Origin of the sequence: Stappia sp. (genome assembly GCF_965276915.1) — a bacterium.
Taxonomy (GTDB): domain Bacteria; phylum Pseudomonadota; class Alphaproteobacteria; order Rhizobiales; family Stappiaceae; genus Stappia.
In genome coordinates this window covers 226,576-283,719 of record NZ_OZ255709.1, presented here as the reverse complement: position 1 = coordinate 283,719, position 57,144 = coordinate 226,576, and the positions used below count along the sequence as shown (strand labels likewise).

Below are 57,144 nucleotides of genomic sequence, written 5' to 3'. Positions count from 1 at the left end.
AAGAATTTTTCCCTCGCTCCGGATCCTGTATGTGTCGGGTCTCGACCTGCCTTGCTGTCGCCGCGAAGACCGCTGATAAAGGGCGAATATTCATCGATTTCCTGGAGTGGCCTGCTGAATGTGGAAGCCCAGCGCTCTTGCGACGATCCTGGCGGTGGCCTCCGCCGGTTCTGCCGCCGCGCATCCTCATGTTTTCGTCGAATCGCGGGCGGAGGTCGTGTTTGACGCCGGAGGCCGTCTGTCCGCCGTACGCCATGTCTGGCAGTTCGACGAGGCCTTCACTGCCTTTGCGGTGCAAGGGCTCGACGAGAACGGCGACGGCCAGCTGTCGCGCGAGGAGCTGCAGCCGCTGGCGCAGATCAATGTCGAGTCGCTCGCCGAGTATGATTTCTTCACCTATCTCCAGCTCGGCGAAAGCGATGTCGCGTTCGGGGCGCCAGAGGAATACTGGCTCGACTTCTATGGCGGCCGGCTGACGCTCTTCTACACGCTCCCTGTGGCCGAGCCGCGGATCGTCGACGGGGCGACGGTGAAGCTGGATGTCTACGACCCGGGCTATTTCGTGGCTTTCGAGATGACCCGCGACACACCCTTTGCGATGGTCGACGCCCCGCAGGCCTGCAAGCTGACCTTCACGCCGCCGCCCGCGCTGGATGCGGCCATGGCGGAGACCCTGGCGCAGATCCCGCAGAGCGAGCGGCAGCTGTCGCCGGACCTCATGCAGGTGACCGAGACACTTTCCAATTCGGCGACGATCGGATGCAAATGACGAACCCTGGCAACCTCACCCCCGGAATTGCAGCACGCCGGCTTGCCCTTTCCCTGGCGGGCGGCGCCGTTCTGGCCATCGCCCTGTCGACAGCCGCCGCGCATGCCGCCCCCTCGCCATTCGGTGTGGGCTTGCCGGAACAGTCCCTCTCCTCCGGAGGCATATTCTCCGGCTTCTTTGCCTGGGTATCGGCACAGCAGACCGCCTTTTACGGCGCGCTGACCGCGTCGCTGAAGCAGATGAAGGCCGATGGCAGCGCCGGCTGGTGGCTGATGGGGCTCTCGTTCCTCTATGGCGTCTTTCATGCGGCCGGCCCCGGTCATGGCAAGGCGGTGATCTCCTCCTATGTGCTGGCCAATGGCGAGACGCTCCGGCGCGGGATCGCGATTTCCTTCGCCTCCGCCCTGGCTCAGGCGGTGACCGCGGTCATGGTGATCGGTCTGGCCTCGATCGTGCTGCGGATGACATCCATCGCGATCACCGAGACCACGCGATGGCTCGAGATCGGCTCCTATGCGGCGGTTGCCGGGCTTGGCCTCTATCTGGTCTGGCGCAAGATCTTGCGGCCGCTGCTCACGCCGCGAAAGGTCGTGGCGCTTGGCGCCCAGGCGGTCGCGGCCTGCGATCACCACGATCATCAACACCACACGCATGAGCGGGCGCACGGGCACCTTCACGAGGTGCGCCATGCGCATGATCACGATCACGGGCACGATCACGGGCACGGGCATGACCACGATCATGCGGGTGGCGAGGTCTGCGCCAGCTGCGGCCACCTCCATGCACCGCCGCCGCAGATGCTTGCCGGCGATTTCTCCCTGTCACGCGCATGGACGGTGATCCTGGCGGTCGGGCTCCGGCCCTGCACCGGCGCGCTGGTCGTGCTTGTCTTCGCGATCTCGCAGGGGCTGGCCTGGGCCGGCGTCGCGGCAACCTTCGCCATGGCGGTGGGGACCGGCCTGACCGTCTCCGCCCTTGCGACCATGGCCGTGCTGGCCAAGGACGCCGCCATGCGCACCGTTGGCGGGCGGGGCGCTGCCCGGCTTCACGCGGCGATTGAAGGTCTTGGCGCGCTCATCGTGCTGGCGCTCGGTTCGACGCTGCTGATCGCGGCGCTGGGCTGGGGCGGTGCCGTCTGATCCGCATCCGCGGTGCTCGTCCGGAAACCCCGCATTTGCATGCGCGCGGCGCCTCGCCTCAGGCGTCGCCCTGCAGCGGTTGGCTGAGTGTCTTGCGGGCGGCCATCTGCTCCCGATGGATCACGTAGAGCCCCGCCCCGATCGTCAGCGCGATGCCGAGCGAGGCGGTCGCGTCAGGCAGGTCATGGAAGACCAGCCAGCCGATGAAGGTGGCGAAGGGGATCTCCAGATATTGCATCGGGGCGAGCGTGGCGGCGGGCGCCAGCCGCAATGACCATGTCATCAGCAGATGCGCGAAGGTGCCCAGGAAGCCGACGGCGGCGAGCAGCAGGATCTCGTCGCCGTCCGGCGTGACCAGATGGAGCCCGGGGAGGTCTCCGACGGCGTTGCCCAGCAGGAAGGCAACAGCGAGAATGAGCGTGGCGATGATGCCGCTCACGGCCTGCAGGCTGATCGGATCGGCGGCCTTGGCGACGCTCCGGGTGACCAGCATGAACAGCGCGAAGGCCACGGCGACGCCGAGCGGCAGCAGGGCGGGCGCGCCGACGGCGGCGTAGTTCGGCTGGATGACGAGCAACGCGCCGGCGAAGCCGACGACACAGGCCATCAGCCGGTAGGGGCCGACCTGCTCGCCGAGGACGAAACGGCCGAGCAGCAGCATTAGGAACGGCATCACGAAGGCGATCGCGATTGCATCGGCAAGCGGCAGGTAGCGCAGGGACGCGAACATGGCGCCGATGCCGAGGATGTGCAGCACCGTGCGCAAGATGGTGAGATGCAGCACCCGCGCCGGCAGGCGCAGGCTCCCTCCGCCCAGCAGAACCAGCGGCGTGAGCAGTGCAGCCTGCATGGTGAAACGCACGAGCAGCAGCTGCCCGAGCGGCAAGGTTTCTCCCAGGATCTTGGCTATGGCATCGCCCAGCGGGGCGAGCACGCAAAACCCGGTCATCAAGAACATGCCGGTCAGCGGCCGGTCAGCGGTCATGTCAGCAGTCATGGGGGCACAGTAGGTCGCTGCGGCTCGTTTTGGAAGCGCATAGGTTGCATTCGGGTTGCATGACGCATTGCGCCATGCCGCCGGTTTTCGGCATTTCAGCCGATCGTGGCGCAACCTGCAGGATTTGACAATGGATTTAATCCCTATGCATCCCGAGAGCCTTTCAGCCACGGCTTTCCGTCACCTGCAAGGCGTCCGGATCCGGCATCGGGTCGGGATCGGCCGCGTGCGCTGAAAGGCGGTCTCAGGCCGGGGGAACAGGCGTGCCGTCGCGGCCGAGCTCGATCGACTCCCCGTGCGGGGTGGCCGCGGCGGCGCGGTGCCAGGCCTCTCGCCGCCTGGCGAGGCTTTCCGTGGTCGCGACCGCACGGGTCACCACCATGGTCTCCAGCGCCGCCAGCCAGTGATGGTAATAGCTGTCGCCGCAATCGGGATCTCCGTCGGCCTGCGCCTCGCGAATCGCCTTTGAAAGGGTTTGCGCCCATTCCGGCCAAGTGAACAGGCCGCGAGCGTGAAGCTCGACCGCCATGGCGAAGGCCTTTGCCTCCCACGGCGCGCGGAAGACCGGTTCGCCCGCGTTGCGCGGCAGGTCGGAAAACAGCTCCGCCGGCGGCGTGGCGTCGGCACCCGGCCTGCCGGAGGCGGCGTTGGAAGGTGTGTCAGGCAAGGTCAAGATAGGGTTCCCAGAGATCGATGCGGACCGTCAGCGCCGGATCGCAGTCGTCGCCCCACAATTCGCGCGCGTCGAAGGCGACCCCGTAGAGCCATGCCGGGCGCTCGCCCTCTCCCGACGCGCTGGTGTCGGGAAAGACGTGGACGCCATGCAGGGCCTCGATGGTCCCGACCCGCCCCCGGCAATAGCGGGGGATGCGGGTATGGCCCTCGGGATGCATGTTGCGGGCGCGCACCCGGTCGCCGGTCCGGAAGCGGGCAGGCACAGTCTCCTCGCGTTCCGTCGGACCGCCGCGCGCCAGTGTCGCGGCGACATCGCCGGCCGCCAGCACGCGCCTGGGCGGACGCCCTGCCGCGAGGCTGCGCGCGGCCGCGATCTCCTCGGGCGAGACCAGTCCGCGTTCGTCGAGCAGGCGCTCCAGCCCGGCCAGCCAGATCTGGTAGTAGCTGGAGGAGAGGTATCGCGCCGGGTCCATGCTTTCGCGGGCGAAGCGGGCCATGTCGATGGTCCATTCGCCGCTCGCTCCCATGGCAAGCGTGAGAGCGAAGGCGCGCCGCTCCCACTCCTCGTGAAAGACCGGCCTGACCGGCTCGGGCACCACCGGGCCGAAGCCCATCATGCCGCCAAGGTCCTGGGCGCCGTTCATGTCGCGGTCTCCGCCGGCATTTTCGGGGAAAGGGCGAGGCCGGTGCCGATCATGCTGTCGCGGGTGACGAGGCGGGCGAGATCGGATTCGCTCCAGCCGTCCGTGCCCTCAGGGCGCATGGGGATCACGAGATAGCGGATCTCGGCGGTCGAATCCCACACGCGGATGCCCGTTCCCGATGGCAGCGTTACGCCGAAATCGGCGAGCACGCCGCGCGGATCGCGCACCGCCTTGGCCCGGTAGGGGGCCGATTTGTACCAGACCGGCGGCAGGCCGAGGACCGGCCACGGGTAGCAGGAGCACAGCGTGCAGACGACCATGTTGTGCTCTTGCGGCGTGTTCTCGACAGCGACCATGTGTTCGCCCTGCCGGCCGATATAGCCGAGGGAGTGGATCGCCGCGGTCGCATCGCTTCGCAGCCAGTCGAGAAAGCCGGGCTCGCGCCAGGCCTTGGCGACCACATGCGCCCCGTTATGCGGACCGACACGGGTCTCGTAGGTCTCGATCAGGATATCGAGGGCCTTCGGGTCGACATGGCCCTTCTCGACCAGAACCGATTCGAGAGCTCGCACACGGGCTTCCGTTTCGGACAGCTCCGAGCCGTGCCCATGATCATGGTGCCCCTGATCATGTTGGTCGTGATCGTGATGCGTGTGATTGCCGGACATGGGGGATTGGCTCCTGTTCCTGGCGACGTTACTCGGCTGCGTGGCGGCCGGCCTGCCGCCGGTGGACGGCGCCGCGCAGGGCCTCGCCGAAGGCGGCGAAGAGGCGGGACGAGGCCGCGTCGCTGCCCACCCAGTATTCGGGATGCCACTGGGTGGCGAGCGCGAAACCGGAGGCGGCCTCGACGGATACCGCCTCGATGGTTCCGTCATCGGCGCGGGCCTCGACGGCAAGTCCGGGGGCGAGCCGGCCGATCGCCTGGCGGTGCAGCGAGTTCACCTCGATCGCGGCATCGCCGAGCACCGCGGCAAGCCGTCCGCCGGGTATCACCTCGACATGATGGGCAAGGGCGAAGCGCGCGTCCTGGTCATCGGCGACCGGCGCGCGGTGATCGCGGCGCCCTTCCAGCTCCTGGACCTCGCTGACGAGCGTTCCGCCGAAGGCGACGTTGACCTCCTGCAGGCCCCGGCAAATGGCGAAGAGGGGGATGTCGCGCTCGACCGCGCGGCGAATCAGCGGCAATGTCGTCGCGTCGCGGCGACTGTCAAAGGGGCCGTCCTTGTCCAGCGCGACGCCGCCATAAAGCGTCGGGTTCACGTTGGAGCGCGATCCCGTCAGCAGCACGCCGTCGACCCGGTCGAGAACGGCATCCAGGTCGATAGCCGGTCCGAGCGAGGGCAGCAGCAGCGGTATTGCGCCCGATCCCTGCACAAGCGCGTCGAGATAGACCGAGACCGCGGCGTGCCAGTCGAAACCGTCCAGTGACTTAACGTCGGTGCTCACGAGAACGACGGGTGCGGACATGTACACTCCTGATTTTTCGGGATCGTGTCGGCGATGAGTGGTTAAAAAATTTTTCCACTTGCCGGCGCTTGCTCTTGTCTCGCGCCGCGACATGGGCTTTATATCATAAACATGGCGCCCTTCAGCAAGAAGGCGCTTTAGAGGCCGGGAAGTGAAAAACGTTCCCGGCAGATGTTTGTCTTTCTCTGTGGGAGGAGAAGTATGGATCGCCGTTCATTCTTGAAAAACGCCGGACTTGGCGCGGGTGCAGCCGCTGCTGCCACGACGCTCGCCGCACCGGCCATCGCGCAGGCGACGAAGGACATGGTCATCGTGTCCACGTGGCCGCGCGACATGCCGGGCCTCGGCATTCCCGCGCAGCGTCTTGCGGCTCGAATCGGCGAGCTGACCGAAGGCCGCATCAACGTCCAGTATTTCGCCGCGGGCGAGCGCGTTGGCGCGTTCGATTCCTTCGACGAAGTCGCTTCGGGCAATGCGCAGGCCTATATCGGCGCCGACTATTACTGGAAGGGCAAGCACCCGGCCTGGGCTTATTTCACGGCCGTCCCGTTCGGCCTGACCTATGCCGAAATGGACGCCTGGATCCAGTATCGCGGCGGCCAGGAACTGTGGGACGAGCTTGCTGACGGCTACGGCCTGAAGAACTTCGCGGCCGGCAACACCGGCTCGCAGATGGGTGGCTGGTTCAACAAGGAAATCGAGACCGCGGACGACCTCAAGGGTCTGAAGATGCGTATCCCGGGCCTTGGCGGCGACGTCATGGCGAAGCTCGGCGCCTCGCCGGTTTCGCTTCCGGGTGGCCAGATCTACGAAAACCTGGTGTCCGGCGCCATCGACGCGACCGAGTGGGTTGGTCCGTTCAACGACTACTTCATGAAGTTCTACGAAGCCGCGAAGTACTACTACTATCCGGGCATGCACGAGCCGGGCTCGATGCTGGCCCTGGGCTGCAACAAGTCGTGGCTGACGTCGCTGTCGAAGGGTGACCAGGAGATCATCGCCGCCGCCTGCGCCGAAGAGAACGGCAAGACGATGGCCGAGACCAACGCCAACAACGGCGTTTATCTCGACAAGCTGATCAAGGAGCACGGCGTCGAGCTGCGCAGCTTCTCGGACGAGGTCTATGATGCCTTTGGCGAGGCGTCGGAAGCCGTGTTCGCGGAGACGGTGCAGCACAGCGATCTTGCGGCGCGTACGCATGAGAGCTTTGCCAAGGCTCGCTCCGAGATCGGTCGCTGGATGCTGCTCGCCGACACCGGCTACACCATTCAGCGCAACCGCGTGCTTGGCATTACGATCTGACGATCCAATGCGGCTGAGGAGTGCGGGGCGGGGTCCATGACCCCGTCCCGCATTCGTGTGCCGCGTGGCTATGCGAAAGGCTAATCCGACATGTCGTCCATCGACGGGGTTTCGGAGCAGGCGTCTGCCATGTCAGGCACGGCGGCCGGGTCCGACACGGGTGCATTTGTGGTCCGCCTCTTCGGCTGGATCATGCTGGCTGTGACAGCGGCGTTCGTTCTCAACAACTATCTCACTTACTGGCTGGACCTTCCCGGCGTCGCTCCGCTTTTTGGCGGAGCCGCAAACGGCAGCGCCAATCCGGCGATGTCGGCCGTCCAACTGGGTGTCTACGCCCTTCTGATCGTGCTTGCAGCCGGTCACGCCCTGCGCCAGCGGGGCAAGCTGCTGCGCCATGACAGCCGCAAGGTCGCGGCCATCAACAACTTCATCATCCGCGCCGCCTTTTTCGCGGTCCTGAGCGTCGGCTTCGCCGATGCCGTCATCTCCTTCCTCCGGGTGGAGGGGATGCTGGATGGTCTCGTCGGCAGCGAACTGGCGACCGAGCTCGGGCGCTCCCGGTTCCGTGGTCCCTATGTCCACATGCCGCTGATCGGGTTGTCCGTCGTGCTTGCCGCCTTCACCAGGACCCTGGGCTTCTTCTGGCTGGCATTGCTCGTTGTTGCCGCCGAGTTGTTGATCGTGATCGGCCGCTTCATCTTCTCCTACGAACAGGCCTTCATGGCGGACCTGGTGCGCTTCTGGTACGCCGCGCTGTTCCTGTTCGCCTCCGCCTACACGCTGTGGGAAGAGGGGCATGTACGTGTCGACGTCTTCTACGCGGCGTTCGCGACCCGTACGAAGGGCTATGTGAATTCCATCGGTGCCGTGCTTTTGGGCATGTCGCTGTGCTGGACCATTCTCGTCATCGGCATGGGCAGCAAGCAGGCGATCATCAACGCACCGATGCTGGCCTACGAAACGACGCAGGCCGGTTTCGGCCTCTACGTCAAGTATCTGATGGCCGCCTTCCTTGGCGTGTTCGCCGTCTCGATGCTGACCCAGTTCGTCGCCTACCTGTTCGACGCCGTCGCCGACATCCGCGACGAGCCGGGTGCGCGCAATACGTCTTCCGGCACCGCGCACTAGCGCGCCGGATTGCAAGGAACAAGGGAACGTCCAGGTTGACGTCCCCGCAAAAATGAAGCCGGGCCCGGGCCGAATGCGCGAAGATGCAAGGCTCGGGATCCCATCGCCGACGGGTCTCGGACAATGGAACTGTTCTTTCTCCTTCTCCTGATCGCGCTCATGGCCGGCGCGCTGGGCTCCGGCTATCCGGTCGCCTTCGCGCTCCCCGGCTCGGCGATCCTGACGATCGGCATCGCCGCGCTGTCCGGTTACCTGTTCGCGGGCAGCACCGACGCCTTCTTCTCCCATGGCGGCCCGTCCCAGTGGCTGAGTGCCGGCGTCACCAATTTTCGCGGCGTCTACTGGGAGGCGGAGCGGGATACGCTGATCGCCATTCCGCTCTTCGTGTTCATGGGCATCATGCTGCAACGCTCGAAGATCGCCGAGGACCTGCTCGTGACGATGGCGCAGCTGTTCGGCCCGGTCCCGGGCGGTCTGGGCATCTCGGTTGTCTTTGTCGGCGCGCTTCTGGCCGCGACGACGGGCATTGTCGGCGCCACCGTGGTGGCGATGGGGCTGATCTCGCTGCCGGCGATGCTGCGCAGCAACTATTCCCCGTCGCTGGCGACCGGCACGATCGCCGCCTCCGGCACGCTCGGGCAGATCATCCCGCCGTCGATCGTTCTCATCATTCTCGCCGACCAGCTCTCCAGCGCGGTGGACCAGGCGGGCTCCCTGCGCCAGGCACTCTACAAGGAGAGCACCGGCGAGATCACGATGCCGTCGGATTTCGCGGTGACCTCGACCAGCGCCGGCGAAATGTTCCTCGGCGCCTTCCTGCCGGGCCTCGTCCTGGTCGGCCTCTACATGCTCTTCATCATGGGCTTTGCCATCCTCAATCCGAAATCCGCCCCGGCGGTGAGGATGGAAGGCAAGTTCGACGGCGCGTTCCTGATCAAGGTGATCGTCACCTTGGTGCCGCCGCTGGCCCTGATCTTCATGGTGCTGGGCTCGATCATCGCGGGCATCGCCACCGTCAACCAGGCCGGCGCCATCGGCGCCATCGGCGCGATGATCATGGCCGGCTACCGGCTTCGCGAAGGCGAAAAGGGGACCTATTCTCCCGCCATCCTGGCGATCCTCTCCCTGCTCGGTCTGGCCGTTCTGCTGTCGTTCTACGACATCAACATCAAACGCATCCAGACGAGCCAGGATGTGACCGGCGTCGTTCTGGCGCTCATCGCGGTCTCGATGCTGCTGATCGCCGTCTTCTGGAGCGGCTGGCGCACCTTCAAGATCCAGGACACGCTGCGCGGCGTGATGATCGAGACGGCGAAGACCTCGTCGCTGGTCTTCATCATCCTGCTCGGCGCGGCGATGCTGACCTCCGCGTTCCGCGCCTTCGGCGGCGAGGAACTGGTCAAGGAGTTCCTGCAGGGCCTGCCGGGCGGCTTCTGGATGCAGTTCCTGATCGTCATGCTGGTGATCTTCGTCCTCGGCTTCTTCCTCGACTTCATCGAGATCGCCGTGGTCGTGGTGCCGATCGTGGCGCCGATCCTGCTCGCCGATCCGTCGGCGAACGTCACCGCCGTCTGGCTCGGCGTGATGATCGGCCTCAACATCCAGACATCGTTCCTGACGCCTCCCTTCGGCTTCGCGCTGTTCTACCTGCGCGGCGTCGCGCCGGCGACGGTCAAGACCATCGCCATGTACAAAGGCGTCATCGCCTTCATCCTGCTGCAGCTTCTGGCGCTGGGGATCGTCGGGTTCTACCCGCAACTGGTGAACTACCTGCCGAACCGGTCCTCGCTGCTGTCGGAGACGGCGCCGCCGCCGCAGAACCCGCGCATGCAGTACTGCCTGGAGAACTATGTCGCGGAGGAGTTCACGGAAAATGGCGGAACCATCCTCGCCGCGGTGAAGCGCGCGCAGGCCCTGGACCTGTCCTATCTGCCGGAGGATCTCCGCAAGGACCTGACGGAGAGCCTCACCAAGGCCGAGGCGAGTTTCGGATTGATGGGCGAGATTACCTCCGCCGAGCAGGCCGTGGCGGCCGCTGCCGGCGGCTACAGGCCCATGCATACGCTGGTGCGCGGCATCGAGCGGGACATCCGCCGGGTCGACACCGCGATCGCTGACCTGGAAGTCATCGTCAGGCGCTCCGGCGAGGGGCAGATCTACAGCGCGGAGCGCGGCGAACGCGCGGCGGCCCGGATCGAGGCCCTGAAGGAGGATCGCGCGGTTCTGACAGCGCAGATTCCGGCCGAGTGGGACGAGAAACACACCACCTTCGCCAAGATCCAGACGGCAGAAAACCGGGCACGCATGACCTACAGGCGCAATGCGGACGATGCCTACGAGCCGGTCGTCGAAGCGGTGAACGTGATCGCCTCGACGGATGCGCTGGCCGCGCTTGAGACCGATCTGCGCGGCCTGGAGCAGGAGCTCCAGTCGCTCGAGCCGGAGGCCTTCGTCGACAGGGTGACCGATGTGCGCGCGCTGTTCGGCGACGTGGAAGGGGCAAGCGACATCCGCTCCGGCGTCAATGCGGCCCGCACGGCAATGCGCTCCTCGTCCCCGGACAAGGAGAAGGCACTTGCCTCGATCCGCGAGGCGATTGCCGAGTTCGAGGCGGCGATGGTGTGGCGTCGCCGCGCCCAGACGGAACTGCTGCCGCAGCTCAACGCCTACAAGGATGCGATTTCCGGCACGATCGGCCTGCGCGGACAGCCGCGCCTGCCGCGCGAGCAGGCGCTCTATGTCGCCTCCTGCAACGCGTCGCATCGCGATATCTCGCTGAGCTTCTGATCCGGACCCTGCGGCCCGGCTCGCTTGACACGCAACGCCCGGCGGGATCTCCCGGCCGGGCGTTTGCATGTGGCCCGCGCCCGGGGTTCCGCCATCGCGGTTTCCAGTCGTGCCGATTGCTGCGATGCAAACGCATGCAAGCCCTTGATCTCGCCTGCCGCGAGACGCTTAACTGGGCCCAAGACGACACGCGCCGGCCTCGTCCCGAGCACAGATCGGCCGGCCGTGCTCCCAAAGTCCCCCGAAGGACCGCCGCCGCTCCCTTGCCGGTGCGAGCGGTCCTTGCAAGGCGGGACCCACCCGAAGGACATGACGCCTCATGGCACGCAACCGAGTGACGCTGGACGACAAGTACGATCTGACCAGGGAGCGCATCTTCGTTTCCGGCACCCAGGCCCTCATCCGGCTGGTGCTGATGCAGAAGGAGCGCGACCGGCGCGCGGGCTTCAACACGGCCGGTTATGTCACCGGCTACCGGGGGTCGCCGCTGGGCGCGCTCGACCAGCAGTTTCAGAAGGCGGCGCGGGTGCTGGCGCCGGCGGATGTCGTCTTCTCGCCGGGGATCAACGAGGATCTGGCGGCGACGGCCTTGTGGGGAACGCAGCAGGCGGAGATGCGCGGAGAGGGGCGTTTCGACGGCGTCTTCGGTATCTGGTACGGCAAGGGACCGGGGGTCGACCGTTCGGGCGATGCCTTCCGGCATGCCAACCTTGCCGGCACCTCGCGCCTTGGCGGTGTGCTGGCCCTGATGGGCGATGATCACACCTGCGAGAGTTCCACGACCGCGCACCAGTCCGAGTTCGCGCTGGTCGACGCGATGATGCCGATCCTCAATCCGGCCGGCGCCCAGGAGATTCTCGATTTCGGCCTCTATGGCTGGGCCCTGTCGCGCTATGCCGGCATCTGGGCCGGCCTCAAGCTGGTCAAGGACAATGTCGAATCGACCGCCTCGATCGACGGTCGCATCGACCGGATCGCGCCGCTCGTTCCCGATTTCGCCTTGCCGGCGGACGGGGTGCATATCCGTCCCAACGACCATCCGCTGGTCCAGGAGGCACGGCTGCACGAGGTGAAGCTGCCGGCCGCGCGGGCCTTCATCGCCGCCAATGCGCTCGACCGGGTGATCCTGTCGGGCGGGCGCCGGCGGCGCATCGGCATCATTTCCACCGGCAAGAGCTATCTCGATGTGGTCGAGGCGCTCGACCTTTTGGGGATCGACGAGGTGGCGGCCGCGGATTTCGGCCTCGCCTTCCTCAAGATCGGCTGTTCCTGGCCGCTTGCGGCCGAGCGCATGCGCGCCTTTGCCGGCGGGCTCGAACTCGTCCTGGTGGTGGAGGAAAAGCGCGGCCTGATCGAACCGCAGCTGAAGGAAATCCTCTATGGAACCACCGATGCACCGCAGGTGATCGGCAAGGCGGACGAGACCGGCGAGACGCTGTTCCGCGCGCCCGGTGCGCTCGATGCGGTGCAGATCGCGCTGGAGATCGGCCGGCGCATCCTCGCCCGCAGCGACAGCGAGGCCTTGCGCGCGCGGCTGGAGGATCTGGAAGCGCGGGCGGAACGGCTTGCCCGCACCCAGGATGTCGCGATCCGCAGCCCGTATTTCTGCGCCGGCTGCCCGCATAATTCCTCTACGCATGTGCCCGAGGGCAGCCGCGCCTATGCCGGCATCGGTTGCCACTACATGGCGCAGTGGATGGACCGCAACACCGAGGGCTACACCCAGATGGGCGGCGAGGGGGCCAACTGGGTCGGAGAGGCGCATTTCTCCCGCACCGGCCATGTCTTCCAGAATCTCGGCGACGGCACCTACAACCATTCCGGCGCGCTGGCCATCCGCGCGGCCAAGGCGGCCGGCGTCAACATCACCTACAAGATCCTCTACAACGATGCCGTCGCGATGACCGGCGGCCAGGCCCATGACGGGGGCCTGCGCGTCGACGAAATCGCCCGCCAGGTGGCGGCCGAGGGCGCGCGGCGTGTCGTCGTGGTCACCGACGAGCCGGGCAAGTATCCGCCGGCGACGAACTGGCCGGCCGGCACCAGCATCCATCACCGCGACGACCTGCTTGCGGTGGAGCGGGAGCTTGCCGGCGAAAGCGGGCTGACCGTGCTCCTCTACGACCAGACCTGTGCGGCGGAGAAGCGTCGCCGGCGCAAGCGCGGCCTGTTTCCCGATCCGGACGAGCGGATCCTCGTCAACGAACTCGTCTGCGAGGGCTGCGGCGATTGCGGCGTTCAGTCGAACTGCGTTGCGATCCAGCCGGTGGAGACCGAGTGGGGCCGCAAGCGGACAATCGACCAGTCGTCCTGCAACAAGGATTTTTCCTGTGTGAAGGGCTTTTGCCCCTCCTTCGTCAGCGTGCGCGGCGGCGTGCTCAAGGGACGCGCGGTGATGCCGCCTCCGGCCCCGAAAGTGGCGGAACCCGAGATCGTCCCGCCGACCCGCATCCATTCGGTGATGATCACCGGCGTCGGGGGCACCGGCGTCGTCACCGTCGGGGCGGTGATCGGCATGGCCGCCCATCTCGACGGCCTCGGCTGCGGCATCATCGACATGGCCGGCCTTGCCCAGAAGGGCGGCGCGGTGACCAGTCACCTGAAGCTGGCACCGCGGCCGGAGGACATTTCGGCGATCCGCATCGGGCCGGGCTCGGCCGATCTGGTGCTGGGCTGCGACATCGTCGTGGCCGGTTCGGCGAAGGTGCTGTCCGCCATGCGGCCGGGGCGGACGATGGCGGTGATCAACACCCATGAGACACTGCCCGGCGACTTCGCCCGCAATCCGGATTTCAGCCTTCCCGGGCGCCGTCTGGTGGCGGCGATCAGCGATGCGTCCGGCAAGGACAATGCCCGCTTCATCGATGCGACCGAGCTTGCCGTGGAACTCTTCGGCGATGCGATCGCGGCCAACATGTTCCTGCTTGGCTATGGCTGGCAGCTGGGCGGGTTGCCATTGGCTCTTGAGTCCATCGAGGACGCAATCCGGCTGAACAAGGTGTCGGTCGAGATGAATCTCGCCGCCTTCGCCTGGGGGCGGGTCGCGGCGGTCGACCCCGATGCGGTGAGCGCGGCCGCCAATGCGCGCCCCGACCGTCTCGAGCATCGGCGGATTTCGGAGACGGTCGAGGAGACCATCGCGCGCCGCGCGGCCTTCCTTGCCGACTATCAGGACGCCGCCTATGCGGCGCGCTATCGGGGGCGCATCGACGCGCTCGCGGCGGCGGCCGAAAGGCTGGGAGACGAAGGCGGCGAGATCGTCGCGACGGCGGCGCGCGAATTGTTCCGGATGATGGCGATCAAGGACGAATACGAGGTGGCGCGCCTCTATGCCGGTCAGGCCTTCCGCGACCAGCTGTCGGAAACCTTCGAGAGCTATGAGCGTCTCGAGTTCCACCTGGCGCCGCCGCTGCTGTCGGGCACCGACGCGCGCACCGGCCGGCCGGCCAAGCGTCGCTTCGGCCCCTGGGCAATGACGCTGTTCCGTCTGCTTGCGCGCTTCAAGGGCCTGCGCGGGCGCGCGTTCGATCCTTTCGGGCGGACGCAGGAGCGGCGCATGGAGCGGCGGCTTCGCGACGACTACGAGAGGATCGTCGAGGAGGTGACGTCGGCGCTGGAGCGGGACAATGCGGCGGCAGCGCTGGCGCTGCTTGCCTATCCGGGCAGGATCCGGGGCTTCGGTCCGGTGCGGGCCAAGGCGGCAGCGGAGGCGGAGCGCGGTGTGCCCGTCTTGCTGGACGCGTTCAGGCAGGGGCGCGCCGCGAAACTGGCGGCGGCGGAGTGATCCGCCTGCCGGCTCAGGGTCCGCCGGTTCCCCAGTCGACCTGCGCGGTCAGCATGTAGCCCGAACCGTAGACGGTGCGAATGAGCGTCGGCGCGTCGGGCCGTGTCAGCTTCTTGCGGATGCGCGAGATGCGCACGTCGATGGCCCGGTCGAGCGTGTCGTCGCGGCCGCCATGCTCCAGCAGATAGTCGCGGCTGAGCACCCGCTTGGGCGCGCGCAGCAGGGCAGTCAGGAGTGTTGCCTCGCCGGTCGACAGGAAGGTCTCTTCCCCGTCGGGGGCGACCAGCCGGTGGCTTTCCGGCTCGAACCGCCAGTCGGCGAAACGCGCGACCTCGCGCGCCACCGTGTCGGCGGCGGCTGCAGCCTGCGCCGCCACCGGCGCCGCGCGGCGCAGCAGCGAACGCACCCGGGCGACGATCTCGCGCGGGTCGAAGGGCTTCACCACATAGTCGTCGGCGCCGAACTCGAGCCCCATGATCCGGTCGGAGGCATGCGCCCGGGCGGAAAGGACGAGGATCGGCACGGGCCCCTTCGCACGGATCCGGTTGATCACTTCCATCCCGTCCATGTCGGGCAGGCCGAGATCGAGAATGATCGCGGCCGGCATCTCGATCCCGATTCCGACAAGTGCCGCATCCGCGGTGGCGAAGACGCGGGTGCGGAACCGGTAGCCGGCCAGCGTATCGGCAAGCAGGGAGCTGATGTCGGGTTCGTCCTCGACGATGAACACCAGCGTGCCGGCGTCGCCGGACGGATCGCGGTCGCGGATCGGATCGGGACGGGTCATCAGGCGAGAATCTCGTTCATGGTCCTGGCGAGCAAGCGGGCGGAGAAGGGTTTGGGCAGTATGGGGCAGTCGGGGGTACTGCCGTCCGACGCGGGTCCCTGACGGTAACCCGTCATCAGCGCGACCGGAAGACCCGGCCGGGTCTTTCTCATCTCGTGCAGCAGCGCGAGGCCGTTCATCTGGCCCGGCATGACGATGTCGCTCAGAACCGCGCGGATGTCCGTGACGTCGCGCACCAGGTCGAGCGCGTCGCTGGCATCGCCCGTGACCAGCACGGAGTAGCCGAGCGCGCAGAGCTGGTCGCGCACCACATTGGCAACGTCTCCGTCATCGTCGACAAGCAGGACCAGTTCCCCGGCACCGGCGGGAACCGGCTCGGTGTCCGCCGCCGCATCGGTGGCGTCGTCGTCGGGCGTCAGGGGCAGAAGCAGGTGAATGTCCGTGCCGTGGCCGACACGGCTCTCGATGGCGATGCCGCCGCCGCTGCGGCGTGCGAAGCCGTAGACGGTCGGCAGTCCGAGGCCGCTTCCCGTGCCGAAGGGTTTTGTCGAGAAGAACGGATCGAAGGCCTGACGGCGCACTTCCTCGCTCATGCCGAGCCCGGTATCGCTGACGGTGAGCCGGGCGTAGGTGCCGCCAAAGACGCCGAAGCGGTCGGCTTCCGTATCGCTCAGGCTGACATCCTCCAGCACCAGGGAGATGCGCCCGCCGTCCGGCATCGCATCCCGGGCGTTGAGGACAAGATTGACCAGCGCGTTCTCCAGTTCAGCCGGATCGACCCGGGCGACAGCCGCCGCTGCCTCGAGACGCAAGGAGAAATCGATCGACTTCGGCAGGCTGCCGGCAAGCAGCCCCTCGATGTTGCCGACCAGCGTCGCGAGGCGGACCGGCCGCAGGTTCGGTGCATCGCCCCGGGCGAAGGCGAGCAGGCGGCGCGTCAGTTCGGCGCCGCGCTGGGCGGCATGCAGGATCGGGTCGAGATGGGCGGAGAGATCGGGCATCGCCGGTTCGTCCGCCTTGCGCCGCAGCGCCAGCACGTTGCCGATGACGATCGTCAGGAGATTGTTGAAGTCATGGGCAAGGCCGCCGGTGAGCTGGCCGACCGCCTCCATGCGCTGGGCCTGGGCCAGCGCCGTCTCGCTGCGCTTCTGCTCGGTCGCGTCGAGGGAGAGCACGAAACATCCCAGCACGCGGCCGTCCAGCGTCCGGTCGGGGATCAGGGTCGAGCGCATATGCGCGATGCGTCCGCCCGGCCGGGTGCGGGAATACTCGTAGGAGACCGCATGGCCGCCGAAGGCCTTTTCGATATGCGGGGCCAGCTCTGCGTAGAGCTCGGGGCCGGCGATTTCGGACACCTTGCGTCCGACGATCGATTCCACCGTCTGGTCGAACCACTTCGCGTAGCGGCGGTTGGCGAAGCGGTAGATCGGGCCGGGGCCGAAATAGGCGACAAGCGCAGGCACGTTGTCGGTGACGAGGCGCAGCCAGTCCTCGCTCTGGCGCAACTGCCGCGTCCGTTCGGCGACGGTGCGTTCCAGCGATGCCTGCTGCTCGCGCTCGCGGGTGATGTCGGTATAGGTGGTGACGAAGCCGCCTTCCGGCAGGGGCGCGCCGGTGACGAGAACCACCTGTCCGTCCGGGCGCACCCGCTCGAAGGAATGCGGCTCGAACAGGCGCGCACGCTCGACCCGTCGCGCGATCATCTCGTCGACGTCGCCGGAGCCGTATTCGCCGCGCCCGGCATTGACCCGCAGGAAGGCGGACAGATGCGTGCCGCGACGGGCGAGCTCGGGAGGGAACTCGAGCATCTCGAAAAGCTGGCGGTTCCAGGCCACGAGCTGCAGGTCGGCATCGAAGACCGAAAAGCCCTGGTTGATGTGGTCGAGCGCCGCCTGGAGAAGGTCGAGGCGGTCACGGTAGAGGTCGCGGCTTGCCATGGCGGGAGTTTATGCACGCCCGTCACGCTGTCGATTGCAAAAACGTCGGGGGCAGCGCTGAAACAATTCGTTGCAATTGGCACATACTGGCGCAACGCTGCTCGCTTAGCGTTGCCGTCGAGCGCTACTCTGCGTCAATCGCCCGTCAGTCTCCAAGAAGAGAGAAGGGCTTGATGGACCGGGACTGTGATAGTCTGGTGGCGTTACAACGAACGATCCCGAACAATCGGGGCGTCCAGAGGGGAAGAAACGCAATGGCAGGGTCGCCCGTCGTCGAGCGCCTCGACGAGGACACCTTTCCGAAAATCCTGCTGCGCAATGCCCGTGTCTTTGCGGACCGGCCGTCGATGCGCGAGAAGGATCTCGGAATCTGGCAGGCATGGACATGGTCGCAGGTGTTGGAGGAAATCCGCACCTTCGCCATCGGCCTTCAGGACGTCGGCTTCAAGCATGGCGACAAGATCGCCATCGTCGGCGCCAACCGGCCGCGACTGTACTGGTCGATGGTCGCGGTACAGTCGCTCGGCGGCGTGCCGGTGCCGCTCTACTCGGACTCCGTGGCGGAGGAAATGGCCTTCGTGCTCGAGCACGCAGAGGTCCGCTTCGCCTGCGTCGAGGACCAGGAGCAGGTCGACAAGCTTCTGTCCATGTCGGAAAGCCTGCCGCATCTGGAGCAGGTCATCTACGACGATCCGCGCGGTCTGATCGATTACGATCACAGCCGGCTTCATTCCTTCGAGGGATTGCAGGCCGCCGGCCGCAAGGCGCTTGAGGGTGACCCGGCCCGCGCGGCGGCCTGGCTTGAGGGCATCGCCGCCGCCAAGGGCGCCGACATTGCCGTCATGCTCTACACGTCGGGCACGACCGGCCGCCCCAAGGGCGTGATGCTGTCCTTCGACAATCTCGTCATTTCGGCGCGCAACGGCAACAAGTTCGACGCCCTGAACGAGACCGAGGAAACCCTTGCCTATCTGCCGATGGCATGGATCGGCGACCATGTGTTCTCGCTCGCCCAGGCCTATTGCGCCGGCTACTGCGTCAACTGCCCGGAGAATCTCGAAACCGTCCTGTCGGACCGGCGCGAGATCGCGCCGACCTATTTCTTCGCGCCGCCGCGTGTGTTCGAGGGGCTCCTCACGCATATCATGGTGCGGATGGAGGATGCGGGCCGGATCAAGAAGAAGATGTTCGACTTCTTCATGGGGGTTGCCCGCCGGGTCGGCGAGCAGATCCTCAACGGCGAAGAGGTCGGTTTCGGCGACCGGCTTCTCTATCGCCTCGGCGACCTGTTCGTCTACGGTCCGCTGAAGAACCAGATGGGCTTCACGCGCCTCAAGGTCGGCTATACGGCCGGCGAGGCGATCGGCCCGGAAATCTTCCGTTTCTATCGCTCGCTTGGGCTCAACCTGAAGCAGCTCTACGGCCAGACGGAAGCCAGCGTCTATATCACCATGCAGCCCGATGGCGAGATCTATGGCGACACGGTCGGCATGCCGGCTCCCGATGTCGAACTGAGGATCGCGGAGAACGGCGAGGTTCACTACCGCTCGCCCGGCGTCTTTGTCGGCTATTACAAGAATGACGAGGCGACGCGCTCGACCAAGACCGAGGACGGCTGGGTGCTGACCGGCGATGCCGGCTTCATCGCCGACAACGGCCACCTGAAGATCATCGACCGGGCCAAGGATGTCGGCAAGCTCTCGGACGGCTCGCTGTTCGCGCCGAAATACATCGAGAACAAGCTGAAATTCTTCCCCAACGTGAAGGAAGTCGTGGCCTTTGGCGACGGCCGGGACTTCTGCGGCGTGTTCGTCAATATCGACCTGACGGCCGTCGGTTCCTGGGCCGAGCGCAACAATGTCAACTATGCGTCCTACCAGGAGCTTGCCGCCCATCCCCATGTCTACGAGATGATCCGGGGACATGTCGACCAGGTGAACCGGGACCTGGCGTCCGAGCCGATGATGGCCGGCGGCCAGATCAAGCGTTTCCTCGTCCTGCACAAGGAGCTCGACGCCGATGACGGCGAGCTGACGCGGACGCAGAAGGTGCGCCGCTCCTTCATCGCGGAGCGGTACCAGCCGCTGATCGAGGCGCTCTACGACGGTTCGACCAGCAAGCACGTGCGCACCGAGGTGACGTTCGAGGACGGGCGCAAGGGTGGGATCGAGGCGACTGTCGCGATCCATGACATGGAACTCTACCCGGCCCAGTCCGGCGGCATGAAGGAGGCGGCGGAATGAACGCCTTTGTCGATCCCGCCGGCATGGCAGGGCACTCCGGACTGACCAAGGGCGAGGTGCTGCTGCGCGTCGACAACGTGTCGCTGGCCTTCGGCGGCGTGAAGGCGATCACCGACATCTCCTTCGACATCGTCAAGGGCGAGGTGCGCGCCATCATCGGCCCGAACGGCGCAGGCAAGACGTCGATGCTCAACGTCATCAACGGCTTCTACCATCCGCAGGAAGGCACGATCACCTGGCGCGGCAAGGTGCGGCGCAAGATGAAGCCCTACGAGGCGGCCAGCAACGGCATCGCCCGCACGTTCCAGAACGTCGCCCTGTTCAAGGGCATGACGACGCTGGACAACATCATGACCGGCCGCGGCCTGAAGATGCACAAGAACTTCCTCTGGCAGTGCCTCCACTGGGGGCCCGCGCTCAGGGAGGAGAACGAGCATCGCCGCAAGGTCGAGGAGATCATCGATTTCCTCGAGATCCAGGCGATCCGCAAGACGCCGGTCGGGCGCCTGCCCTACGGTTTGCAGAAGCGCGTCGAGCTTGCCCGCGCGCTGGCGATGGAGCCGGAGCTGCTTCTCCTCGACGAGCCGATGGCCGGCATGAACCTGGAGGAGAAGGAGGACATGAGCCGCTTCATCCTCGACGTGAACCAGCAATTCGGCACGACGATCGCCCTGATCGAGCACGACATGGGCGTGGTGATGGACCTGTCGGACCGGGTCGTGGTGCTCGACTACGGCCGCAAGATCGCCGACGGACCTCCCGAGGAGGTGCAGTCTAACCAGGATGTGATCGACGCCTATCTCGGCGTTCCGCACGAAAACTGAGGGATCCGGGATGTCGTTTCTGGTTGAGACTATCCTGTCGGGCCTGATGGCCGGCGTCATGTACTCGCTTGTCGCGCTCGGCTTCGTGCTGATCTTCAAGGCGTCGGGCATCTTCAACTTCGCCCAGGGCGTGATGTGCCTGTTCGCGGCGCTCACCTTTGCCGGCATCATCGAGAAGACGTCGCTGCCCTGGCCGATCGCCTTCATGCTCACCGTCGGCGTCATGGTCGCCGTCGCCTGGGCGGTGGAGCGCTTCGTGCTCCGTCATCTGGTCAACCAGGAGCCGATCATCCTGTTCATGGCGACGATCGGTCTCGCCTATGTGCTGGAAGGCGTCGGCGACATCGTCTGGGGATCGGACGTCAAGGTGCTCGACATCGGGCTGCCGTCGGGCGCCTCGGACTTCATGCTCGACCAGTTCAACATCTATATCGAGAAGCTTGAAGTGTTTGCGGCTCTGATCGCCGCGGTGCTGGTCGGGTTCCTGGCGATCTTCTTCCAGAAGACGCGCATCGGCCGCGCGCTCCGCGCCGTTGCCGACGACCATCAGGCGGCGCTTTCCGTCGGCATCTCGCTGCAGACCATCTGGGTCATCGTGTGGTCGGTCGCCGGTTTCGTGGCGCTGGTCGCCGGCACGCTCTGGGGCACGAAATCGGGCGTCCAGTTCTCGCTGTCGCTGATCGCGCTGAAGGCGTTGCCGGTTCTCATCCTGGGCGGGTTCACCTCGATCCCCGGCGCCATTGTCGGCGGCCTGATCATCGGCGTCGGCGAGAAGCTGGCCGAGATCTATGTCGGCCCGATGGTCGGCGGCGCGATCGAGAACTGGTTCGCCTACATGCTCGCCCTTGCCTTCCTGCTGGTGCGTCCGCAGGGCCTGTTCGGCGAGCGCATCATCGAACGCGTCTGACGCAAGGCTCCGCTCAAGAAGGGTTCAGGACACATGCTCTATCGTGAAGCCGGTCAGTTCAAGACCACCTACCAGGCGGACCAGGGGATCTTCCCGATCGCCCAGGACCGCTATGTGGTGTGGGCGTTCCTCGCGGTTGCCTTCCTCGTCGTGCCGTTCTTCGTCAACGACTACTGGACCAATGCCGTGCTGCTGCCGCTCTTGATCTACGGCATGGCGGCGCTCGGCCTCAACATCCTGGTCGGCTATTGCGGGCAGATCTCGCTGGGAACCGGCGGCTTCATGGCGGTGGGCGCCTATGCATCCTACAAGCTGATGACGTCCTTCCCGGAGATGAGCATGATCCTCGTCGTGCTCCTGTCGGGCGGCATGACGGCCGCGGTCGGCGTCGCCTTCGGCCTGCCCAGCTTGCGCATCAAGGGGTTCTACCTGGCGGTGGCGACGCTGGCCGCGCAGTTCTTCCTTGTCTGGCTCTTCAACAAGGTCGGCTGGTTCTACAACTACTCGGCCACCGGCCAGATCTCGGCGCCGGAGCGCGAGCTGTTCGGTTTCGTGCTCACCGGCGCATCGGCGCAGACCTGGGTCAAGTATCTCTTCTGCCTGACATTCCTGACCGTTTCCGCGCTGGTTGCCAAGAACCTTGTGCGCGGCCGGCTCGGCCGCAACTGGATGGCGATCCGCGACATGGACATCGCCGCTGAGCTGATCGGCGTGCGGCCGCTGATGACCAAGCTGTCGGCCTTCGCCGTGTCGTCCTTCTATATCGGCATGGCGGGATCGCTTCTGTTCACCATCTATCTCGGCGCCGTCGAGGTCGGCGAGGTGTTCGGCATCAACGTCTCGTTCCTGGTGCTGTTCATGGTGATCATCGGCGGGCTGGGGTCGATCGTCGGTTCGTTCATGGGAGCGGCCTTCCTGGTGCTGCTGCCGATCTTCCTCAAGAACTTCATGGTCGACGGGCTGGGCCTGATGCCGGTCATGGCCAAGCATGTGGAAATCCTGTTGATGGGCCTTCTCATCATCTTCTTCCTGATCGTGGAGCCGCACGGCCTTGCCCGGCTCTGGCAGATCGCCAAGGAGAAGCTGAGGTTGTGGCCCTTCCCGTACTGAGGCGGCGCGAGACAAGACAACCAACGTCCGCCCAGCTGACTGCCCAATGTCCTGTTCCAAGGGAGGAAACGACATGAAACTGAAGCATCTCACGGCCGGCCTCGCCGCGCTCGCGATCGCATCGCCGGTCGCGGTGACGACGGCCCAGGCCTACGAGCTGACCATTCCGTCGCTCGTCTACCGTACCGGCCCCTATGCGCCGGGCGGCATTCCCTTCGCCAACGGCTATGCCGACTACTTCAAGCTCCTGCAGGAGCGTGACGGCGGCATCAACGGCGCCAGCATCAACTTCATCGAGTGCGAGACGGCCTACAACACCCAGCAGGGCGTGGAGTGCTACGAGAACACCAAGGGACAGGGCGAGAGCAAGGCGCTGGTCTACCAGCCGCTGTCGACGGGCATCACCTACCAGATCATCCCGAAGGCCGCGGTCGACGAGATCCCGATCTTCACGATGGGCTACGGCCGCACCTCGGCCGCCAACGGCAAGATCTTCCCGTGGATCTTCAACTTCCCGGGCACCTACTGGGATGCCGCGTCCGGCATGGTCAACTACGCAGCCGCGATCGAGGGCAGCGCCGAGGACCTCAAGGGCAAGACGATCGCGCTCGTCTATCACAACTCCGCCTATGGCAAGGAGCCGATCCGCACGCTCGAGGAGCTTGCCGCCAAGCACGGCTTCAAGCTGGAACTGCTGCCGGTCGACCATCCGGGCCAGGAGCAGAAGGCGACATGGCTGCAGATCCGTCGCATGAACCCGGACTGGGTCTTCATGTGGGGCTGGGGCGTGATGAATCAGGTTGCCGTTAAGGAAGCCTCCTCGGTGCGCTATCCGATGGACCGCTTCATCGGCAACTGGTGGGCCGGTTCGGAGCAGGACGTGCTGCCCGCGGGCGAAGGTGCCAACGGCTACCTGTCGGCGACCTTCCACGCACCGGGTGCTGAATTCCCGCTGCACCAGGAAATCATCGAGAAGGTCTACGATGCCGGCAAGGGCGCCGGCGACCGCGAGCGTGTCGGCGAGGTTCTCTACAATCGTGGCCTGATCGCCGCCGTGTGGACCGTCGAGGCGATCCGCAAGGGGATGGAGATCAAGGGCTCGAACGAGATCATCGGCAAGGATGTGCGCGAAGGCTTCGAGGCTCTCGACGTCACCGAGGAGCGGCTTGCCGAACTCGGCCTGCCGAACTTCACCTATCCGGTGAAGATGTCCTGCGCCGTTCACTCCGATCCCGGCACGGTCCTCATCCAGCAGTGGGATGCGGCAGGCGGCGACTGGAAGGTGATCGCGTCCGGCATCGAGCCCGATCGCGATGTCATCGCCCCGCTGATCGAGGCGGATTCCGCGGCATACGCGGCGGAAAACAACATCACCCCCCGGGATTGCAACTGATCCTGATCGGTTGTCCTCCCAAGGAGTGGAGACAGGCATGAGCGAGACGTCCGCTTCGGCGATCCTTTCGGTGAACAACATCGAGGTGATCTACAACCACGTCATCCTGGTGTTGAAGGGCGTGTCGCTCACCGTTCCCGAGGGGGGCATCGTTGCCCTCCTCGGAGCCAACGGCGCCGGCAAGACGACAACGCTGAAGGCGGTGTCGAACCTGCTCGGGGCCGAGCGCGGCGACGTCACGAAGGGCAGCATCGTCTTCAAGGGCGAACAGGTCCAGTCGCTGTCGCCCAACGACCTGGTCAAGCGCGGCTGCATCCAGGTCATGGAGGGCCGGCATTGCTTCGGCCATCTGAGCATCGAGGAAAATCTCCTGACCGGAGCGTTCACGCGACGGGACGGGGCGGCCGCGATCAAGCAGGACCTGGAAAAGGTCTATGCCTATTTTCCCCGGCTGCGCGAGCGCCGGTCCAGCCAGGCGGGCTACACATCGGGCGGCGAGCAGCAGATGTGCGCCATCGGCCGCGCCTTGATGAGCAAGCCGAACATGATCCTGCTCGACGAGCCGTCGATGGGGCTTGCACCGCAGTTGGTCGAAGAGATTTTCGAGATCGTCAAGGAGCTCAACCAGAAAGAGGGCGTTTCCTTCCTGCTGGCCGAGCAGAACACCAATGTCGCGCTGCGCTATGCGACCTACGGCTACATCCTGGAATCGGGCCGTATCGTGCTCGACGGCGATGCCAAGGCGCTGCGCGAGAACGAGGACGTCAAGGAATTCTATCTTGGCGTCGGTGGCGAGGGCCGCAAGTCCTTCCGAAACGTGAAGCATTACAAGCGGCGCAAGCGCTGGCTGGCCTGACGCCTCCGCCTCCGCGCCGCCCAGGAACAGACTGAACGCCAGACGGGAAGGGCGCGCCGCAAGGGCGGGCAACACCCCCGCTTTCCCGCAAGCGATGCAACGCACGAGGACTGTGTCATGAGCGCAGAGCATTTTGACACTCTTGAGATCCGGGACCCGGACGAGCGCGACGCGGATCTCTTCGCACGGTTGCCTGGCCAGGTCGGTCACGCGATGGCCAATGCGCCGGGCTGGGCCGCCCATCTTTCCGGCGCGGACGCGGCTGCGGTCACCGACCGCGCGGCGCTGGCCCGGTTGCCGGTGCTGCGCAAGCCGGACCTGATGGCCGCGCAGGCGGCAAATCCTCCGTTCGGCGGCTTCGCGGCCGCTCCGGTCTCCGCCATGGGGCGCATCTTCATGTCTCCCGGGCCGATCTGGGAGCCGCAGGGCGAGGGCACCGATCCCTGGAACGCGGCGCGCGCCTTTTTCGCGGCCGGGTTCCGCCCCGGCGACATCGTGCACAATGCGCTCTCCTATCACCTGACGCCTGGCGGCTTCATTCTCGATCACGGCGCGCGTGCGCTCGGCTGTGCCGTGTTTCCCGCCGGGGTCGGCAATACCGAGACGCAGGTCGATGCGATCGCGACGCTGAGGCCGACCGGCTATGCGGGAACGCCCGATTATCTCAAGGTGATCCTCGACAAGGCGGCCGAGCTTGGCCGCGATGTCTCTTCCATCCGCAAGGCGATCGTTTCCGGCGGGGCGCTGTTCCCGAGCCTGCGGGCCGAGTATGCGGCGCGCGGCGTCGACGTGTTCCAGGCCTATGCGACGGCCGACCTTGGCGTGATCGCCTATGAATCGGTGATCGACGAGGGGATGGTCGTGAACGAGAACATGATCGTCGAGATCGTGCGCCCGGGTTCGGACACGCCGGTGCCCGACGGCGAGGTCGGCGAACTCGTCGTGACCACCTTCAACAGTGCCTATCCTCTGATCCGCTTCGGAACGGGGGACCTGTCGGCGGTGCTCGCCGGCCGCTCGGCCTGCGGGCGGACAAATATGCGCCTGAAGGGCTGGATGGGCCGCGCCGACCAGCGGACCAAGGTCAAGGGCATGTTCGTCGATCCCAAGCAGGTGGCGCAGGTGCTCGGCCGTCACCCTGAAATCGCCAGGGCGCGTCTCATCGTCGAGCGCAAGGCCGAGCAGGACGTGATGCGCCTGGCCTATGAGGTCGAGGGGCCCGCCGATGGCCTGGACACTGCCATTGCGGCGTCGCTTCGCGAGATCACCAAACTGGCCGGGTCCGTGGAACGGGTCGCCCCGGGCGCGCTTCCCAATGACGGCAAGGTCATATCCGACGAGCGCAAATACGACGCTTGAGACGGCCGGCGGAACGAGCCGAACGGACGCTGAAGACGGCTCTGTCGGTTTTCCGCCCTTGCGCTGCCATTCGCCTCTATCCTATGCAGGAACGCGACATGCGGTTGCGCGGCCCTTGCCGCCAGCCCCGGACCGGCGGGTGATGCGATGCAGGATGACAGGGCTAGTGACCAGGATGGCGCCGCCGTCCTTCTGGTGGAGGACGACCCTGATGACGTGCGGATCATCACCCAGTCGCTGGGTGCCTCGGCGATACCGGTCCGTCTGACGACGGCCGCCGATGGCGCGCAGGCACTGTCGATCCTGAACGAGGCTGCCGACAGCGGCCTCCCGGCTCCCGACCTGATTCTCCTCGATCTCAATCTGCCGGTGATGAACGGGACCGAGTTCCTGGGCAAGTTGCGGGCGCATCCGACATTGAGCGCGGTGCCTGTCTGCGTGTTCACCACCGCCGACGATCCGGTCACGATTCGCCGCGCCTACGCGGCGGGTGCCAACGCGGTGGTGACGAAGGCGGACAGCCTGGCCGGAATGAGCCAGGTGCTGCATACGATCATCGAATTCTGGTTCAGGGTCGCCGAGCGTTACCGCGCCGAGTGAGCGCTGCGGAGCCTGTCGCCCCGCTCCGGCGGCGCTGCGCGCGCCGGGATCAAAGATAGACGATCTCGAAGGGGTCTTCCTCGACGGCAGGCGGCTCCGGTTCCGGCGGCGCGCCGCGCGGCTGTTCCGCGACGCCGGTTGCCGCATCGACATGCGACTTGAGGACGCTGACCGAAAACGGCTTGACGACGACCGAACGGGCACCGAGTTCTGCAGCCTTTTCCAGCAGCGACAGGTCGACATGGGCACTGATGACGATGACGGGGGTCATGGCGGTCTGTGCGTTTGAACTGGCGCGCAGATTGGCCAGGAAGGCTGCACCGTCCTGTGTCGGCATGCGCCAGTCGACAAGGATGACGTCGAAACGGTGGGTACGCAGGAGTTTTTCGGCAACGGCGCCGTTCTGCGCCTCGCTGATGCTGGCAAAACCCAGATCCTTGAGCATTCCCCGGATCAGGCGTCGGGTGAACGCGCTGTCGTCAATGAGCAGGACCTTCTGCGATCTCACGGTAGACTTCTTCCCCTGCCATTCCCGGCGCCGGGGTCCGGAAGACCTGCGCCCGTACGGGAAAACTTCGTAATTTCATCAATGTCGCCGATACCGCTGAAGGCCCGGTTAACGGCTGCCTCTGTCGGCCGGCATCTCCCGTGATGCAGCCGGTGCGTCAGGCTGTCGCGGATGGCGCAAATCCTGCCCGGCGGTTTGCGCGTAGTAGGCTTAGATCAAAACCCATTAAATTGGCGAAAATGGCGTTCGATATGACAAGAGATGCAAGGAAAAGCTCGAAGAGCGGGGTTGGCGCCCCGGTCGAGAGCTTTGACGCGGCAGATCGCCGTCAGGTCGAACGTCCTTCGAATCGGGCGAATTTGCACGGGCGTCAGCGTCGCAAGGCCTTGAAAGGCTTCAGCCTTCCCGCGGCCTTGCTCCTTGCCTCCGCGCAAATTCGCTCCGACCATGTCCGCCTATTTAATGGGTCCTGACCCCAAGCTATGGACCATGCTGGCGGCGTGCCTTATGTGCGGCTTCAGCAGAACGATCTTTCGACCGGGAGCCAAATGGACAGCATGACCGTCAACAAGAACACGGCCGATATCGACCGCACGGCCGGCGCCGATGCGTCCCGGGCGCAGGAAATGCGCAGCTTGCGGCTGCCTGCGGACCATCCGAAGGTCAGGTCCGGCAAGGTCGGCGTCCTGCTGGTCAATCTGGGGACACCGGACGGCACCGACTACAGGTCCATGCGCCGTTACCTGAAGGAGTTCCTGACGGACAAGCGTGTCATCGAATGGCCGAAGGCGCTCTGGTACCCGATCCTGTTCGGCATCGTCCTGAACACGCGCCCGCAGAAGTCGGGCAAGGCGTACGAGGAAATCTGGAACAAGGAACTCGACGAGTCCCCGCTGCGGACCATCACCCGATCGCAGTCGGACAAGCTCTCCGCGGTGCTGGCCGGGGCGGGGGACAGGATCGTCGTCGACTGGGCGATGCGCTACGGCAATCCGTCGATCGCCTCCAGGCTCGAGCACCTGCGCGCGCAAGGCTGCGACCGCCTGCTCGTGTTCCCGCTCTATCCCCAGTATTCGGCCTCGACGACGGCGACGGTGAACGATGTGGTGTTCAAGGAGCTCCTCAAGCTGCGCTGGCAGCCGGCGCTGCGCACCGTGCCCCCCTATCACGACGATCCGGTCTACATTGATGCGCTCGCGACCTCGATCGAGACGGCGCTCGCCGGGCTCGATTTCGAGCCGGAGACGGTGCTCGCCTCGTTTCACGGGATTCCGCAGTCCTATTTTCGCAAGGGCGATCCGTATCACTGCCACTGCCACAAGACGACGCGGCTGTTGCGCGAGCGGCTCGGCTGGCCGGAAGACCGGCTGCGGATCACCTTCCAGTCGCGTTTCGGGCCGGAAGAATGGCTGCAGCCCTATACGGACAAGACGGTCGAGGCGCTGGCCGTTTCGGGCATGAAGCGCATCGCCGTGATCAATCCCGGTTTCGTGGCCGACTGCCTCGAGACGCTGGAGGAAATCGCCGGCGAGGCGGGAGAGATCTTCCATGAAAACGGCGGCGAGAAGTTCGCCCACATACCCTGCCTGAACGACAGCGGGCCGGGCATGGAGGTGATCGACGCGATCGTGCGCCGCGAACTCTCCGGCTGGATCTGACCACGCCCTAGTCGGGCATGCCCGTCCGGGCTTCCTCGACGTTTCGTCCATTGATGCGTCTTGTGCTTGCGCATCGCGCGCGAGCGCGTACATGTTGCAGCGGGATCCGGCCTGCCGGGCGTCTTTGCGCGCCCGAAGGCCTCAATCGCGCGTGGCGTGGTGCCGGCGCAGCGCAGGAAAAGGATGACGTCGATGCTCGAAGGTGTGGATCTGTTCGGGTTTGATATTCTTGTACTTGTGCTGCTTGTGCTGCTCGTTCTTGTCGTCATTGCCGGCATCAAGACGGTGCCGCAGGGCTTCAACTACACCGTCGAGCGCTTCGGCCGGTATCGCAAGACGCTGACGCCGGGCCTCAACATCATCGTGCCGTTCGTCGACCGCGTCGGTCACCAGATCAACATGATGGAGCAGGTGCTCGACGTTCCCACGCAGGAAGTCATCACCCGGGACAATGCCACGGTGAGCGCCGACGGCGTCACCTTCTACCAGGTGCTCGACGCGGCGCGCGCCGCCTACGAGGTCTCGGGGCTGGAGAACGCCATCCTCAACCTGACCATGACCAACATCCGTTCGGTCATGGGTTCGATGGATCTCGACGAGTTGCTGTCCAACCGCGACGAGATCAATGCCCGGTTGCTGCGGGTGGTGGATGCGGCCGCCTCGCCCTGGGGCATCAAGATGACCCGCATCGAGATAAAGGACATCAATCCGCCGCGCGACCTGGTCGAGGCAATGGGCCGGCAGATGAAGGCGGAGCGCGAGAAGCGCGCGTCGATCCTCGAGGCGGAAGGCAAGCGCCAGTCGGAGATCCTGCAGGCGGAAGGCGAGAAGCAGTCGCTGATCCTGGAGGCCGAGGGCCGGCGCGAGGCCGCCTTTCGCGATGCCGAGGCGCGTGAGCGCGCCGCCGAAGCCGAAGCCAAGGCGACGCTCATGGTCAGCGAGGCGATCGCCGCCGGCGACATGCAGGCGATCAACTATTTCGTCGCCAACAAGTATGTCGAGGCGCTCGGCCAGTTTGCCCGCTCGCCCAACCAGAAGCTCCTGATCCTGCCGACGGAAACCACCGCCGTGCTCGGGTCGCTCACCGGTATTGCCGAGATCGCCAAGGAAGCGTTCGGTCCCGACAACCGGGCCCGTGCCCGTGCGGCCGCCGTTCCCAATACCGGCAACGGCGAGCGTGGCGGCGAGGACCGTGCATGAGCATCGTCGAACGGCTGGTGCACGAGCTGGGTCCCTGGATCTGGTGGATCGTCGGCCTGTTGCTGCTCGGGCTCGAGGTGCTGGCTCCCGGCACCTTCTTCCTCTGGTTCGGCCTTGCAGCGATCATCGTGGGCACGCTCGCGATCGTCGTCGACATCCCATGGCAGCTGGCGCTGGTTCTTTTCGGCGTTCTGTCCGTGGCCAGCATGATCGCCGGCCGCATGGTGATGAGCCGCAAGGGCAACGAGGGCGGCGATCCCAACCTCAACCGCCGGGCCGATCGCCTGATCGGCCGCGAGTTCGTCCTGGCCGCGCCGATCAGCAATGGCGAGGGCACGGTCGGGATCGACGACACGGTGTGGCGGGTGCGCGGACCGGACTGTCCGGCGGGAACGCGGATCGCCATCGCGGGTGTCGACGGCGCCACACTGGTCGTCGCCCTGGCGGAATCGCGGACCTGATCCCGTCCCGTTCGTCCGGGCGAGCGCCCGGATCGCAAGCTCGCTTGTCCTGAAGGCCGTTCGGTTCAGGGATTGTGCCCGAGCGGGATCGGCGGCGCCTCGCGCATCAGGAGGATGCCTATCCGGCGGTTGGCCGCCAGATAGGGGTCGTTGGGAAACAGCGGCTCGGTATCCGCCTTGCCGACCACGCCGTAGAAGCGGTCCTGCGGGATGCCGTATTCGGACAGGATCTGGCGTGCGGCATTGGCCCGGTCGGCGGACAGTTCCCAGTTGGTGTAGCCGGGATTGATCGTCATGCCGCCCGAGGTGGTGTGGCCGGTGACCTGGATGCGGTTCGGCATGCGGGCGATGACCGGCGCCATCTTGGCGAGCAGCCGCCTGGTGATCTCGTAAGGGTACTTGGAGCCTTCCGGGAACATCGAGCGTCCGTCCTGGTCGACCAGGGTGACGTTGAGGCCCTCTTCCGTCTCTTCCAGGATGATGTTCGAGGAAATCTCCGTGATGTCGGGCATTTCCTGCCAGGCCTGGCGTAGCGAGGCGGCGGCTGTGGCGAACTGGCGGGGATGCTCGATGTCGGCTTCGCGCACGTCATGGGTGTTGGCTTCCGCCCCCTGCTTGCGCCGCTTCTCGTGGCGCTCGGCGGCGAAGTCCGAATCCAGCTCCTCGGGAACCTGGGTGATGTCCTTCATGTAGTCGCGGATCGGGATGCCCTCGACCTCGATGATACCGGTCCGGCGGGCCGTCTCCTTGACGCCGAAAGCCTCGCGCATCGAGCCCGCGACCACCTGCAGCTTCTGCTTGTCCTGAATGGAGAAGGAGATGATCAGCACGAAGAAGCAGACGAGTAGCGACATCAGGTCGGCGAATGTCACCAGCCATTCCGGGGCGCCGCCGGCAGCCTGTTTGCGTTTTGCCATATCGACGTCTCCGTTTCCGCCTCAGGCGGCTTCAGCGAACTCGGCGCGCGCCTTTTCCGGCAGGTAGGCGATCAGCATGTCGCGGATCAGCGCCGGGCTCTTGTTCTCGCGGATCTGCAGGACACCGTCGATCACGAGGGTCTGGTTGACCTCCTCGACCTCGAACTTGGAATCGAGCTTGTCGACCAGCGGCAGGCAGACGACGTTGGCGATCAGCGCGCCGTAGAGCGTGGTCAGCAGGGCGATGGCCATCGAGGGGCCGATGGTCGAGGGGTCGTCCATGGTGGCAAGCATCTGCACGAGGCCGACCAGCGTGCCGATCATGCCGAAGGCGGGGGCGGAGTCGCCAAGCGCCTTGAATATCTTGCGGCCTTCCTGGAGGCGGTCGAGATAGAGGTCGCGGTCGCGCTCCATCGTCTCCTTGATGAAGTCGGCCTCGTAACCGTCGGCGATGTACTGCACGCCCTTGGCGAGTGTCGGATCGCTGACCTCGACATTCTCGAGGCCGAGCGGGCCGGACTTGCGCACCGTGTCGGCGAGGCTGCCGATTTCCTCGATGAGATCGCGGGGGCTTGCCTTCTTGTGGGTGAAGGCGACCTTGCCGCCGACGACGAAGGCGCTGCCGATGCCGGCCAGCGGAAAGCGGACAAGCGTTGCCGCGAAGCCGCCGCCGATGACGATCAGGATCGAGGGAACATCGATAAACTGGGTGAGGCTGCCGCCAAGAAGAATGGCAACGAAAACCACCGCGAACGCCGCGCAAATGCCAATGATCGAGCCGAGATCCATGACGCTGATACTCTCCGGAACAGTTCGGCCCGTTTGCGGACCCGGAGAGATCATAGGCGCGGCGTGGCTAATCAATCCCTAAGCGCGGCCAAAGAATGGCCGTGGGCGGCCCGAAAATACGTTAGGGTTAACAGAGACCTAATTGCCGGAACGCGTTTCCGTCGGCGAGACAGGGTCAGGCGACGCCGTGGCGGAGCAGATCGTGCAGGTGGATGATGCCGACCGGCCGTCCGTCGTCGACCACGAAGACGGCGGTGATCGACGAGCGGTTGATGAACTCCATGGCGGAGGCGACCAGCATGTCGGCCGGGATCGTCTTGGGAGCGTGGGTCATCACCTGCTGCGCGGTCTTGTCGAGGAAGTCGTGGCTCAGGTGGCGGCGCAGGTCGCCGTCGGTGATGATGCCGGCCAGAGCGCCGGCCTCGTCGACGATGCCGAGCACGCCGAAGCCCTTCTGGGTGATCAGGACGATGGCGTCGCGCATCGCGGTCTCGGCGCCCGCCAGCGGCAGCTTGTCGCCCGAATGCATGATGTCGCGGGCGTGCAGGAGGCTGGAGCCCAGGCGCCCGCCCGGGTGGTAGGTCTTGAAATCGAGGGCAGTGAAGCCGCGCGCCTCGAGCAGGGCGATGGCCAGCGCGTCGCCGGTCGCCATCTGCAGGATCGTCGAGGTGGTCGGGGCAAGGCCGTGCGGGCAGGCCTCCTCGACCTTGGGCAGCGCCAGCACGATGTCCGCCGCCGTGCCGAGCGCGCTTTCGGCGCGCGACGTGATGGCCACAAGCGGCACCTTGAAGCGCCGCGTATAGGCAATGGTCGGGCCCAGTTCCTGCGTCTCGCCCGACCAGGACAAGGCCAGCACGACATCATTGTCGGTGATCATGCCGAGGTCGCCATGGCTTGCCTCCGTCGCATGAACGAAGGAAGCCGGGGTTCCGGTGGAGGCGAAGGTCGCGGCGATCTTGGCCCCGACATGGCCGCTCTTGCCGACGCCGGTCACGATCACCCGGCCGCGCGCGGCGACGATCGTCTCGACGGCGCGGGCGAAGGGGGCGGAAAGCCCGTTCTCCAACGCCTCGCGCAGCGCCTCGAGCCCGGCCACTTCCGTGACGATCGTGCGCACGGCAGACCGGCCGGCCGAACGGAGGTCCGCTTCACTGGCGGTTTCGGTTCCGGTGACGGGCGCTGGCTGAGGGGCGGCGGTGAGGGTCATTGCGGTGTCCATGTTGGAATGAGCCCTCATAGCCCTCCCGGCCGGATGCGGCAAGTGCGGGAGCCTTGAGGGGGTAGACGCCGGTCGCGGCGCAACTCTCCGTTAACCTTAACAGACCATTATCATGGCCAAAGTGGGCCGCATGCGCCCGCATTCCAATCGGGTCGACGATGAAGCGGTACCTTTCCCCAGTCCTTGCTGCGCTTGCGCTGCTTGCAGCGCCGGCCATGCCGTACGCGCCCGCGATGGCGCAGGACAGCAGCCTGCGCGGCGGCTTTGGCGATGAGGGGGGACTGCAGGACGCGACCGATGCCGAGCAGGGCACGGGTTCCCAGTCCGGGCAGACCGGCTCGGCTGGCAATGGAGACACGGGGACCCGTGGCACTATTTCCGGGATCGGGACGGATGCGGGCGAGGAGGCCGAGGCGCTTGCCGATGTCGGGCGGGTGCGCCCGGTGCAGCCGTTTGCCGAGCGCCTGCGCGCGGTGCAGCGGCGGACGGCGAATGTGGGCGGGGGCACGCTGGCGGAAACGGTTTATGACGGGGAGACGACCCGGGACGCACCCCGCGGTATCCGCGTCGGGTCCTTCCTGTTGTATCCTGAGCTCTTCACGGGGTTGGGCTGGACCGACAACCAGGCGGGCGATGCGACCGGCACCGGCGGGGCGACTTACCGGGTCGCGCCGTCCTTGCGGATCCAGTCCGAGTGGAACCGTCACCGTCTCGGCGTCAACTTTCGCGGCAGCTATATCGACTATCCGGGCGGCGGCAATCTCGAGGCGGATCCGAGCGTGACGACGGACGCCTTGCTGACGCTTGAACTGGGAGACCGAAGCGAGGTCGATGTCGAAGCCCGTTACGGGCTTGCCCTGCAGGATCGCGGCACGGCGGAATCGACCGGCGGCGACCAGGATATCCACGAGGTCGGGGCCGGTCTGGCGCTGCGCCACGATCTGGGCCTTGTCGGCGCGGAACTGCGCGGCCGGGTCGATTCAACGCTCTACAGCGGCGCTGGCGGCGCGGTCGCCAGCCGCGAGCGGGACAACGCGCTTGCCACCGTCACCCTGCGGGTGGAAGGCAATACGGGGGCTTTCGCCACACCCTTTGCCGAGGCCAGCGTGCTTGGCCGGCACTACTTCGAAAAGTGTCCGGATCTCACCCTTTGCGCGGACCGCGATTCGCGAGGGTACGGACTGCGCGCCGGCGTTGCCTTTGACAATGGCGGCAAGATCAGCGGCGACATCGCCATCGGCTGGCGCAGCGAGACGCTGGACGACAAGCGCCTGGCGAAGCTGGAAGGACTGACGATCGACGGGTCGCTGGTCTGGTCTCCGACCAGGCTGACGACGGTGACAGCGCTGGCGAGCACCGATTTCTCGCCCTCGACGATTGCCGGCACTCCCGGCTCCGTTATCTATTCCGGCGATATCCGCCTCGCGCACGGGTTCTCCGACGCGTTGAGCAGCGAAGTGGGCGTGGGCTATTCCTGGCGGGACTACACCGGCGTCGTGCTGACCGAGCAGGAAACGCGCGCCACCACCGCGCTGACCTGGGCGCTGACATCGAACGTCGCCTTGCAGGGGCGCTACACATATCGCCGCTTCACGTCGAGCACGGCGGGGTCGGGTTATGATTCGAACACGATCGAGGCGGGTCTGCGCTTCCGCCATTGACCCGTCCGGCCGGCGCCGTGCATTCGGCAAGAGCGCGCAAGCGCCGGCAGGAACACAGTATCCGGGGCGCCTGGGGGGGCGAATGCGGACGGTACTGCGCGGAACGCGCCAGCGCCACCGCGCCATGGGACGATCAGGAGTGTCGATGTCTTTCTTGCGAACAACCCGGGCCGCGATCCGCCACGCCGCCGGAGGCGGCCGGTTGCCGGCCGTGCTGGCGCTCGGGCTGATGGCCCTTGCGAGCGGAGGAACGCCTGCGCTTTCCGATGTCGCCTTCGACCGATGGGTGGACCGGTTCTGGCCGGTGGCGCGGGAAGCGGGCGTTTCGAGGAACACCTACCAGCGGGCATTCCAGGGTGTGACGCCCGATCCCGACACGATCCGGCTGATGAACAAGCAGTCGGAATTCGTCAAGCCGATCTGGGACTATCTCGACAGCGCGGTCTCCGACAGCAGGGTGGAAAAGGGGCGCGAGATGCTCACCACCTATGCCCGCGAGCTGGCGGCGATCGAGGCCCGCTACGGGGTTGACCGGGAGGCGGTGGTCGCGATCTGGGGCATGGAAACGAATTACGGGTCGTTCATGGGCGAGCACTATGTGGTGCGCGCACTGGCGACGCTTGCCTATGCCGCGCCGCGACGGCAGGATTTCTGGACGCGCGAGCTCGTCACCGCGCTGAAGATCATCGATGACGGACATGTCGCGCCCGACCGGATGGAAGGTTCCTGGGCCGGGGCCATGGGACATACGCAGTTCATGCCCTCCAGCTGGAAGCAGTATTCCTCCGACTATGACGGGGACGGTCGCCATGACATCTGGACCAGCATCCCGGACGCATTGGCCTCGACCGCGAACTACCTGAAGCGGCACGGCTGGCAGGGCGGCAAGACCTGGGGCTACGAAGTCGTGCTGCCGCGCGGGTTCGACTATTCCCATGTGGATACCGAGAAGAACCTCGGCGACTGGGCCCGGCTCGGCATCCTCCGCACCGGCGGCCGCAACTTCCCGCGCCCTTCCGACGATGCCGAACTGGTGCTGCCGGCCGGGGCCTCGGGCCCGGCCTTCCTGATGCTGCGCAATTTCTACGTGATCAAGCGCTACAACAACGCCACCGCCTATGCGCTCGGCGTCGGTCACCTTTCCGATCGCATCCGTGGCGGCGAGCCGTTTGTCCAGCCCTGGCAGCGGGACGCGCTTCCGCTGTCGCGGCCGCAGACGGAAGAACTGCAGACCCTGCTGAACAGGCGCGGCTTCTCCGTCGGGACCGCCGACGGGCGGGTGGGACCGGCGACGCGGCGCGGCATCCGCTCCTACCAGAAGTCGGCGGGCCTGATCCCCGACGGCTATGCCTCCGTCGCCTTGCTGGACCACATTCGCTCGGGGCGCTGAGCGGCTGCAGTCGGGCGGGGCCGCGATGCGCTGGGCGCTTGGAGCGGGGCAGCGCTTCCGCTAGGATCGGGCCATGATCAAGGATCACTCCACCGGAACCGGTTCTGCCTGGCGCGGCATGCATTGCGTGTGCCGGCGGGCTGCCGGCCGCCTGCTTGCCGTGTTTCTGGCGGTGCTTCTTGCCGGGTCGCTGGGTCTTGCGTCTCCGGCGAGCGCCCAGGACGGGCGGCCGATCGTGCGACCCGGCGACACGACGGGCAGCGGTTTTCACCCGCTGACGCCGCTGTTCCGGCTGTTCGGCGTCGAGAACCGCCGCCAGCGGGTGCGGATCAAGGAGCGGAACCCGCGTGAGCGGATCCAGCAACCGCGCGAGCCGGCCCGACCCGTGATCGTCGAGGTGCCCAAGGAAGCGGATGCGCGCGTGGTTCTGGTGGTTGGCGATTCGCTGGCCGGAGAACTCGCCGAAGGCCTGGAGGCAACCTATTCGGAGGTTGCCTCGGTGCGTGTCGACAGTCTCGTGCTCGACGATGTCGGGCTCGCCGGCGGCGGCACGGGCGATCTGGGCGACCGTATCCGCGGCATCGTCCAGGGGCGCAAGGTCGCTGTCGTGGTGGCGCTGATCGGGTCGCATGACGTGAGCGATATCGAGGCGGCAACGGGGACGGCCGGGTTCCGGTCGGAGGAATGGAACGCTGCCTACGACCGGCGCGTGGGGGCGCTCATCTCCGCGACCCGTGCGCAGCGCACGCCGATGGTCTGGGTCGGCCTGCCGCCGCCGAAGGGTCAGGCACGGCGCGCCGATTTCAGCCATATCAACACCGTCGCCAAGCAGCGGGTCGATGCCAGCAACGCGATCTATGTCGATGTCTGGGACGTGTTTCTCGACGAGAATGGCGGCTACACATCCTACGGCCCGGACGTTGAAGGCACGCGGCGACGGTTGCGCTCCGGCGACGGGATCGGCTTCACCTGGCCCGGCCGGCGGAAGATCGCCTTCTTTGCGGAACGCTCGATTGCCCGGATCCTCGGATCGTCCGGCGCCTTTGCCTTCGAGGGCGTCGAGGACGATCCCAACTTCATCGTCCTGACCGGCCGACAGGGAGCGCCGGAGACGGTTCTGGCGGGGGGCGAGGATGCACGCAACGAGCCGGTTGCCGATACGCCGCAATACAGGTTGATCGTCCAGGGCGCACCCCTTGCCCCGGCCAATGGCCGCGTCGACGATTTCCGGCAGGTCGAATGAGCCGACCGGCACGCGCGCTGCCGCCGCTGACGCGACGGTATCCGGGCTCCTACGTAATTACCTAATTTTTCACGATTTTCTGGAACTCTTCCGGCACCCAACCGCGCAAGGTTCCCGAGATGACATCCAGCCGCCCGACACCCTGGTCCCTGACTGTTCTGGGCCGTTTCCTCCTGATGGTGGCGACCGCCGCCCTGATCATGCTGGGGGGAACCGGCTATGCCTTCTATGTCTTCCGAACATCGCTGGTCACGGCCCTTGGCGACCCGGCACAGGCGCCGGAGTTTCTCGGGCCGACGGCGACGGCCAAGCTCGACGGGCTTATCCTGGGGCAGATGCTGGAAATCGCGCTGGTCTGCCTGCCCGTCGGCATCGCCTTCCTGGCGCTGGCCTTCTGGCTGGCGCTGGGCGTGCGGCGGCCGCTGAAGGCCTTGCAAAAGGGCCTGGTGGCGCTGTCGGGCGGGGATTTCGACATCACCATAGCCGGGGCGGAGCGCGGCGACGAGATTGGCGCCATCGCCCGCTCGGTCGCCGATTTCCGGGTGAAGCTGGCGGAAAAGGCCGAGCAGGACGCACGCCGCACGCTGGAGCAGCAGGAACGCATGGCCCTGCAGCGCGGGGAGACATTGCGCCAGGTGGCGGCGGAGTTCGAGGAAACCGTGGTCGGTGTGGTGCACCGGCTCGGCGATGCGGCCGGCCGCGTGGCAGGACTTTCCAACGATCTGGACGGCGCTGTCGAGGTCGCCGGAAACGCCGTCGAGCAGGCGTCGGGCTCCTCGATGCAGGCGACGAGTTCCGTCTCGACGGCGGCGGAGGCGGCCGAGGAGATGACCCAGTCGATCCTGTCGATCGGCCGGGAAATGGAGCAGGCGGCGGCGATGGCGCGGGCGGCGGTGGAGGAATCGCGCTCCACCGACGCGATCGTCGGACGGCTTGCCGACAGCGGCCGGGCCATCGGGGAAGTTGTTGACCTGATTAAACAAATCGCCGACCAGACCAACCTCCTGGCGCTCAACGCGACGATCGAGGCGGCCCGTGCCGGCGAGATGGGACGCGGCTTCGCGGTGGTTGCAAACGAGGTGAAGACACTCGCCGGCCAGACCTCGCGGGCGACCGAGGATATCTCGCAGCAGGTCGAGGCGGTGCAGCAGGTGTCCGAGCAGGCGGTCGGCGCGATCCGCTCGATCGCCGGCACGGTGGAGCGCATCAACGCGATCTCCGACACGATCCTCGGCGCCGTGCAGAAGCAGATGTCGGCAACCGGGGAAATCACCCAGAGCGTCGAGTTCGCCACCCAGAACACCGAGAGTGTCGCCTCAAGCATGGACGATCTGGCGCGGGCAAGCAGCAGCACCCGCAACGCCACCGACCAGATCCGCGGCGCGACAGCCGAGCTTGCCGAACTGTCGGGCACGCTGCACGCCCAGGTCGGGGGTTTCCTGACCAGCATCCGCGACAGCTACGGGGAACAGAGCGCCGCCTGAGTGCTCCGCGACAGTCCCGGACGAAGCGAAAACGGCGCCCGAAGGGGCGCCGTTTGACTCATTTGCGACAATTCTCGCGCAAGATTTTCGAAAAATTGCACGGATTTTTATCGGATTTAGCGCGGCAAATTTGAACTGCCGGTCAGGTGCAGGTCGATGGCGCGCGCCGCCTGGCGACCCTCGCGGATCGCCCAGACGACCAGCGACTGTCCCCGGCGCACGTCGCCGGCGGCGAACACCCCGTCGATCGTGGTCTTGTAGTCCTGGGTGTTGGCCAGGACATTGGCGCGGCCGTCGCGGGCGATGGCATCCCCCAGTTCGCCCAGATAGGTGCCCTCCAGCGGACCGGCGAAACCGATGGCGATCAGCACCAGCTCGGCCCGCAGGATGAACTCGGTTCCCTCGATCGGCCGTCGCTTCTCGTCGACGCGGGCGCATTTGACGCCGGTGACATGTCCGTCCTCGCCGACAATGGCAAGGGTTGCCGCCGCGAACTCCCGGTCGGCGCCTTCCGCCTGGGAGGAGGAGGTGCGCATCTTGGTCGGCCAGTAGGGCCAGATGTTGAGCTTGTCTTCCTTTTCCGGCGGGCGCGGTCGGATGTCGAGCTGGGTGACGGAGAGTGCCCCCTGGCGGAACGAGGTGCCGACGCAGTCCGAGGCGGTGTCGCCGCCGCCGATGACGACGACGTGCTTGCCGCCGGCCCAGTAGGGCGCCTCGGCCGAGACGTCCTCGCCGCCGACGCGGCGGTTCTGCTGAACCAGGAAGGGCATCGCGTACATGCTGCCGGCAAGGTCCATGCCGGGCAGTTCCGGATCGCGCGGACGCTCGGCGCCGCAGGTCAGCAGCACCGCGTCATGACGATGGCGGAGCTCGTCGACGGTGATGTTGACGCCGACATTGGCGCCGTAGTGGAATTCGACGCCCTCGCCCTGCATCTGCTCGACGCGGCGGTCGATATAGTGCTTCTCCATCTTGAAGTCGGGGATGCCGTAGCGCATCAACCCGCCGGCGCTCGGCTCCCGCTCGTAGACATGCACCGTGTGGCCGGCGCGGGCGAGCTGCTGGGCGGCCGCCATGCCGGCCGGACCGGAACCGACGACGGCGACGGTCTTGCCGGTGCGGAACGGCGCAGGCTCCGGGCGGATCCAGCCTTCGGACCAGGCCTTGTCGGCAATCGCCTGCTCGACCGTCTTGATCGCGACCGGCGCGTCCTCGAGGTTCAGCGTGCAGGCTTCCTCGCAAGGGGCGGGACAGATGCGTCCGGTGAACTCCGGGAAGTTGTTGGTGGAGTGCAGGTTGCGCGCCGCCTCTTCCCAGTCGCCATTATAGACCAGGTCGTTCCAGTCGGGGATCTGGTTGTTGACCGGGCAGCCGACAGGGCCGTGGCAATAGGGGATGCCACAGTCCATGCAGCGGGCCGCCTGGCGCTCGACTTCCTTGTCCTCGAGCGGAAGGGTGAACTCCCTGAAGTGACGGATGCGATCGGAGGCCGGCTGGTACTTCTGTTCCTGCCGGTCGATCTCGAGAAATCCGGTGACTTTTCCCATTTTGTCCGTCTCCCTTACTCGGCCGCCACCAGGCCGAGCCGCTTTTCTTCCATTTCGCGAAGGGCGCGCCGGTACTCGACCGGCATCACCTTGACGAATTTCGGCCGGAACTCATCCCACTTGTCGAGGATCTCCTGCGCCCATGCCGAACCCGTGTGGGCGACATGGTTGGAGATGAGCTGGCGCAGCCGTTCGTCGTCGTGTCGGGTCATGTCGGCGGTCAGGTCGACCCGGCCCTTGTGTTCGATGTCGCCACCATGGTGGTGGAGCTTTTCCAGGAGGTCGTCTTCCTCTGGGACCGGCTCGATGTCGACCATGGCGAGGTTGCAGCGGTTGCGGAACGAACCGTCCTCGTCGAGCACATAGGCGACGCCGCCCGACATGCCGGCGGCGAAGTTGCGGCCCGTCCAGCCGAGGACGACGACAACGCCGCCCGTCATGTATTCGCAGCCATGGTCGCCGACGCCCTCGACAACCGCGAGAGCGCCGGAATTCCGCACCGCGAAACGCTCGCCGGCGATGCCGCGGATATAGCATTCACCCTCGGTCGCGCCGTAAAGCACGGTGTTGCCGGCGATGATCGAATAGTCCGGATCGGCGCCGCTTTTCGGGCTCGGGCGAATGACCAGCTTGCCGCCGGCAAGGCCCTTGCCGACATAATCGTTGGCATCGCCCTCGAGCGTCATGGAGATGCCGCGCGCCAGGAAGGCGCCGAAGGCCTGGCCGGCGGTGCCCGTCAGGCGGATGTCGATGGTGCCGGGCTTCAGTCCCTTGTGGCCGTAGCGCCGGGCAACCTCGCCCGACAGCATGGCGCCGGCCGAGCGATCGACATTCATGATCGTCTCAGTGATCTCCACCGGCTCCTTGCGCTCCAGGGCAGGGGCGGCGGCTGCGATCAGGCGGCGGTCGAGAATGTCGTCGATCGGATGCTTCTGGCGCTCGGTCCAGCGCTTCGCCGCGGCCGGCGCGTCCGGCACATGGAAGATGCGGGTGAAGTCGAGCCCCTTGGCCTTCCAGTGGTCGATCATCTTCTCCTGGTCGAGAAGGTCGGCGCGTCCGACAAGCTCGTCGAAGCGGGCAATGCCCATCGCGGCCATCATCTCGCGCACTTCCTCGGCGACGAAGAAGAAGTAGTTGACCACATGCTCCGGCGTGCCCTTGAAGCGCTTGCGCAGGACCGGGTCCTGGGTGGCGACGCCGACCGGGCAGGTGTTGAGGTGGCACTTGCGCATCATGATGCAGCCGGCGGCGATCAGCGGCGCAGTGGAGAAGCCGAACTCGTCGGCCCCCAGCAGCGCGCCGACGATGACGTCGCGGCCGGTCTTCAGCCCGCCATCGACCTGCAGCGCGATGCGCGAGCGCAGCCCGTTCAAGACGAGGGTCTGCTGGGTCTCGGCAAGGCCGATCTCCCAGGGGCTGCCGGCATGCTTGATCGAGGTCAGCGGCGAGGCGCCGGTGCCGCCGTCATAGCCGGACACGGTGATGTGGTCGGCCCGCGCCTTGGCGACGCCGGCGGCAACGGTGCCGACACCGACTTCCGAGACCAGCTTGACCGAGATGTCGGCGGCCGGGTTGACGTTCTTCAGGTCGTAGATGAGCTGCGCCAGGTCCTCGATCGAATAGATGTCGTGATGCGGCGGCGGCGAGATCAGGCCCACCCCTTGCGTCGAGTGACGCACCTTGGCGATCACCGCGTCGACCTTGTGACCGGGCAACTGGCCGCCCTCGCCGGGCTTGGCCCCTTGCGCGACCTTGATCTGGATCATGTCGGCATTGACGAGATAGTCGGTGGTCACGCCGAAGCGGCCCGAGGCGACCTGCTTGATGGCAGAACGCATCGGGTTCTGCGAGCCGTCGGGGAGCGGCGCGTAGCGCTCCGGCTCCTCGCCGCCCTCGCCGGTGTTCGACTTGCCGCCGATCCGGTTCATGGCGATGGCGAGCGTCGAATGCGCCTCGCGGGAAATCGAGCCGAAGGACATGGCGCCGGTGGAGAAGCGCTTGACGATCTCCGCCGCCGGTTCGACCTCGTCGAGCGGGATCGGCTTGCGGCCGGCCTCGTCCGCCATCTTTATCCGGAACAGGCCGCGAATGGTGAAGCGGCCGTTCTCCTCGTTGGTCTCGCGGGCGAAGTCCCGGTACTTCTCCGGGACGTTGCCGCGCACCGCATGCTGCAGCGAGGCGATGTTGTCCGGCGTCCACAGGTGGCTCTCGCCGCGGACGCGGTAATTGTACTCGCCGCCCACATCGAGCGAGCGGCGCAGGACCGGCACGTCGGCGAAGGCGAGCGCGTGGCGGCGCGTGGTCTCGTTGGAAACGGCCTCCAGGCCGATGCCCTCGATGCTCGTGGCGGTGCCGAAGAAATACTCGTTGACGAAGTCGGTCGCGAGGCCGACGGCATCGAAGATCTGCGCGCCGCAATAGGACTGGTAGGTCGAGATGCCCATCTTGGACATGACCTTGAGGATGCCCTTGTCGATCGACTTGATGTAGCGGTAGACGACCTCGTCGGCGTCGACCTCCTCGGGGAAGTCGAGCTCGGCATGGAGCTGCAGCAGCGTTTCGAAGGCGAGATAGGGGTTGATCGCCTCGGCGCCGTAGCCGGCAAGCACGCAGAAATGATGCACCTCGCGCGCCTCGCCGGTTTCCACCACGAGGCCGACGGAGGTGCGCAGGCCCTTTCGGATCAGGTGGTGGTGCACGGCGGCCGTCGCCAGCAGCGCCGGGATCGGAATGCGGGCGCGGCTGAGCAGGCGGTCGGACAGGATAATGATGTTGTAGCCGTTGACGACCGCGCGCTCGGCGTTGGCGCACAGGTTGTCGAGCGCCTCGCGCATGCCTTCCGCGCCGCGTGTCGCGTCATAGGTGATGTCGAGCGTCTTGGCCGAGAACTGGTTGTCGGCGGTGTCGCCGATGGTGCGGATCTTCTCCAGGTCGTCATTGGTGAGGATCGGCTGACGCACTTCCAGGCGCTTCGACGTGGCGAGGCCCTTGAGGTCGAACAGGTTCGGCCGCGGCCCGATGAAGGAGACGAGGCTCATCACCAGCTCCTCGCGGATCGGGTCGATCGGCGGGTTGGTGACCTGGGCGAAGTTCTGCTTGAAATAGGTGTAGAGCAGCTTCGGCTTGTCGGAGAGCGCGGAGATCGGCGTGTCCGTGCCCATCGAGCCGATGGCCTCCTGGCCGACGGTCGCCATCGGCTGCATCAGGAGCTTGATGTCTTCCTGGGTGTAGCCGAAGGCCTGCTGGCGGTCGAGCAAGGTCTCGGCGGCGACCGGCGCGCGGCCGCGCACCGCCGGCATCTCCTCCAGCACGATCTGGGTGCGGTGCAGCCAGTCCTTGTAGGGATTGGCGGTCGACAGGCTGCGCTTGATCTCGTCGTCGGAGATGATGCGACCTTCCTGAAGGTCGATCAGCAGCATCTTGCCCGGCTGCAGGCGCCACTTGCGGATGATCTTCTCCTCCGGCACCGGCAGGACGCCGACTTCCGAGGACATGATCACCATGTCGTCGTCGGTGACGACATAGCGGGCCGGGCGCAGGCCGTTGCGGTCGAGCGTCGCGCCGATCTGGCGGCCATCGGTGAAGGCGACCGCGGCCGGACCGTCCCACGGCTCCATCAGGGCCGCGTGATACTCGTAGAAGGCACGCAGGTTGTCGTCCATCAGCGGGTTGCCGGCCCAGGCTTCCGGGATCAGCATCATCGCGGCGTGGGCGAGCGAATAGCCGCCGCGCACCAGGAACTCGAGTGCGTTGTCGAAGCAGGCGGTGTCCGACTGGCCCTCGTAGGAAATCGGCCAGAGCTTGGAGATGTCGTCGCCGAACAGCGGCGAGGACACGGACGCCTGGCGCGCCGCCATCCAGTTGACGTTGCCGCGCAGCGTGTTGATCTCGCCGTTATGGGCGACCATCCGGTAGGGGTGGGCAAGATCCCAGGAGGGGAAGGTGTTGGTCGAGAAGCGCTGATGGACGAGCGCCAGCGCGGACGTGAAGCGCGGATCCTTCAGGTCGGCATAATAGGCGCCGAGCTGATAGGCGAGGAACATGCCCTTGTAGACCAGCGTGCGGCTCGACAGCGAGACGATGTAGAAGCCGTTGTCGACGGCATCGGTCTCGGCCCGCACGACATTGGAGATGACCTTGCGCAGCACGAACAGGCGGCGCTCGAAATCGTCCTCGGTCTCGCAGTCGCGGCAGGCGATGAAGACCTGGCGCGAAACCGGCTCGGTGGCGGCGATGTCGGGCGCCTTGGAAAGCGAGGAATTGTCGACCGGCACGTCGCGCCAGCCCAGACACGCCTGTCCTTCCGCGTTGATGACGCGCTCGACGAGTTCCTCACAGGTGCGGCGCAGGGCCGGATCCTGGGGCAGGAAGAGGAAACCGACGCCGTAGCGGCCCTTTTCGGGCAGGTCGATGCCAAGGCCCTTTGCCTCGGCGGCGAAGAAGTCATGCGGGATCTGCACCAGCATGCCGGCGCCGTCGCCCATCAACGGGTCGGCGCCGACCGCGCCGCGATGGGTGAGGTTCTCCAGCACCTGCAGGCCGTCGGCGACGATCCGGTGCGAGGGGGTGCCCTTCAGGTGGGCGACAAAGCCGACACCGCAGGCGTCGTGCTCGCGCGCGGGGTTGTAGAGGCCCGAGCGCGCGGCTTCTTCGCGACGCTGGCGCAGCGTTTTGGGGGCAGTGGCATTGGCCGGTGCGGTTGCGCCTGCGAAGCCCTGTGCCTCGATCATCGCGTCGGTCTTGCTCATGTCTGCCCTCTTTCTCATCCCGTGCAGGGTCCGACCTTTCCCGTTCGGGTCGCGCTTCTTTCCAAAGAAGCCCGGCTCGTGCGGCGAACGGGCGGACGCCCTGACGCTGACCAGTGAAGCGGACCGTTCCCGGGTCCGCCTTTTCCGGCGGTGCCTCCACAAGGGAGATCCGCCCAATACCCCCCGGCGTGTGCCTGCCGGACCTGCCGGCCGTCATCGGCCGGTTGCTGTCGCCTGCCTCGCGGTTTCGCGCCCGGCTTTCGCCTGGTCGTCGACCCGCAGGTTCCAAGGCTCTTTTAACACATGCCGCGGCCGGTGTTCAGCCGTCCGTCCCGCCCGATGGCGGCGGGGCCGGGACGCCGGCGCAACGTGGCCAGCCCCGGCCGCGTCTGGGCATTCCGCCAAAAGGGACAGTATTCCTGTCCTATCTGACGGAGGCGCACAATGCCAGATTTCCCGGGGGGGAGCAAGCGGCTTGCGCAAGGTCCGGCAACTATTTCTTGCGCCGGGCACGGGGGCTTTTGTCATTATCGCAACGCGGTGCGGCCGTCGCGAGCAAGAATGTGTCGAAGGACCGCGCCGACGGGCTCCGGTGCCGCTGTGCCGGCAGCAGCGGCGGGGCGCGCGGCATCTTGCATGCGCGGCCATCCTGCGCCTAGATCGTGACATGATATTCGCCAGCGACAATTGGGCGGGGGCATCGCAGCCGGTGATCGATGCGATGATCCGCCACAACACCGGATCGGCGCCAGCCTATGGCACCGATCCGCTCACCGAGCGCGTCACGCAGCGCTTTCGCGACATCTTCGAGCATGACGTGAGCGTCCTGTTCACCGCGACGGGGACGGGGGCGAACGCGCTCGCCATGGCCGGTTGCGCCCGGCCGGCCGGGCTGGTGATGACCAGCGGGACGGCGCATATCCATTGCGACGAGTGGGGCGCGACGGAGTTTTACACCCACGGCATGAAGCTGGTGCCGGTGGCCACGACCAAGGGCAGGATCTCGGCCGGCGATCTTGCGAGAGAGATCGGAAAATATCCCGAGGGCAGCCGTTTCGGCGTGCCGGTGGCGCTGAGCCTGACCCAGGCGAGCGAATGCGGGACGGTCTACACGCCCGCCGAGGTCGCGGCGTTGACAGGGGCGGCGAAGACGCGCGGCATGGTCTGCCACATGGACGGCGCGCGCTTTGCCAATGCGCTGGTGCATCTGGGCTGCACGCCGGCGGAGATGACCTGGAAGGCGGGGATCGACATCCTCTCCTTCGGCGCGACCAAGAACGGTTGCTGGTGCGCCGAGGCGATGGTGGTGTTCAACCCGGACCGCGTGCGCGACCTGGTCACCTTGCGGGCCCGGGCCGGGCATCTTTTTTCCAAGTCGCGCTTCGTCGCCGCCCAGTTCGACGGCTATTTCGAGGGCGGCCACTGGCTGGATCTTGCCGGTCACGCCAACGCGATGGCGCGGCGGCTTTCGGAGGGGCTGGCGGCGGCCGGCCACAAGCTCGCCTATCCGGTGCAGGCCAACGAGGTGTTCCCGCTGCTCGATCTTGCGACGATCGCGCGGCTCAGGGCCGCGGGAGCGGCCTTCTACGAATGGCCGGAGGCAGGCAGCAGCGAGGACCGCGTCGCCGTGCGCCTCGTTACTTCCTTTGCGACGCCTGAGGCCGATGTCGACCGGTTCGTGGAGATCGCCGGCGGCTGAGCGGACAAGGTCACGTCAACAAAAGGCCGGCCGGGAGATCCCGGCCGGCCTCGTCATGTCAGGAGGCGCGATCCGCGCCAAGCGGGCCGCCGGTCAGTTGACCGTCGCCTCGATCTGGCGGCGCTCGTCCGAGCTCACGCCGATCTCGATCTTGCGCGGCTTCATCGCCTCGGGGATCTCGCGCACGAGATCGATGTGCAGAAGGCCGTTCCTGAGGCTGGCGCCCTTGACCTCGACATGGTCGGCGAGCTGGAAGCGGCGCTCGAAGGCGCGGGCCGCGATGCCGCGATAGAGCACCTCGCCGGCCTCGGCTTCCTGGTTGCGCTCGCCCTTGATGGTGAGCACGTGCTCCTTGGCCTCGATGGTCAGGTCGCTCTCGCCGAAACCGGCGACCGCCATGGAGATGCGATAGGCATTCTCGCCGGTGCGCTCGATGTTGTAGGGCGGATAGCTCGGCGTGTCCTGGGCGGAGGAGGTGTCGAGCATGGAGAGCAGCCGGTCGAAGCCGACGGTGGAACGGTAGAGCGGGCTGAAATCAAGATGACGCATCGTATTGTCCTCTCACTGAGCAACAGGTGATGGGTTCAACCGTCCGGATCCTGCCGTCATGGCCAGGGGGACGATCCGTGTCGCGGACCCGTTAGCGGCGCCCGCAGGCTTGAGATGGGGATGGCTCGGAGCGCCGTCAAGAGGGGGCGCTGGCGGCGGCAAAACGGCGGCGGGCGGCCATTGCCGGCGGGCCGGGCAAGGGGAGGGGAGGCGCCGGTCCGCAGATGAACGGCGGGTGAACGGGGCCTTCCGGTACGGTTCACCCGGGTCGATGCATTGTCGGGATGTCGATACGGCGCAGATGCGCCCAACCAGGAGACAGACCGATGAGGACCTCGCTTTTCGCCGCCGCCGCTCTCGGCTTCGTGCTTTCCATCTCCGGCGCCCAGGCGCTCGATGCCCGCGCCGGCAAGACGCCGGTCGCGGCGCCGGTGTCCGCCTCCGTCGAGGTTCAGCTCGTCGGCCAGCGCCGCGACCGGGGCTACCGCGCCCATCGCCTCGGCCCGCGCCAGATCGTCCGCCACCTGCACCGCAAGGGCTACAAGCGGATCGCCAACCTGCGCCCGCGCGGCGATGTTTATGTCGTCCGTGCGCATGGCCGCCGCGGCGTGCCGCAGCGCCTCGTGGTCGATGCCTACTCGGGCCGGATCGTCGGCCGCGCCGTCGTCGGCGGCTGGGGCGGCCCGGGCCGTGGCGGCTGGGATCGTCGCGGCGGGGGTCGCTGGTAAGGCTGCCTGCGTCCGGCGCAGTCGCACCAGCAAGAACGGGCCGCCGGAGTTGAGCCGGCGGTCCCGCTCCTGTAAGAGAAACGGGAGCTTCCGGTTTCGGCCGGACCGGTCCGTCCCGGAGGCTGGCCCCGGCGTAACGGGCCTTTTGCAACGATCAGGGGGGACGCGCCGGCGTCCGGAGGACGAAAGCGCCTTGGCCATGGACCTTTTCGATCATCCGGAAAATCCGATCCCGGCAGGCGGCATCTGCGCCAGCGTGACCACACGCGACGGCATCCGCCTGCGCACCGCCCGCTGGATGCCGGACCGGGGCCCGCTGAAGGGAACCGTGACGCTGCTGCAGGGCCGCGCCGAATTCATCGAGAAGTATTTCGAGACGATCAGCGACCTCAGGGCGCGCGGCTTCGCGGTCGTCACCTTCGACTGGCGGGGGCAGGGCGGGTCCGAGCGGCTGCTGTCCAATCCCCGTCGCGGCCATGTCGACGATTTTTCCGACTATGTCACGGATCTCGAACATGTGATGCGCGAGGTGACGCTCGCCTGCATGCCGGGGCCGCATCACCTGCTTGCCCATTCGACCGGCGGCGCCATCGCGCTGCTGGCGGCCGGACGGCTCAGGACCCAGGTCGAGCGGGCGGTCCTTTCCGCGCCGCTGATCGGGCTCGGCAAGATCGGCGGCAGGCTGCCGCAGCGGATCATCTGCCCGCTGGCAAGCACGCTTTCGGCTTTCGGCTTCGGCCAGGCATTCGTGCCCGGCGGCAAGGAGAAGCTGGAGATGACGTTCGAAAGCAATCCGCTGACGTCGGATGCCGTGCGGTTCCACCGCAACGAAGCCGTCCTGTCGGCCTATCCGCATCTGGAAATCGGGGCGCGGACGATCGACTGGCTGGCCTCGGCCTGCCGGACGATGAACCGCTTCCTGGCTCCGGACTTCGGCCCGGCCCTGTCGCTGCCGGTGCTGATCGTCGCCTCGACCGGCGACGGGATCGTCTCCACACGCACCGCGGAGCGCTTCGCCCGCCAGACACGCTCGGCGCGGTTCCTGGAAATCGCCGGCGCGCGCCACGAACTGCTGATGGAGGACGATCTCTATCGCGACCAGTTCCTGGCCGCATTCGACGCCTTTGTCTCGGACACAACCGTTGCAGCCCGGGCAGGGCGCTCCGAACCGGCCGTGTCGTCAGCCTAGCGTGACGGATCTTCCGTCACCCCCGGTCCGCGAACGGTGCGATCCAGTTCACGCATCAATTCTCCAACCCGGCCACCTCCGGGCGGGGCCGCAGGATAGCGGCGCAGCACACTTGCGACGAGGGGTGTCGCCAGGTCCCGGAGCGTCGCCAGATGACCGTCTGCCTCCCCTTCACCCGACAGTTCGATTGCTCGCGCGGCATGGGCGGCGGATCCGAGAATGTGTTTGACCTGCGTCGCATCGGCGAGGGGATGCAGGTAAGCCGCGCCGGCCGCAGCAGCAGCCGCGCGGGCAACCTGGCCGGCGGCGATCTCGCCGGCATCGGCGGCCTCCCTGGCTGACCGCAGCGCGGCCCAGGCGCACTCGCGCAGCACCCTGCTCCGTCTGGCGCCATCCGCGAACGCGCGACCCGCCTCAACCGCTGCAGATGGACGCATGTCGGCCGGCCTGCAGGCTTCGAAGACCGGAAGAACCAGGCGGGCGCAGGCGACCGCGTAAGCCGTGACCGCGCGCAATTCCTCCAGGCCAAGTTCGATCCGCGTGTCGCGTGTCATCGTGCACTGCCAAGAGTGTTGCAGCCGGTCTTGCAGACCGGGCGATCAAGACCACCGCCAAGGGATGCCCGGGCCGCTGCGTGAAGAGACTGCCGAACGTGCGTGCCGCCGGTTCACATTTCAGGCGGCGGCTCCTGCGAGCATCGCCAGCACCTGGTCATGCAGGCGCCGGTCGCCGGTCGCCAGGATCTGCCCGCCATTCGCCGGCGACCCGCCGCTCCAATTGGTGACCGCACCTCCGGCGCCCTCGATGATCGGTGCCAGGGCGACGATGTCATAGGGCTGCAGCCCGGTCTCGATGACGAGGTCGACCTGGCCGCTGGCCACCATGCAGTAGCCGTAGCAGTCGGTGCCGTAGCGGGCGGTGCGCACCGTGCGCTCGATCTCCTGATAGATGTCGCGCTCGGCACCCCGGAAAAGGCCGGGATGGGTGGTGCAGATGATCGCATCCGACAGGCTGGCGCAGTCACGGGTCTTCAGCGCGCGGCGGGTGCCGCGATGCGACAGCCAGGCCGAGCGGCCGTCGCCGTAGAAGCGCTCGGCCACATAGGGCTGGTCCATGACGCCGAAGACCGGTTTGCCATGCCGGTTGAGCCCGATCAGGGTGCCCCAGGTGGGCAGGCCGCAGATGAAGGCCCGGGTGCCGTCGATGGGATCGAGAACCCAGACATGCTCGGCGTCGAGGCGGACACTGCCATGCTCCTCGCCGAGGATGCCGTGCCCGGGATAACTTGCCTCGATCAGCTCGCGGATTGCCGTCTCGCCGGCCCGGTCGGCGATGGTGACGGGATCGAAGCCGCCCTGCTCCTTGTTGCCGACCGAAAGATCGGTGCGGAAATGCGGCAGGATCGCCTCCGCCGAGGCGGCGCAGAGCCGGTCGGCAAACGCGGCGAGGTCTTCGGTCTTCAGCATCGGGAGCGGTTCCTTCGAATCCTGCGGGCAAATCCTGGCGGCAAGTCCCGCCGGTCGGCCGCGTCGGGCGCTGTCGGGGGGCTCGGTCATGCCGTGTCGTGGCGGGCTTGGCAAGAGTGCGGATGTGGCGCGAAAAGCGGCAACTGCCTGATTGAACCTCTTTTAAGCAGCGCGACACGGCGAAGTCGAGCGGAAATCCGCCTGTCGTTAATTTTATCAAGGAGATTTAGTAAAGTCTATCTATCTGAAATATCTAACTTTTAAAAAATATCGCGGCTGTTTCTTCCGCGAGAATCGAATTTCGATATTGACTTTGGTGCGCCGCGATGGAAAATTGTTGCAGTGCGATATGGCTTGCCAGATCGCGCCGCCCTCCTTGGGCGTTTCCTCCCTAGACTCGGGCCGCCTCGCAAGAGTGCGGCCCTTTTTTCTTGGGTTCTCCGCACTCCTGTTGGCGTCGTGCGGGGTGCCGGGAAATCCGTCCGGCGGCCCCGCTATTCGGCCGCGAGCGCGTCGGGGATCAGGCCGGCATCGGGCAGGGCGACCAGCGCCTCGTTGAAGCGGACAAGGTCGGCGGCGAAGGCGTCGAAGCCGGAATTCCGGTCGGTGCGCGCCTCGTCCATGTAGAGGCTGCGGTTGATCTCGACCTGCAGCGCGTGCAGTCCCTTGGCCGGGCGCCCGTAATGCTCGGTGATGAAGCCGCCGGCATAGGGCTTGTTGCGCGCAACGGTGTAGCCCATGTCGCGCAGGATTTCGGTTGCCCGGTCGACCAGGGCAAGCGCGCAGCTGGTGCCGTAGCGATCGCCCAGGATGAAATCGGGGCGCGGCCCGTTGTCGCTGCTGCGGATCGTCGAGGGCATCGAATGGCAGTCGACCAGCACCGCATAGCCGAAATTCACATGGGTTCTGGCAAGCAGCCGGCGCAGGGTGAGGTGATAGGGCTTGTAGATCGTCTCGATGCGGTCGAGCGCCTCGCGCACCGACATGCGCCCGCGATAGATTTCCTGGGCCTCGCCGACGACGCGAGCGATGGTGCCGAGGCCTCCGGCGACCCGGATCGACCGGCTGTTGGCATAGGCCGGCAGGCGGTCCTCGTACATTTTCGGGTCGAGTTCGTAGGGCTCGCGGTTGACGTCCAGATAGGCGCGCGGGAAGCAGGCCCGCAGGAGCGGCGCGCCAAGCCTGGTGACGCCGGAAAACAACTCGTCGACGAAGGCGTCCTCGGACCGGCGGATGGCGAGGCGGTCGAGGCGCGAGGCGTTCAGGAACGCTTCGGGATAGTGCCGGCCCGAATGGGGCGAATTGAACACGAAGGGAACGTGTTGCTCGGCGGGATGCAGGACTTCGAAGGCTTCCATGTCCTCGAACCCGCTGACGACCTGCATGATCCGCCTTCTCCGAATGTCCCGAATGTCGTGCGCTTGCGCGAATTCCCTATTAGTCCCCGAATCGCGGTTAATGTCCACATGCCCGGTGGGTAACGCGGGGCGCCTGCGGGCCGGCCGTCGCTTTCACTGGATGTTTACCGCCTTTCGGCCTTATAACCGTCGAAGGGAATGTGCCAAAACGGGATATGGCAAGCATCGCCGGGCAGGCGTGACCGGGCACAGCACACGGGACGCCGCCCAGGGCGGGATGGACAAGACGAAATGACACGAATCCTACTTGCGGAAGACGACAATGACATGCGCCGGTTTCTTGCCAAGGCGCTGCAGAAGGCCGGTTACGATGTCGTTTCCTTCGACAACGGCAAGAGTGCCTACGAGCGGCTGCGCGAAGAGCCGTTCTCGTTGCTCCTGACGGATATCGTGATGCCGGAAATGGACGGGATCGAACTGGCGCGCCGCGCCACGCAGCTCGATCCGGACCTCAAGGTGATGTTCATCACCGGGTTCGCCGCCGTCGCGCTGAACCCGGATTCGCAGGCTCCCAAGGACGCCAAGGTGCTGTCGAAGCCGTTCCACCTGAAGGACCTGGTCCTGGAAGTGGAGCGCATGCTCGCCGCCTGACGGGCGCAGGGCCGGTTGCCGGAGGCTTTCGCTGCCGCGGGGGGATGTTTTCCACCGCTTGTGCGGTTCTTCCGGGATCGGGCAAAGAAGTTTCAGAACAGGGCTTGCACCGCCTTTCGAAGCCCGCTATATCGCTTGCCACCATGCCAGACAGATGGCGTTGGTGCCGGACTTAGCGGCGGATCACCGCCGGTTTTTCAAGGTTCGGGCGTGTAGCTCAGCGGGAGAGCACTACGTTGACATCGTAGGGGTCACAGGTTCAATCCCTGTCACGCCCACCATTCTTGCCGTTTGTTCCGGGCGTTCCGGGCAGGCGGAAAAGCCCAGCGAGGGCCGCCACCGCACCGGTGGCGATGTTGCGGGGAACGGGAGCGCGGCCTTGAGGCCGGCGCGCCGGGACACGAAACAGGAACCCGCCGGGCGACACGAAAGCGGCATGAGCCGTTTTTCGAGGTTGAAACGGCGGGCGCCTCGCGCCAGCGCAACATGCAGGATGCCGCCGCCAACGTGGCACCGTTGACGGAGACGAGACAATGAAGATCAAGAACTCTCTGAAGGCGCTGATGGGCCGTCACCGCGACAACCGCATGGTTCGCCGCAAGGGCCGCGTCTACATCATCAACAAGAAGGCTCCGCGCTTCAAGGCCCGCCAGGGCTGATGAAGACCGGCCGAGCGCGCGCTTGTCGCGCCGGTGCCGGAAGACGCCTTTTTGATTTCCGATCCCATTGACGATCGCATCCGGTGAGCCATACTCACCGGATGCGTTTTCTATTGTCTGCCGCCCCGACTGTCGTCCTGGCTGTTGCCCTGACCGTCGCTTTCGCCGCCGCCATTGGCGGCAACGCGCCCGCCGCCGCGCAAGGTGCGCCCGACGTCCTGCCGCCGGAAGCGCTGCCGCCGTCGGTCGACGATCTCGACACGCCGACGACGGAGCTCGAGGCGCCCACCGGTCCGGCGCCGGCCATCACCGAGGAGCAGGAGGGGACGAGCGAGCTCGATGCCCTGTTCGCGGATCTTGCCGGGGTCACCAGCGAGGACCAGGCAAAGCCGATCGTCTCCCGCATCCAGCGCATCTGGTCGACCTCGGGCAGCGCCACCGTCGATCTGCTGATGTCGCGCGCCGCCAGCGCGATGAAGGGCAAGAACCTGCCGCTGGCGCTCGATCTTCTCGATGTGGTGGTGCGGCTTGCGCCCGACTACGCGGAAGGCTGGAACCGCCGGGCGACGGTCAATTACCTGCGCGAGGATTTCGGCCGGGCGATGGTGGATATCGAACGTGTCCTGGCAATCGAGCCGAGGCACTGGGGGGCGATGTCGGGGCTCGGCATCATCCTGCGCCGCATCGGGCGCGACGACGAGGCGCTTGCCACCTTCCGCCAGGTGCTGAAGATACATCCGATCAGCGAGAACGCGCGTAAAGCGGTCGACGACCTGGCGGCGAAAGAGGCCGGGTCTCCGATCTGACGGCGGCGCTTGCGGCTGAAAGCCGGCATCCGCCGGGCGATCGCCTGAAACACGACCGAGCCTGAAACACGACCGCGCCTGAAAATCGACTGAGCCTGAAAACCGACCGCGCGTGAAACCTGGCCGTGCCCGACATCGGGTCGCCTTGCAAGGCGAGCGGCGCGGGGAGAGCCACCGGGGACCGTCATTCCGACCCGCATGATCACAGTGACACTCGCCATCCTGCTCGTCCCGCTGCTGCTACTCGCGGCGCTGGCGCTGATCGCCCTGCGCAACGGCGAGGCGGCGGAGGCCCGCTACCCGCCGAACGGGACCTTCACGCGCGTCGAGGGCGTGCGCCTGCACCATGTCGAGCGGGCACCGCCGTCAGGGGGCAGGGAGGCCCCGACACTGGTCTTCGTGCACGGGGCGAGCGGCAACCTGCGCGACACCCGGCTTGCCTTCGAGGAGGCGCTTGCGGGCCGCTACAGGCTGATCTTCGTCGACCGGCCCGGGCACGGCCATTCCGAGCGCGGTCCCGCCGACGCGCATCGTCCCGCCGTGCAGGCGCGGCTGATCGGCGGTCTGCTCGACGCCATCGGGGTCAGGCGGGCGATTGCCGTGGGGCATTCCTGGGGCGGGGCGGTGGTGGCGCAACTGGGCCTGCTGCGGCCCGACCTCGTCGAGGGGCTGGTGTTCATCGCGCCTGCGACCCATCCGTGGCCGGGCGGCGTCGACTGGTATTACGACGCGGCCGCGGCGCCGGTGCTCGGACCGCTGTTCTCCCACACGCTGGCGCCGGTGGTGGCCGGGCAGGTGGCGCCGCGGGCGATCGGCAGCGTCTTTGCGCCCGAGGCCGCGCCGGACGGTTACGCGGATGCGATCGGGCTCGACCTGCTGCTGCGGCCGGCGACGTTCCACGCCAATGCGCGCGACGTGGCGCTGCTGAAGGGCGAGGTCGCCGCGGCGGTTTCGGACTATCCGCGCATCGCCCAGCCGGCGGTGGTGATCACCGGCGACAAGGACACGGTGGTCTATCCGGACATCCATTCGGCCGGGCTGGTGCGCGATCTTCCCGGGGCGCGGCTGGTGACGCTGGCGGGAGCCGGCCACATGCCGCATCACACGCGCAAGGCACGGGTCGTTGCCGAGATCGAGGCGCTGGCGTCGCAGGTGTGGGGACAGGACGCGGCACGGGACGCCGGAGAAGAAAGCGCCGGCGTCGGCACAAGGGAGGCCGAAACGGCGAAAGGCAGGCCCTGAGGCCTGCCTTTCCTGCAAGTCAGCCGGTCATCGCGCGGAGCGCGTCAGAGACCGCCGCGACCGTCGCTGCCGACAAAGGCGATGCGCAGCATGTTGGTCGAGCCGGGCGTGCCGAAGGGAACGCCGGCGGTGGTGATGATGCGCTGCCCGGGGCGGGCCAGCTCCTCCTGGAAGGAAATCTGGCAGGCGCGGTCCACCATGTCGTTCTCGTCGCGGGCATCGTCGGAGACGACGCAATGCAGGCCCCAGGCGAGCGACAGGCGGCGGGCGGTGGCGAGCACCGGCGAAATCACGATCACCGGCACGGAGGGACGCTCGCGCGCGGCACGCAGGCCCGTGGCGCCGGAGGTCGTGTAGCAGACCACGGCGGCCAGGTTCAGCGTCTCGGCGATCTGCCGCGCGGCGGCGGCGATCGCGTCGGCGCCGGTCGGCTCCGGGTCCTGGCGCTGGGCGTGGATGATGCCCCGGTAGTTGGGGTCGCGTTCCACCTGGCGTGCGATCCGGTCCATCGTGGCGACCGCCTCGACCGGGAACTGGCCGGCGGCCGATTCGGCCGACAGCATGACCGCATCGGCGCCCTCGAAGACGGCGGTGGCGACGTCGGAGACCTCGGCGCGGGTCGGGACCGGCGCGGTGATCATCGATTCCAGCATCTGGGTGGCGACGACGACAGGCTTGCCGGCGCGGCGGCAGGCACGCACGATCTGCTTCTGCAGGCCGGGAACCTGCTCCAGCGGCATCTCGACGCCGAGATCGCCGCGCGCCACCATCAGCGCGTCGGACAGGTCGATGATCTCGGAGAGCCGCTCGATCGCCTGGGGCTTCTCGATCTTGGCGAGAATGCCGGCCTTGCCGCGGGTGATCTTGCGCACCTCGGCCAGATCGTCGGGGCGCTGGATGAAGGACAGCGCGATCCAGTCGACATTGGCCTCGAGCGCCGCGTCGAGGTCCTTGCGATCCTTCGGCGTCAGGGCGCCGACGGGGATCTCGGTGTCGGGAACGCTGACGCCCTTGCGGTTCGACAGCTTGCCACCGACCTCGACGATCGTTTCGGCGCTGGTCTTCGTGCAGCTGGTGACGCGCAGGCGGATCTTGCCGTCGTCGAGCAGCAGCCGGTGATCGGGCTCAAGCGCCTCGAGGATCTCGCGATGCGGCAGGTGCACGCGCTCCGTGCTGCCCGGTGCCGTGTCGCTGTCGAGCGTGAAGCTGGCGCCGTTCTCGAGCATGACCGCATCATCGGCGAAGGTGCCGACGCGCAGCT

46 protein-coding genes and 1 tRNA gene (1 of these 47 only partly in view) are annotated in these 57,144 nt (G+C 66.5%); 29 read left to right on the top strand and 18 right to left on the bottom strand.

Annotated elements, in window-relative coordinates:
• Positions 1-118 precede the first annotated feature (118 nt).
• Positions 119-769 carry a DUF1007 family protein gene (locus ACQY46_RS01260; protein WP_428698510.1) on the top strand — a complete coding sequence of 217 codons (651 nt, stop codon included), beginning with the start codon at positions 119-121 and terminating at the stop codon, positions 767-769.
• The gene (locus tag ACQY46_RS01255; protein ID WP_428698509.1) at positions 766-1,908 is read left to right on the top strand and encodes a nickel/cobalt transporter; all 1,143 of its coding nucleotides are present in this window, start codon (positions 766-768) and stop codon (positions 1,906-1,908) included. The genes ACQY46_RS01260 and ACQY46_RS01255 overlap by 4 nt, the downstream gene beginning before the upstream one ends.
• 58 nt (positions 1,909-1,966) lie before the next feature.
• Here ACQY46_RS01255 and ACQY46_RS01250 read toward each other — a convergent pair whose 3' ends face one another.
• The 5 genes from ACQY46_RS01250 to ACQY46_RS01230 all read right to left on the bottom strand — a co-directional run bounded on the left by ACQY46_RS01250 (position 1,967) and on the right by ACQY46_RS01230 (position 5,694).
• Positions 1,967-2,893, bottom strand: coding sequence for a DMT family transporter (locus tag ACQY46_RS01250; protein WP_428698508.1), 927 nt, complete (start codon positions 2,891-2,893; stop codon positions 1,967-1,969).
• A 256-nt stretch (positions 2,894-3,149) separates the two neighbouring features.
• Complete coding sequence (locus tag ACQY46_RS01245; RefSeq protein ID WP_428700384.1) at positions 3,150-3,506, bottom strand: nitrile hydratase accessory protein; 357 nt, start codon at positions 3,504-3,506, stop codon at positions 3,150-3,152.
• Positions 3,507-3,564: 58 nt separating this feature from the next.
• Complete coding sequence (gene nthB / locus ACQY46_RS01240) at positions 3,565-4,224, bottom strand: nitrile hydratase subunit beta (RefSeq protein WP_428698507.1); 660 nt, start codon at positions 4,222-4,224, stop codon at positions 3,565-3,567.
• On the bottom strand, positions 4,221-4,892 hold the full coding sequence (nthA, locus tag ACQY46_RS01235) for a nitrile hydratase subunit alpha (RefSeq protein ID WP_428698506.1): 672 nt from the start codon (positions 4,890-4,892) through the stop codon (positions 4,221-4,223). Before nthA ends, nthB begins: the two co-directional genes overlap by 4 nt.
• Before the next feature lie 28 nt (positions 4,893-4,920).
• Positions 4,921-5,694, bottom strand: coding sequence for a gamma-glutamyl-gamma-aminobutyrate hydrolase family protein (locus ACQY46_RS01230; protein ID WP_428698505.1), 774 nt, complete (start codon positions 5,692-5,694; stop codon positions 4,921-4,923).
• A 201-nt stretch (positions 5,695-5,895) separates the two neighbouring features.
• Here ACQY46_RS01230 and ACQY46_RS01225 point away from each other — a divergent pair, with 201 nt between their 5' ends.
• From ACQY46_RS01225 to ACQY46_RS01210, 4 genes are all read left to right on the top strand, one after another.
• A complete protein-coding gene (locus ACQY46_RS01225) occupies positions 5,896-6,996 on the top strand; it encodes a TRAP transporter substrate-binding protein (RefSeq protein WP_428698504.1) in 1,101 nt (366 codons plus the stop codon).
• Between the two features lie 90 nt (positions 6,997-7,086).
• A complete protein-coding gene (locus ACQY46_RS01220) occupies positions 7,087-8,124 on the top strand; it encodes a TRAP transporter small permease subunit (protein ID WP_428698503.1) in 1,038 nt (345 codons plus the stop codon).
• 123 nt (positions 8,125-8,247) lie between these two features.
• Positions 8,248-10,911 carry a TRAP transporter large permease subunit gene (locus tag ACQY46_RS01215; protein WP_428698502.1) on the top strand — a complete coding sequence of 888 codons (2,664 nt, stop codon included), beginning with the start codon at positions 8,248-8,250 and terminating at the stop codon, positions 10,909-10,911.
• A 319-nt stretch (positions 10,912-11,230) separates the two neighbouring features.
• Complete coding sequence (locus ACQY46_RS01210; RefSeq protein ID WP_428698501.1) at positions 11,231-14,695, top strand: indolepyruvate ferredoxin oxidoreductase family protein; 3,465 nt, start codon at positions 11,231-11,233, stop codon at positions 14,693-14,695.
• A gap of 13 nt (positions 14,696-14,708) precedes the next feature.
• Here ACQY46_RS01210 and ACQY46_RS01205 read toward each other — a convergent pair whose 3' ends face one another.
• On the bottom strand, positions 14,709-15,482 hold the full coding sequence (locus ACQY46_RS01205; protein ID WP_428698500.1) for a response regulator transcription factor: 774 nt from the start codon (positions 15,480-15,482) through the stop codon (positions 14,709-14,711).
• Positions 15,482-17,419 (bottom strand): PAS-domain containing protein, encoded by a 1,938-nt coding sequence (locus ACQY46_RS01200; protein ID WP_428698499.1) that lies wholly within the window; start codon positions 17,417-17,419, stop codon positions 15,482-15,484. Before ACQY46_RS01200 ends, ACQY46_RS01205 begins: the two co-directional genes overlap by 1 nt.
• A gap of 254 nt (positions 17,420-17,673) precedes the next feature.
• Here ACQY46_RS01200 and ACQY46_RS01195 point away from each other — a divergent pair, with 254 nt between their 5' ends.
• The 8 genes from ACQY46_RS01195 (at position 17,674) to ACQY46_RS01160 (ending at position 26,711) form a co-directional block, all read left to right on the top strand.
• Complete coding sequence (locus tag ACQY46_RS01195; protein WP_428698498.1) at positions 17,674-19,662, top strand: AMP-binding protein; 1,989 nt, start codon at positions 17,674-17,676, stop codon at positions 19,660-19,662.
• A complete protein-coding gene (locus ACQY46_RS01190) occupies positions 19,659-20,486 on the top strand; it encodes an ABC transporter ATP-binding protein (RefSeq protein ID WP_428698497.1) in 828 nt (275 codons plus the stop codon). The genes ACQY46_RS01195 and ACQY46_RS01190 overlap by 4 nt, the downstream gene beginning before the upstream one ends.
• A gap of 10 nt (positions 20,487-20,496) precedes the next feature.
• Positions 20,497-21,393 carry a branched-chain amino acid ABC transporter permease gene (locus ACQY46_RS01185; protein WP_428698496.1) on the top strand — a complete coding sequence of 299 codons (897 nt, stop codon included), beginning with the start codon at positions 20,497-20,499 and terminating at the stop codon, positions 21,391-21,393.
• A gap of 33 nt (positions 21,394-21,426) precedes the next feature.
• A complete protein-coding gene (locus tag ACQY46_RS01180; RefSeq protein WP_428698495.1) occupies positions 21,427-22,503 on the top strand; it encodes a branched-chain amino acid ABC transporter permease in 1,077 nt (358 codons plus the stop codon).
• A 73-nt stretch (positions 22,504-22,576) separates the two neighbouring features.
• Positions 22,577-23,896, top strand: coding sequence for an ABC transporter substrate-binding protein (locus ACQY46_RS01175; protein ID WP_428698494.1), 1,320 nt, complete (start codon positions 22,577-22,579; stop codon positions 23,894-23,896).
• Between the two features lie 37 nt (positions 23,897-23,933).
• Positions 23,934-24,752 carry an ABC transporter ATP-binding protein gene (locus ACQY46_RS01170; RefSeq protein WP_428698493.1) on the top strand — a complete coding sequence of 273 codons (819 nt, stop codon included), beginning with the start codon at positions 23,934-23,936 and terminating at the stop codon, positions 24,750-24,752.
• A 117-nt stretch (positions 24,753-24,869) separates the two neighbouring features.
• Positions 24,870-26,111, top strand: a complete 1,242-nt coding sequence (locus ACQY46_RS01165) for a phenylacetate--CoA ligase family protein (protein ID WP_428698492.1) — start codon at positions 24,870-24,872, stop codon at positions 26,109-26,111.
• A gap of 147 nt (positions 26,112-26,258) precedes the next feature.
• Positions 26,259-26,711, top strand: a complete 453-nt coding sequence (locus ACQY46_RS01160) for a response regulator (protein ID WP_306027903.1) — start codon at positions 26,259-26,261, stop codon at positions 26,709-26,711.
• 49 nt (positions 26,712-26,760) lie between these two features.
• Here the strand turns inward: ACQY46_RS01160 and ACQY46_RS01155 are convergent, their stop codons facing one another.
• The gene (locus ACQY46_RS01155; protein WP_428698491.1) at positions 26,761-27,219 is read right to left on the bottom strand and encodes a response regulator; all 459 of its coding nucleotides are present in this window, start codon (positions 27,217-27,219) and stop codon (positions 26,761-26,763) included.
• Between the two features lie 626 nt (positions 27,220-27,845).
• On the opposite strand from ACQY46_RS01155, the gene hemH reads away from it, so the two are divergent.
• The 3 genes from hemH (at position 27,846) to ACQY46_RS01140 (ending at position 30,538) form a co-directional block, all read left to right on the top strand.
• Positions 27,846-28,877 carry a ferrochelatase gene (gene hemH, locus ACQY46_RS01150; protein ID WP_428700383.1) on the top strand — a complete coding sequence of 344 codons (1,032 nt, stop codon included), beginning with the start codon at positions 27,846-27,848 and terminating at the stop codon, positions 28,875-28,877.
• Positions 28,878-29,069: 192 nt separating this feature from the next.
• The gene (locus ACQY46_RS01145; RefSeq protein ID WP_428698490.1) at positions 29,070-30,077 is read left to right on the top strand and encodes an SPFH domain-containing protein; all 1,008 of its coding nucleotides are present in this window, start codon (positions 29,070-29,072) and stop codon (positions 30,075-30,077) included.
• Positions 30,074-30,538: an NfeD family protein gene (locus tag ACQY46_RS01140; RefSeq protein ID WP_428698488.1), complete on the top strand. Its 465-nt coding sequence runs from the start codon at positions 30,074-30,076 to the stop codon at positions 30,536-30,538. The genes ACQY46_RS01145 and ACQY46_RS01140 overlap by 4 nt, the downstream gene beginning before the upstream one ends.
• Before the next feature lie 65 nt (positions 30,539-30,603).
• Here ACQY46_RS01140 and ACQY46_RS01135 read toward each other — a convergent pair whose 3' ends face one another.
• The 3 genes from ACQY46_RS01135 to ACQY46_RS01125 all read right to left on the bottom strand — a co-directional run bounded on the left by ACQY46_RS01135 (position 30,604) and on the right by ACQY46_RS01125 (position 33,451).
• Entirely contained in the window at positions 30,604-31,455 is an 852-nt protein-coding gene (locus ACQY46_RS01135) for a flagellar motor protein MotB (protein WP_428698487.1), read from the bottom strand.
• Between the two features lie 21 nt (positions 31,456-31,476).
• Positions 31,477-32,244 (bottom strand): motility protein A, encoded by a 768-nt coding sequence (locus ACQY46_RS01130; RefSeq protein ID WP_428698486.1) that lies wholly within the window; start codon positions 32,242-32,244, stop codon positions 31,477-31,479.
• A 175-nt stretch (positions 32,245-32,419) separates the two neighbouring features.
• Complete coding sequence (locus tag ACQY46_RS01125; RefSeq protein ID WP_428698485.1) at positions 32,420-33,451, bottom strand: KpsF/GutQ family sugar-phosphate isomerase; 1,032 nt, start codon at positions 33,449-33,451, stop codon at positions 32,420-32,422.
• A gap of 227 nt (positions 33,452-33,678) precedes the next feature.
• On the opposite strand from ACQY46_RS01125, the gene ACQY46_RS01120 reads away from it, so the two are divergent.
• The 4 genes from ACQY46_RS01120 to ACQY46_RS01105 all read left to right on the top strand — a co-directional run bounded on the left by ACQY46_RS01120 (position 33,679) and on the right by ACQY46_RS01105 (position 39,241).
• Positions 33,679-35,124, top strand: coding sequence for an outer membrane beta-barrel protein (locus ACQY46_RS01120; RefSeq protein ID WP_428698484.1), 1,446 nt, complete (start codon positions 33,679-33,681; stop codon positions 35,122-35,124).
• Positions 35,125-35,269: 145 nt separating this feature from the next.
• Positions 35,270-36,514 carry a lytic murein transglycosylase gene (locus tag ACQY46_RS01115; protein WP_428698483.1) on the top strand — a complete coding sequence of 415 codons (1,245 nt, stop codon included), beginning with the start codon at positions 35,270-35,272 and terminating at the stop codon, positions 36,512-36,514.
• 73 nt (positions 36,515-36,587) lie between these two features.
• Positions 36,588-37,757 carry an SGNH/GDSL hydrolase family protein gene (locus tag ACQY46_RS01110; RefSeq protein ID WP_428698482.1) on the top strand — a complete coding sequence of 390 codons (1,170 nt, stop codon included), beginning with the start codon at positions 36,588-36,590 and terminating at the stop codon, positions 37,755-37,757.
• Positions 37,758-37,876: 119 nt separating this feature from the next.
• On the top strand, positions 37,877-39,241 hold the full coding sequence (locus ACQY46_RS01105) for a methyl-accepting chemotaxis protein (RefSeq protein ID WP_428698481.1): 1,365 nt from the start codon (positions 37,877-37,879) through the stop codon (positions 39,239-39,241).
• A 116-nt stretch (positions 39,242-39,357) separates the two neighbouring features.
• Here ACQY46_RS01105 and ACQY46_RS01100 read toward each other — a convergent pair whose 3' ends face one another.
• Positions 39,358-40,788, bottom strand: coding sequence for a glutamate synthase subunit beta (locus ACQY46_RS01100; RefSeq protein ID WP_428698480.1), 1,431 nt, complete (start codon positions 40,786-40,788; stop codon positions 39,358-39,360).
• Between the two features lie 14 nt (positions 40,789-40,802).
• Positions 40,803-45,536 carry a glutamate synthase large subunit gene (gltB, locus tag ACQY46_RS01095; RefSeq protein WP_428698479.1) on the bottom strand — a complete coding sequence of 1,578 codons (4,734 nt, stop codon included), beginning with the start codon at positions 45,534-45,536 and terminating at the stop codon, positions 40,803-40,805.
• A gap of 667 nt (positions 45,537-46,203) precedes the next feature.
• On the opposite strand from gltB, the gene ACQY46_RS01090 reads away from it, so the two are divergent.
• Positions 46,204-47,235: a threonine aldolase family protein gene (locus tag ACQY46_RS01090; RefSeq protein ID WP_428698478.1), complete on the top strand. Its 1,032-nt coding sequence runs from the start codon at positions 46,204-46,206 to the stop codon at positions 47,233-47,235.
• Between the two features lie 93 nt (positions 47,236-47,328).
• Here the strand turns inward: ACQY46_RS01090 and ACQY46_RS01085 are convergent, their stop codons facing one another.
• Positions 47,329-47,784 carry an Hsp20 family protein gene (locus tag ACQY46_RS01085; RefSeq protein WP_428698477.1) on the bottom strand — a complete coding sequence of 152 codons (456 nt, stop codon included), beginning with the start codon at positions 47,782-47,784 and terminating at the stop codon, positions 47,329-47,331.
• Positions 47,785-48,110: 326 nt separating this feature from the next.
• On the opposite strand from ACQY46_RS01085, the gene ACQY46_RS01080 reads away from it, so the two are divergent.
• Both ACQY46_RS01080 and ACQY46_RS01075 read left to right on the top strand, forming a co-directional pair.
• Complete coding sequence (locus ACQY46_RS01080) at positions 48,111-48,512, top strand: hypothetical protein (RefSeq protein WP_428698476.1); 402 nt, start codon at positions 48,111-48,113, stop codon at positions 48,510-48,512.
• Between the two features lie 199 nt (positions 48,513-48,711).
• A complete protein-coding gene (locus ACQY46_RS01075; RefSeq protein WP_428700382.1) occupies positions 48,712-49,701 on the top strand; it encodes an alpha/beta hydrolase in 990 nt (329 codons plus the stop codon).
• Here the strand turns inward: ACQY46_RS01075 and ACQY46_RS01070 are convergent.
• The 3 genes from ACQY46_RS01070 to ACQY46_RS01060 form a co-directional block, all read right to left on the bottom strand.
• Positions 49,698-50,255, bottom strand: a complete 558-nt coding sequence (locus ACQY46_RS01070) for a putative immunity protein (protein WP_428698475.1) — start codon at positions 50,253-50,255, stop codon at positions 49,698-49,700. The two genes, ACQY46_RS01075 and ACQY46_RS01070, sit on opposite strands and share 4 nt — an antisense overlap.
• 120 nt (positions 50,256-50,375) lie before the next feature.
• Positions 50,376-51,167, bottom strand: coding sequence for a histidinol-phosphatase (hisN, locus tag ACQY46_RS01065; protein ID WP_428698474.1), 792 nt, complete (start codon positions 51,165-51,167; stop codon positions 50,376-50,378).
• A gap of 494 nt (positions 51,168-51,661) precedes the next feature.
• Positions 51,662-52,552 carry an N-formylglutamate amidohydrolase gene (locus tag ACQY46_RS01060; RefSeq protein WP_428698473.1) on the bottom strand — a complete coding sequence of 297 codons (891 nt, stop codon included), beginning with the start codon at positions 52,550-52,552 and terminating at the stop codon, positions 51,662-51,664.
• Positions 52,553-52,816: 264 nt separating this feature from the next.
• On the opposite strand from ACQY46_RS01060, the gene cpdR reads away from it, so the two are divergent.
• The 5 genes from cpdR (at position 52,817) to ACQY46_RS01035 (ending at position 55,883) form a co-directional block, all read left to right on the top strand.
• Complete coding sequence (gene cpdR, locus ACQY46_RS01055; protein WP_067218617.1) at positions 52,817-53,176, top strand: cell cycle two-component system response regulator CpdR; 360 nt, start codon at positions 52,817-52,819, stop codon at positions 53,174-53,176.
• Positions 53,177-53,382: 206 nt separating this feature from the next.
• A tRNA-Val gene (locus ACQY46_RS01050) sits at positions 53,383-53,457 on the top strand.
• A gap of 252 nt (positions 53,458-53,709) precedes the next feature.
• Positions 53,710-53,835, top strand: coding sequence for a type B 50S ribosomal protein L36 (gene ykgO, locus ACQY46_RS01045; RefSeq protein WP_029059454.1), 126 nt, complete (start codon positions 53,710-53,712; stop codon positions 53,833-53,835).
• 113 nt (positions 53,836-53,948) lie between these two features.
• A complete protein-coding gene (locus ACQY46_RS01040) occupies positions 53,949-54,641 on the top strand; it encodes a tetratricopeptide repeat protein (RefSeq protein WP_428698472.1) in 693 nt (230 codons plus the stop codon).
• Between the two features lie 198 nt (positions 54,642-54,839).
• Positions 54,840-55,883, top strand: a complete 1,044-nt coding sequence (locus tag ACQY46_RS01035; RefSeq protein WP_428698471.1) for an alpha/beta fold hydrolase — start codon at positions 54,840-54,842, stop codon at positions 55,881-55,883.
• Positions 55,884-55,927: 44 nt separating this feature from the next.
• Here ACQY46_RS01035 and pyk read toward each other — a convergent pair whose 3' ends face one another.
• Positions 55,928-57,144, bottom strand: the 3' portion of a protein-coding gene (gene pyk / locus ACQY46_RS01030; protein ID WP_428698470.1) for a pyruvate kinase. The gene runs 220 nt beyond the window's last position; the window shows 1,217 of its 1,437 coding nt (coding positions 221-1,437); its start codon lies beyond the right edge, outside the window; it ends in the stop codon at positions 55,928-55,930.

What these genes read in the sequence shown, in the direction of transcription:
- gltB (WP_428698479.1), bottom strand. Translation starts at nt 45,536, where the DNA reads ATGAGCAAGACCGACGCGATGATCGAGGCACAGGGCTTCGCAGGCGCA.
- ACQY46_RS01160 (WP_306027903.1), top strand. Translation starts at nt 26,259, where the DNA reads ATGCAGGATGACAGGGCTAGTGACCAGGATGGCGCCGCCGTCCTTCTG.
- ACQY46_RS01255 (WP_428698509.1), top strand. Translation starts at nt 766, where the DNA reads ATGACGAACCCTGGCAACCTCACCCCCGGAATTGCAGCACGCCGGCTT.
- ACQY46_RS01195 (WP_428698498.1), top strand. Translation starts at nt 17,674, where the DNA reads ATGGCAGGGTCGCCCGTCGTCGAGCGCCTCGACGAGGACACCTTTCCG.
- ACQY46_RS01090 (WP_428698478.1), top strand. Translation starts at nt 46,204, where the DNA reads ATGATATTCGCCAGCGACAATTGGGCGGGGGCATCGCAGCCGGTGATC.
- ACQY46_RS01170 (WP_428698493.1), top strand. Translation starts at nt 23,934, where the DNA reads ATGAGCGAGACGTCCGCTTCGGCGATCCTTTCGGTGAACAACATCGAG.
- ACQY46_RS01250 (WP_428698508.1), bottom strand. Translation starts at nt 2,893, where the DNA reads ATGACCGCTGACCGGCCGCTGACCGGCATGTTCTTGATGACCGGGTTT.
- ACQY46_RS01140 (WP_428698488.1), top strand. Translation starts at nt 30,074, where the DNA reads ATGAGCATCGTCGAACGGCTGGTGCACGAGCTGGGTCCCTGGATCTGG.
- ACQY46_RS01085 (WP_428698477.1), bottom strand. Translation starts at nt 47,784, where the DNA reads ATGCGTCATCTTGATTTCAGCCCGCTCTACCGTTCCACCGTCGGCTTC.
- ACQY46_RS01225 (WP_428698504.1), top strand. Translation starts at nt 5,896, where the DNA reads ATGGATCGCCGTTCATTCTTGAAAAACGCCGGACTTGGCGCGGGTGCA.
- ACQY46_RS01135 (WP_428698487.1), bottom strand. Translation starts at nt 31,455, where the DNA reads ATGGCAAAACGCAAACAGGCTGCCGGCGGCGCCCCGGAATGGCTGGTG.
- ACQY46_RS01035 (WP_428698471.1), top strand. Translation starts at nt 54,840, where the DNA reads ATGATCACAGTGACACTCGCCATCCTGCTCGTCCCGCTGCTGCTACTC.
- ykgO (WP_029059454.1), top strand. Translation starts at nt 53,710, where the DNA reads ATGAAGATCAAGAACTCTCTGAAGGCGCTGATGGGCCGTCACCGCGAC.
- ACQY46_RS01110 (WP_428698482.1), top strand. Translation starts at nt 36,588, where the DNA reads ATGATCAAGGATCACTCCACCGGAACCGGTTCTGCCTGGCGCGGCATG.
- ACQY46_RS01070 (WP_428698475.1), bottom strand. Translation starts at nt 50,255, where the DNA reads ATGACACGCGACACGCGGATCGAACTTGGCCTGGAGGAATTGCGCGCG.
- ACQY46_RS01220 (WP_428698503.1), top strand. Translation starts at nt 7,087, where the DNA reads ATGTCGTCCATCGACGGGGTTTCGGAGCAGGCGTCTGCCATGTCAGGC.
- ACQY46_RS01145 (WP_428698490.1), top strand. Translation starts at nt 29,070, where the DNA reads ATGCTCGAAGGTGTGGATCTGTTCGGGTTTGATATTCTTGTACTTGTG.
- hisN (WP_428698474.1), bottom strand. Translation starts at nt 51,167, where the DNA reads ATGCTGAAGACCGAAGACCTCGCCGCGTTTGCCGACCGGCTCTGCGCC.
- ACQY46_RS01215 (WP_428698502.1), top strand. Translation starts at nt 8,248, where the DNA reads ATGGAACTGTTCTTTCTCCTTCTCCTGATCGCGCTCATGGCCGGCGCG.
- nthB (WP_428698507.1), bottom strand. Translation starts at nt 4,224, where the DNA reads ATGAACGGCGCCCAGGACCTTGGCGGCATGATGGGCTTCGGCCCGGTG.
- ACQY46_RS01230 (WP_428698505.1), bottom strand. Translation starts at nt 5,694, where the DNA reads ATGTCCGCACCCGTCGTTCTCGTGAGCACCGACGTTAAGTCACTGGAC.
- ACQY46_RS01165 (WP_428698492.1), top strand. Translation starts at nt 24,870, where the DNA reads ATGAGCGCAGAGCATTTTGACACTCTTGAGATCCGGGACCCGGACGAG.
- cpdR (WP_067218617.1), top strand. Translation starts at nt 52,817, where the DNA reads ATGACACGAATCCTACTTGCGGAAGACGACAATGACATGCGCCGGTTT.
- ACQY46_RS01105 (WP_428698481.1), top strand. Translation starts at nt 37,877, where the DNA reads ATGACATCCAGCCGCCCGACACCCTGGTCCCTGACTGTTCTGGGCCGT.
- ACQY46_RS01210 (WP_428698501.1), top strand. Translation starts at nt 11,231, where the DNA reads ATGGCACGCAACCGAGTGACGCTGGACGACAAGTACGATCTGACCAGG.
- hemH (WP_428700383.1), top strand. Translation starts at nt 27,846, where the DNA reads ATGCGCAGCTTGCGGCTGCCTGCGGACCATCCGAAGGTCAGGTCCGGC.
- ACQY46_RS01130 (WP_428698486.1), bottom strand. Translation starts at nt 32,244, where the DNA reads ATGGATCTCGGCTCGATCATTGGCATTTGCGCGGCGTTCGCGGTGGTT.
- ACQY46_RS01180 (WP_428698495.1), top strand. Translation starts at nt 21,427, where the DNA reads ATGCTCTATCGTGAAGCCGGTCAGTTCAAGACCACCTACCAGGCGGAC.
- ACQY46_RS01205 (WP_428698500.1), bottom strand. Translation starts at nt 15,482, where the DNA reads ATGACCCGTCCCGATCCGATCCGCGACCGCGATCCGTCCGGCGACGCC.
- ACQY46_RS01060 (WP_428698473.1), bottom strand. Translation starts at nt 52,552, where the DNA reads ATGCAGGTCGTCAGCGGGTTCGAGGACATGGAAGCCTTCGAAGTCCTG.
- ACQY46_RS01200 (WP_428698499.1), bottom strand. Translation starts at nt 17,419, where the DNA reads ATGGCAAGCCGCGACCTCTACCGTGACCGCCTCGACCTTCTCCAGGCG.
- ACQY46_RS01120 (WP_428698484.1), top strand. Translation starts at nt 33,679, where the DNA reads ATGCCGTACGCGCCCGCGATGGCGCAGGACAGCAGCCTGCGCGGCGGC.
- ACQY46_RS01190 (WP_428698497.1), top strand. Translation starts at nt 19,659, where the DNA reads ATGAACGCCTTTGTCGATCCCGCCGGCATGGCAGGGCACTCCGGACTG.
- ACQY46_RS01080 (WP_428698476.1), top strand. Translation starts at nt 48,111, where the DNA reads ATGAGGACCTCGCTTTTCGCCGCCGCCGCTCTCGGCTTCGTGCTTTCC.
- ACQY46_RS01260 (WP_428698510.1), top strand. Translation starts at nt 119, where the DNA reads ATGTGGAAGCCCAGCGCTCTTGCGACGATCCTGGCGGTGGCCTCCGCC.
- ACQY46_RS01075 (WP_428700382.1), top strand. Translation starts at nt 48,712, where the DNA reads ATGGACCTTTTCGATCATCCGGAAAATCCGATCCCGGCAGGCGGCATC.
- ACQY46_RS01100 (WP_428698480.1), bottom strand. Translation starts at nt 40,788, where the DNA reads ATGGGAAAAGTCACCGGATTTCTCGAGATCGACCGGCAGGAACAGAAG.
- nthA (WP_428698506.1), bottom strand. Translation starts at nt 4,892, where the DNA reads ATGTCCGGCAATCACACGCATCACGATCACGACCAACATGATCAGGGG.
- ACQY46_RS01185 (WP_428698496.1), top strand. Translation starts at nt 20,497, where the DNA reads ATGTCGTTTCTGGTTGAGACTATCCTGTCGGGCCTGATGGCCGGCGTC.
- ACQY46_RS01175 (WP_428698494.1), top strand. Translation starts at nt 22,577, where the DNA reads ATGAAACTGAAGCATCTCACGGCCGGCCTCGCCGCGCTCGCGATCGCA.
- ACQY46_RS01115 (WP_428698483.1), top strand. Translation starts at nt 35,270, where the DNA reads ATGTCTTTCTTGCGAACAACCCGGGCCGCGATCCGCCACGCCGCCGGA.
- ACQY46_RS01125 (WP_428698485.1), bottom strand. Translation starts at nt 33,451, where the DNA reads ATGACCCTCACCGCCGCCCCTCAGCCAGCGCCCGTCACCGGAACCGAA.